Source organism: Bradyrhizobium sp. SZCCHNRI3052 (assembly GCF_032484895.1).
In the GTDB taxonomy this organism is placed as follows: domain Bacteria; phylum Pseudomonadota; class Alphaproteobacteria; order Rhizobiales; family Xanthobacteraceae; genus Bradyrhizobium.
This window is the reverse complement of the sequence record NZ_JAUETW010000003.1, coordinates 230306-287426: the sequence shown is the minus strand read 5'-3', so window position 1 is coordinate 287426 and position 57121 is coordinate 230306. Positions and strand designations below refer to the sequence as shown.

At 65.8% G+C, this 57121-nt stretch carries 51 protein-coding genes (2 of these 51 cut by a window edge); 27 read left to right on the top strand and 24 right to left on the bottom strand.

Features of this window, described 5'->3' with window-relative positions; all coding sequences use genetic code 11:
• The 4 genes from QW887_RS11745 to QW887_RS11730 all read right to left on the bottom strand — a co-directional run.
• Positions 1 to 747: the 5' portion of a branched-chain amino acid ABC transporter permease gene (locus QW887_RS11745; RefSeq protein ID WP_315715790.1), read on the bottom strand. It extends 258 nt beyond the left edge of the window; 747 of the gene's 1005 nt are visible here — the first part of the coding sequence; its start codon is at positions 745 to 747; its stop codon lies beyond the left edge, outside the window.
• The gene (locus QW887_RS11740; RefSeq protein WP_315715789.1) at positions 747 to 1625 is read right to left on the bottom strand and encodes a branched-chain amino acid ABC transporter permease; all 879 of its coding nucleotides are present in this window, start codon (positions 1623 to 1625) and stop codon (positions 747 to 749) included. Before QW887_RS11740 ends, QW887_RS11745 begins: the two co-directional genes overlap by 1 nt.
• A gap of 147 nt (positions 1626 to 1772) precedes the next feature.
• Positions 1773 to 3017 (bottom strand): ABC transporter substrate-binding protein, encoded by a 1245-nt coding sequence (locus tag QW887_RS11735; RefSeq protein ID WP_315715787.1) that lies wholly within the window; start codon positions 3015 to 3017, stop codon positions 1773 to 1775.
• Positions 3018 to 3098: 81 nt separating this feature from the next.
• Positions 3099 to 3917: a putative hydro-lyase gene (locus QW887_RS11730; protein WP_316194551.1), complete on the bottom strand. Its 819-nt coding sequence runs from the start codon at positions 3915 to 3917 to the stop codon at positions 3099 to 3101.
• Between the two features lie 113 nt (positions 3918 to 4030).
• Here QW887_RS11730 and QW887_RS11725 point away from each other — a divergent pair, with 113 nt between their 5' ends.
• The 3 genes from QW887_RS11725 (at position 4031) to QW887_RS11715 (ending at position 7407) form a co-directional block, all read left to right on the top strand.
• Positions 4031 to 4993 (top strand): LysR family transcriptional regulator, encoded by a 963-nt coding sequence (locus tag QW887_RS11725; RefSeq protein ID WP_316194550.1) that lies wholly within the window; start codon positions 4031 to 4033, stop codon positions 4991 to 4993.
• Entirely contained in the window at positions 4990 to 6240 is a 1251-nt protein-coding gene (locus QW887_RS11720) for a Zn-dependent hydrolase (RefSeq protein ID WP_316194549.1), read from the top strand. Before QW887_RS11725 ends, QW887_RS11720 begins: the two co-directional genes overlap by 4 nt.
• A 255-nt stretch (positions 6241 to 6495) precedes the next feature.
• The gene (locus QW887_RS11715) at positions 6496 to 7407 is read left to right on the top strand and encodes an NAD(P)-dependent oxidoreductase (protein ID WP_316194548.1); all 912 of its coding nucleotides are present in this window, start codon (positions 6496 to 6498) and stop codon (positions 7405 to 7407) included.
• A 303-nt stretch (positions 7408 to 7710) separates the two neighbouring features.
• On the opposite strand, the gene QW887_RS11710 is transcribed toward QW887_RS11715, so the two are convergent.
• Positions 7711 to 8784, bottom strand: a complete 1074-nt coding sequence (locus QW887_RS11710; protein WP_316185162.1) for a tartrate dehydrogenase — start codon at positions 8782 to 8784, stop codon at positions 7711 to 7713.
• 157 nt (positions 8785 to 8941) lie between these two features.
• On the opposite strand from QW887_RS11710, the gene QW887_RS11705 reads away from it, so the two are divergent.
• The 6 genes from QW887_RS11705 (at position 8942) to QW887_RS11680 (ending at position 16069) form a co-directional block, all read left to right on the top strand.
• The gene (locus tag QW887_RS11705; RefSeq protein WP_316194547.1) at positions 8942 to 9718 is read left to right on the top strand and encodes an SDR family oxidoreductase; all 777 of its coding nucleotides are present in this window, start codon (positions 8942 to 8944) and stop codon (positions 9716 to 9718) included.
• 79 nt (positions 9719 to 9797) lie between these two features.
• A complete protein-coding gene (locus QW887_RS11700) occupies positions 9798 to 11222 on the top strand; it encodes an amidase (RefSeq protein ID WP_315754673.1) in 1425 nt (474 codons plus the stop codon).
• Positions 11223 to 11447: 225 nt separating this feature from the next.
• Entirely contained in the window at positions 11448 to 12770 is a 1323-nt protein-coding gene (locus tag QW887_RS11695; protein ID WP_316194546.1) for an MFS transporter, read from the top strand.
• Positions 12771 to 12811: 41 nt separating this feature from the next.
• Positions 12812 to 13474 (top strand): sulfite oxidase-like oxidoreductase, encoded by a 663-nt coding sequence (locus QW887_RS11690; RefSeq protein WP_316194545.1) that lies wholly within the window; start codon positions 12812 to 12814, stop codon positions 13472 to 13474.
• 151 nt (positions 13475 to 13625) lie between these two features.
• A complete protein-coding gene (locus tag QW887_RS11685) occupies positions 13626 to 13991 on the top strand; it encodes a hypothetical protein (RefSeq protein ID WP_315754677.1) in 366 nt (121 codons plus the stop codon).
• Between the two features lie 860 nt (positions 13992 to 14851).
• Positions 14852 to 16069 (top strand): bifunctional alpha/beta hydrolase/OsmC family protein, encoded by a 1218-nt coding sequence (locus tag QW887_RS11680; RefSeq protein WP_316193923.1) that lies wholly within the window; start codon positions 14852 to 14854, stop codon positions 16067 to 16069.
• A gap of 192 nt (positions 16070 to 16261) precedes the next feature.
• On the opposite strand, the gene QW887_RS11675 is transcribed toward QW887_RS11680, so the two are convergent.
• Positions 16262 to 17308, bottom strand: coding sequence for a YeeE/YedE family protein (locus QW887_RS11675; protein WP_316194617.1), 1047 nt, complete (start codon positions 17306 to 17308; stop codon positions 16262 to 16264).
• Positions 17309 to 17540: 232 nt separating this feature from the next.
• Between QW887_RS11675 and paaI the strand changes: the two genes are divergently transcribed.
• Both paaI and paaK read left to right on the top strand, forming a co-directional pair.
• Positions 17541 to 17990, top strand: a complete 450-nt coding sequence (gene paaI / locus QW887_RS11670) for a hydroxyphenylacetyl-CoA thioesterase PaaI (protein ID WP_315754681.1) — start codon at positions 17541 to 17543, stop codon at positions 17988 to 17990.
• 43 nt (positions 17991 to 18033) lie between these two features.
• Positions 18034 to 19362: a phenylacetate--CoA ligase PaaK gene (gene paaK / locus QW887_RS11665; protein ID WP_316194544.1), complete on the top strand. Its 1329-nt coding sequence runs from the start codon at positions 18034 to 18036 to the stop codon at positions 19360 to 19362.
• Positions 19363 to 19608: 246 nt separating this feature from the next.
• On the opposite strand, the gene paaE is transcribed toward paaK, so the two are convergent.
• From paaE to QW887_RS11625, 8 genes are all read right to left on the bottom strand, one after another.
• Complete coding sequence (paaE, locus tag QW887_RS11660; RefSeq protein ID WP_316194543.1) at positions 19609 to 20688, bottom strand: 1,2-phenylacetyl-CoA epoxidase subunit PaaE; 1080 nt, start codon at positions 20686 to 20688, stop codon at positions 19609 to 19611.
• Between the two features lie 136 nt (positions 20689 to 20824).
• Complete coding sequence (paaD, locus tag QW887_RS11655; protein ID WP_316194542.1) at positions 20825 to 21328, bottom strand: 1,2-phenylacetyl-CoA epoxidase subunit PaaD; 504 nt, start codon at positions 21326 to 21328, stop codon at positions 20825 to 20827.
• The gene (gene paaC, locus QW887_RS11650; protein WP_316194541.1) at positions 21322 to 22098 is read right to left on the bottom strand and encodes a 1,2-phenylacetyl-CoA epoxidase subunit PaaC; all 777 of its coding nucleotides are present in this window, start codon (positions 22096 to 22098) and stop codon (positions 21322 to 21324) included. Before paaC ends, paaD begins: the two co-directional genes overlap by 7 nt.
• Before the next feature lie 129 nt (positions 22099 to 22227).
• Positions 22228 to 22515, bottom strand: a complete 288-nt coding sequence (gene paaB, locus QW887_RS11645) for a 1,2-phenylacetyl-CoA epoxidase subunit PaaB (protein ID WP_315715769.1) — start codon at positions 22513 to 22515, stop codon at positions 22228 to 22230.
• Between the two features lie 15 nt (positions 22516 to 22530).
• The gene (paaA, locus tag QW887_RS11640; protein ID WP_315715768.1) at positions 22531 to 23520 is read right to left on the bottom strand and encodes a 1,2-phenylacetyl-CoA epoxidase subunit PaaA; all 990 of its coding nucleotides are present in this window, start codon (positions 23518 to 23520) and stop codon (positions 22531 to 22533) included.
• Between the two features lie 79 nt (positions 23521 to 23599).
• Positions 23600 to 24481: a phenylacetic acid degradation operon negative regulatory protein PaaX gene (gene paaX / locus QW887_RS11635; RefSeq protein WP_315715767.1), complete on the bottom strand. Its 882-nt coding sequence runs from the start codon at positions 24479 to 24481 to the stop codon at positions 23600 to 23602.
• Positions 24482 to 24571: 90 nt separating this feature from the next.
• The gene (locus QW887_RS11630) at positions 24572 to 25048 is read right to left on the bottom strand and encodes a phasin (RefSeq protein WP_315715766.1); all 477 of its coding nucleotides are present in this window, start codon (positions 25046 to 25048) and stop codon (positions 24572 to 24574) included.
• A gap of 188 nt (positions 25049 to 25236) precedes the next feature.
• Entirely contained in the window at positions 25237 to 26010 is a 774-nt protein-coding gene (locus QW887_RS11625) for a hypothetical protein (protein WP_315715827.1), read from the bottom strand.
• A gap of 146 nt (positions 26011 to 26156) precedes the next feature.
• Here QW887_RS11625 and QW887_RS11620 point away from each other — a divergent pair, with 146 nt between their 5' ends.
• On the top strand, positions 26157 to 27077 hold the full coding sequence (locus QW887_RS11620) for an alpha/beta hydrolase (RefSeq protein ID WP_315715765.1): 921 nt from the start codon (positions 26157 to 26159) through the stop codon (positions 27075 to 27077).
• 99 nt (positions 27078 to 27176) lie between these two features.
• On the opposite strand, the gene QW887_RS11615 is transcribed toward QW887_RS11620, so the two are convergent.
• Complete coding sequence (locus QW887_RS11615; protein WP_315715764.1) at positions 27177 to 28181, bottom strand: alpha/beta hydrolase; 1005 nt, start codon at positions 28179 to 28181, stop codon at positions 27177 to 27179.
• Positions 28182 to 28319: 138 nt separating this feature from the next.
• Positions 28320 to 28580, bottom strand: a complete 261-nt coding sequence (locus QW887_RS11610; RefSeq protein WP_315715763.1) for a DUF6489 family protein — start codon at positions 28578 to 28580, stop codon at positions 28320 to 28322.
• A 525-nt stretch (positions 28581 to 29105) separates the two neighbouring features.
• On the opposite strand from QW887_RS11610, the gene QW887_RS11605 reads away from it, so the two are divergent.
• The 11 genes from QW887_RS11605 to QW887_RS11555 all read left to right on the top strand — a co-directional run bounded on the left by QW887_RS11605 (position 29106) and on the right by QW887_RS11555 (position 41230).
• Positions 29106 to 30701 (top strand): ABC transporter substrate-binding protein, encoded by a 1596-nt coding sequence (locus QW887_RS11605; protein WP_315754699.1) that lies wholly within the window; start codon positions 29106 to 29108, stop codon positions 30699 to 30701.
• A 108-nt stretch (positions 30702 to 30809) separates the two neighbouring features.
• Positions 30810 to 31790, top strand: coding sequence for an ABC transporter permease (locus QW887_RS11600; protein ID WP_315715761.1), 981 nt, complete (start codon positions 30810 to 30812; stop codon positions 31788 to 31790).
• Positions 31791 to 31792: 2 nt separating this feature from the next.
• Positions 31793 to 32758: an ABC transporter permease gene (locus QW887_RS11595; protein ID WP_315715760.1), complete on the top strand. Its 966-nt coding sequence runs from the start codon at positions 31793 to 31795 to the stop codon at positions 32756 to 32758.
• Between the two features lie 34 nt (positions 32759 to 32792).
• Entirely contained in the window at positions 32793 to 33776 is a 984-nt protein-coding gene (locus tag QW887_RS11590) for an ABC transporter ATP-binding protein (protein ID WP_315715759.1), read from the top strand.
• Complete coding sequence (locus tag QW887_RS11585; protein ID WP_315715758.1) at positions 33773 to 34768, top strand: oligopeptide/dipeptide ABC transporter ATP-binding protein; 996 nt, start codon at positions 33773 to 33775, stop codon at positions 34766 to 34768. Before QW887_RS11590 ends, QW887_RS11585 begins: the two co-directional genes overlap by 4 nt.
• 48 nt (positions 34769 to 34816) lie before the next feature.
• Entirely contained in the window at positions 34817 to 36619 is a 1803-nt protein-coding gene (locus tag QW887_RS11580; protein WP_315715757.1) for a gamma-glutamyltransferase family protein, read from the top strand.
• A 15-nt stretch (positions 36620 to 36634) separates the two neighbouring features.
• Positions 36635 to 37345: a DUF1028 domain-containing protein gene (locus QW887_RS11575; RefSeq protein WP_315715756.1), complete on the top strand. Its 711-nt coding sequence runs from the start codon at positions 36635 to 36637 to the stop codon at positions 37343 to 37345.
• An 84-nt stretch (positions 37346 to 37429) separates the two neighbouring features.
• Positions 37430 to 38941, top strand: a complete 1512-nt coding sequence (locus tag QW887_RS11570) for an ABC transporter substrate-binding protein (protein WP_315715826.1) — start codon at positions 37430 to 37432, stop codon at positions 38939 to 38941.
• Positions 38942 to 39086: 145 nt separating this feature from the next.
• Positions 39087 to 40028: an ABC transporter permease gene (locus QW887_RS11565; RefSeq protein WP_315715755.1), complete on the top strand. Its 942-nt coding sequence runs from the start codon at positions 39087 to 39089 to the stop codon at positions 40026 to 40028.
• Between the two features lie 64 nt (positions 40029 to 40092).
• Positions 40093 to 40923 carry an ABC transporter permease gene (locus QW887_RS11560; RefSeq protein WP_315715824.1) on the top strand — a complete coding sequence of 277 codons (831 nt, stop codon included), beginning with the start codon at positions 40093 to 40095 and terminating at the stop codon, positions 40921 to 40923.
• 25 nt (positions 40924 to 40948) lie between these two features.
• Positions 40949 to 41230 carry a hypothetical protein gene (locus tag QW887_RS11555; RefSeq protein WP_315715754.1) on the top strand — a complete coding sequence of 94 codons (282 nt, stop codon included), beginning with the start codon at positions 40949 to 40951 and terminating at the stop codon, positions 41228 to 41230.
• A 121-nt stretch (positions 41231 to 41351) separates the two neighbouring features.
• On the opposite strand, the gene QW887_RS11550 is transcribed toward QW887_RS11555, so the two are convergent.
• The 3 genes from QW887_RS11550 to QW887_RS11540 form a co-directional block, all read right to left on the bottom strand.
• Positions 41352 to 44450: a MexW/MexI family multidrug efflux RND transporter permease subunit gene (locus QW887_RS11550; RefSeq protein WP_315826394.1), complete on the bottom strand. Its 3099-nt coding sequence runs from the start codon at positions 44448 to 44450 to the stop codon at positions 41352 to 41354.
• A gap of 80 nt (positions 44451 to 44530) precedes the next feature.
• Positions 44531 to 45721 (bottom strand): efflux RND transporter periplasmic adaptor subunit, encoded by a 1191-nt coding sequence (locus QW887_RS11545; RefSeq protein WP_316185153.1) that lies wholly within the window; start codon positions 45719 to 45721, stop codon positions 44531 to 44533.
• A gap of 1 nt (position 45722) precedes the next feature.
• Positions 45723 to 46409, bottom strand: a complete 687-nt coding sequence (locus QW887_RS11540; RefSeq protein WP_315715751.1) for a helix-turn-helix domain-containing protein — start codon at positions 46407 to 46409, stop codon at positions 45723 to 45725.
• 280 nt (positions 46410 to 46689) lie between these two features.
• Between QW887_RS11540 and QW887_RS11535 the strand changes: the two genes are divergently transcribed.
• On the top strand, positions 46690 to 47907 hold the full coding sequence (locus tag QW887_RS11535) for a cytochrome P450 (protein WP_316194540.1): 1218 nt from the start codon (positions 46690 to 46692) through the stop codon (positions 47905 to 47907).
• A gap of 746 nt (positions 47908 to 48653) precedes the next feature.
• Here the strand turns inward: QW887_RS11535 and QW887_RS11530 are convergent.
• From QW887_RS11530 to QW887_RS11520, 3 genes are all read right to left on the bottom strand, one after another.
• Positions 48654 to 49595 (bottom strand): NAD(P)H-binding protein, encoded by a 942-nt coding sequence (locus tag QW887_RS11530; protein ID WP_316194616.1) that lies wholly within the window; start codon positions 49593 to 49595, stop codon positions 48654 to 48656.
• Positions 49596 to 49733: 138 nt separating this feature from the next.
• Positions 49734 to 50582 carry a VOC family protein gene (locus tag QW887_RS11525; protein WP_315754715.1) on the bottom strand — a complete coding sequence of 283 codons (849 nt, stop codon included), beginning with the start codon at positions 50580 to 50582 and terminating at the stop codon, positions 49734 to 49736.
• Complete coding sequence (locus QW887_RS11520; protein WP_315754716.1) at positions 50579 to 51838, bottom strand: Glu/Leu/Phe/Val dehydrogenase; 1260 nt, start codon at positions 51836 to 51838, stop codon at positions 50579 to 50581. Before QW887_RS11520 ends, QW887_RS11525 begins: the two co-directional genes overlap by 4 nt.
• A 205-nt stretch (positions 51839 to 52043) precedes the next feature.
• Between QW887_RS11520 and QW887_RS11515 the strand changes: the two genes are divergently transcribed.
• Together QW887_RS11515 and rbsK are read left to right on the top strand one after the other, a co-directional pair.
• Positions 52044 to 52937: a sugar kinase gene (locus tag QW887_RS11515; RefSeq protein ID WP_315715822.1), complete on the top strand. Its 894-nt coding sequence runs from the start codon at positions 52044 to 52046 to the stop codon at positions 52935 to 52937.
• A 20-nt stretch (positions 52938 to 52957) separates the two neighbouring features.
• On the top strand, positions 52958 to 53866 hold the full coding sequence (rbsK, locus tag QW887_RS11510) for a ribokinase (protein ID WP_315754718.1): 909 nt from the start codon (positions 52958 to 52960) through the stop codon (positions 53864 to 53866).
• Here rbsK and QW887_RS11505 read toward each other — a convergent pair.
• Complete coding sequence (locus tag QW887_RS11505) at positions 53863 to 55098, bottom strand: NAD(P)/FAD-dependent oxidoreductase (RefSeq protein ID WP_316194539.1); 1236 nt, start codon at positions 55096 to 55098, stop codon at positions 53863 to 53865. The genes rbsK and QW887_RS11505 overlap by 4 nt on opposite strands.
• A 114-nt stretch (positions 55099 to 55212) precedes the next feature.
• Between QW887_RS11505 and QW887_RS11500 the strand changes: the two genes are divergently transcribed.
• Entirely contained in the window at positions 55213 to 55998 is a 786-nt protein-coding gene (locus QW887_RS11500) for an enoyl-CoA hydratase/isomerase family protein (protein WP_315715745.1), read from the top strand.
• Between the two features lie 8 nt (positions 55999 to 56006).
• Here the strand turns inward: QW887_RS11500 and QW887_RS11495 are convergent, their stop codons facing one another.
• Positions 56007 to 57121, bottom strand: partial view of an IlvD/Edd family dehydratase gene (locus QW887_RS11495; RefSeq protein ID WP_315826401.1) — the 3' portion only. The gene runs 592 nt beyond the window's last position; the window shows 1115 of its 1707 coding nt (coding positions 593-1707); the start codon falls outside the window, past its right edge; the stop codon is at positions 56007 to 56009.

Sequence of the window (57121 nt, the reverse complement as noted above, 5' to 3'; positions counted from 1 at the left end):
GAACTGGAATCCCATCACGCTTTCAGGATCGATGTAGGACACGAACTGCGCATAGAAGCTGCCGCCGATCGCGACCAGGAAGGCCGAGACGGCCGCCGCGCCCATCTTGGAGTTGAACACGTCGACGCCGAGGCTCTCGGCGGCGACCGGGTTGTCCTTCACCGCGCGCCACCAATAGCCCCACTTCGAATCCTCCAGCCACCAGGTCACGAACCAGGCGACGCAGGCGAGCACGAGTGCAAAGTAGAAGTACGGCAGCTTGGAGCGGGTGAACTGGAAGGTCAGCCACGAGTCACGCCGCACCGGAATGTCGATGCCGAGTGCCGCCCCCGCCCAATCCCAGTTCTGGAACAAGAGCAGCGTGATCTCGGCGATGACGATGGTCGCGATGACGAAGTAATGGCCGCCGAGCCGGAAGCAGGGATAGCCGAGCGCCATGGCGATCAGCGCCGAGATCAGACCGCCGGCGAGCATGCCGAACCACGGCAGCACGCCGAACTTGGTGAACAGAATTGCGGTGGTGTAGGCCCCGAGCCCGAAATACAGCGCGTGCCCGAGCGAGATCTGGCCGCAATAGCCGGACAGGATGTTCCAGCTCTGCGACAGCGCCGCGTACATCAGGGTGAGCACCATGATGTTCTGGACGTAGACGTCCTTGACGAAGAACGGCACGACGGCGGCGATGGCCGCAAGGAAGGCGGCGAGGACGAGGTCGCGCCGACGGCGTTGGATGAATGCCTTGTCCATCAGATCGATCCGAACAGGCCGCGCGGGCGGATGAAGACGACGAGGAGATAGACCCCGTAGATTCCGACAGTCTTCAGCGACGGCGGCAGGATCAGCGTGGTGATGGCCTCGACGAGGCCCACCACGATGCCGCCGGCAAAGGCGCCGAATACGCTGCCGAAGCCGCCGAGCGCCACCGTCACATAGGCGATGGTCGCGAACGACGCGCCGACGTCGGGAAAGACATAGAAGAAGATCGCCATGACCGCACCGGCAAGGCCGACCAGCGCCGCACCAAGGCCCCAGCCGAGTGCGAACACCTTGTTCTTGTCGATGCCGACCAGCGCCACCGCGCCGGCATCCTCACGCGTCGCCTCCAGCGCGCGGCCGAAATCGGTGCGGTGGATGAAGAAGTACAGGCCGGCGAAGGCGGCGATCGCAATGAGGGCACCGACCAGCTGCGGCTGCGGCAGATAGATGCCGGCGATCGAGATCGTCTTGCCGCCCAGCCAGGAGTGCGGAATGCTGCGATAGTCAGGGGTGAAGAAGTACTGCGCGACACCGCGCATCAGCACGGCGAGACCGAAGGTGGAGAAGATCTGCACCATGCCGGTATTGGCCTTCGCCCTGACCGCAAATCTGACAATCAGAAGATAGACCACCGCGCCGAACACGAAGAGAGCAGCGGCGACGATCGGCGCCGACAGCAGCGGATCGAGCGCGAAATAGGCGAACAGGAAGAAGGTCGCGTACATCGCGATCATCAGGAACTCGCCGTGGGCGAAGTTCACGACGTCCATCAGGCCGAAGATGAGCGCCAGGCCGACGGCGATCAGCCCGTAGAGCAGGCCCATCAAGAGGCCGCTGGCGAGACTTTGGATGATTGTTTCTGCTGTCACTTCACTTGCTCCCCGTCATTGCGAGCGAAGCGAAGCAATCCAGACCTTCTTTGCGGCCCCTGGATTGCTTCGTCGCTGCGCTCCCCGCAATGACGGAGCACGACAGATGCTCCGCCATGGTCTCCCCGCCCCTCGGGCCGAAGACGCTTACTTCATCGGCCAGGTGGCTTGGGCCACCGCGGCCTGGGTCGGGAAGATGGTGACGAACTTGCCGCCGACATATTGCAGCAGCACCGGATCGGCGTCGTTGTTCTGGCCGTTCTCGTCGAACTTCACCCGCTTCCACGGCATGATGGTCTGCTCGCCCGGCATGTCGGTCGCGGCCAGCGCGTCGCGGATCTTCTCGCCGTCGGTGGACTTGGCGCGGTTGATGGCGTCGGCCATCACGATCAGGCCCATGAACTGGCGCGACGAGTAGTCGTTGAAGTCCTTGCCCGACTTGGCCTTGAACATGTCGTTGATCTTGCCGACCATCGGCCGCTTGGCGGCGAGGTCGAGCGAGAACGAGCCGCGCGAGATCACGCCTTCGAGCTTGTCGCCGACCGCGTCATAAAGCGCCTTCTCGGAGAAGCCGGCGTCCTGCGCCACGATCGCATTCGGCTTGTAGCCGAGCTCGGCCATGGTCTTGACCAGCAGGATGCCGTCGGTGGTGTAGCTCGACGGCATCAGCACGTCGGCATTGGCGGCCTTGAGCTGCTGCACCTCGGCCGACAGCGACGGCGAGTTGGCGCGGTACTTGATGTCGGCGACGATCTTGTAGCCGCGCTCGTTGGCGAGCTTGAGCTGAGCATTGCTCGAATCGGTGCCGAAGATGGTGTCCTCGTGGAACAGGGCCAGCGTGTCGATCTTGGTGCCCTTCTTCTTCATCGCGTCGAAGAAGTCGAACATCGCCTGCGAGAACATCTCGTCATGCGGCGCGGCGCGGAAATAATACTTCAGGCCGCGGCGATGCAGGCTCGGCGAGGAATTGTCGGCCGACAGATACGGGATCTGGTAACGCTCGCAGATCTGGCTCGCCGTCACCGCGACGGCGCTCTGATAGGAGCCGATGACGGCTGCGACCTTCTCCTGGGTGATCAGGCGCTCGGCCTCCGCGCGGCCCTTCTGCGGGTCGGCCTGGTGGTCGGCGAACACCAGCTTGATCTTGGCGCCGCCGAGGCCCGGCAGACCCTCGGTACGGGCCAGCGGCAGGTCGTAGTCGAACTTGCCGTTGATGATCTCGGCCGCCGTCTCGAACGCCCGCTGCGCGTCGACGCCGATCTGGGCGCTGGCGCCGGAGAACGGATAGATGACGCCGATCTTCACTTCCGACGTCTGGGCGCGGGCGGCGATCGGACCGAGCGCAGCGGCGGCGGTGGCTCCAAGCAGGACGTTTCGGCGCGTGATGGTCATGGCAAGATCCTCTGATGAAAGCGCATCGATGAAGCGGTTGAGGTCGGCGGTAAAGGCTCAATGAGCAGCATGGCTGCCTGATTAGAGGACGGCGAGATCCTTGTTCCTGAGATCGGTGATCAGCATCAGCCCCGGTGCGTGGGTGATGGCGAAGGGCAGCCTGGCCGCAGCGATGACCGCCTGCGGCGTCACCCCGCAGGCCCAGAAGACGGGAATCTCGTCGGCGCCAACCGGCACCGGGTCACCGTAGTCCGGCTTGCTGATGTCGGCGATGCCGATCTGCTCGGGATGGCCGAGATGCACCGGCGCGCCGTGCACGGCGGGAAAGCGCGTCGTGATCTGCACCGCGCGGATCGCCTGCGCCGGCTTGAACGGGCGCATCGACACCACCATCGGCCCCGCAAACGGCCCCGACGGCGTGCAGGCGATGTTGGTGCGATACATCGGCACACGGCAGCCCTGCTCGATGTGGCGGATCGGCAGGCCGTCGGCCATCAGCGCCTCCTCGAAGGAAAACGAGCAGCCGAGCACGAAGGTGACGAGGTCGTCGCGCCAATGCGACAGCAGATCGGTCGGCTCCTCGACCATCTCGCCATCGCGCCAGACGCGATAGCGCGGCACGTCGGTGCGAATGTCGAGATCGGCGCCGAGCGCCGGAATGAAAGGATTGCCCGGATCGGACATGCCGATGATCGGGCACGGCTTCGGGTTGAGCTGGCAGAAGCGGTGAAAGGCGCCGGCATGCTGCTCGGGGATAACAGCCAGATTGCCCTGGACGAAGCCGTTGGCGACGCCCGCCGTGCTCCAGCCCCTGCCCGCGCGATAATCCAGGCGGGCCCGATGGCTCGGGAGAAGATCCGTCTCGCCGGCTGATTGCTGCACTGCCGCAGAAACAGTCATTTGTGCCACTTGCCTAATATCTCGACAAACTCACTGAACATCAGCCATGCTATAAAGTCTAATCTTCGTTTTTAATCAGGATCGATAAGACAAATTGATCCAAGCGGGGCGCGATGCTGGATTTCCGTTCCATCGAGACCTTCCTCTGGGTCGTGAAGCTTGGCAGCTTCCGCGGCGCGGCGCAGCGCCTCAATACGACCCAGCCCGCCATCTCCCAGCGCATCGCCCAGCTCGAGCGCGAGCTCGGCGTCAAGCTGCTCAACCGCGATCATCGCGTGGCGTCCCCGACCGCAAGCGGCCGGCAGATGCTGGTCTATGCCGAGAAGCTGATCGGCCTGCGCGCGGAGATGCTGGCCGAGGTCGGCGACCGCTCGGCGATGCGCGGCGTGCTCCGGCTCGGCGTCGCCGAGACCATCGTGCACGACTGGCTGCCGCGGCTGATCAAGAGCGTCAATGAGAGCTATCCGAATCTGTCGCTGGAGATCGAGGTCGACGTCACGCCCCATCTGCACGCGCGGCTGCTGGCGCAGGAGATCGAGCTCGCCTTCGCGCTGGGCGCGCCCTCCGAGTCCGGCATCCGCAGCCGCGTGCTGTGCGACTATCCGATCAGCTTCCTCGCCAGCCCTGCCCTCGGCTTCGGCACGGGCGTGGTCACCGCCGAGCAGATGGCGCGGTTTCCGATCATCACCTTTCCGCGCAACACCCAGCCCTATGACAATGTGCGTTCGCTGTTCAACCGCCCGCATCTGCCGCCGATGCGGCTGCACGCCAGCGCCTCGCTGGCGACCGTGATCCACATGGCGGTCGAGGGGCTCGGCGTCGCCGTCATTCCTGCCGCGATCGTCGCCAACGAGATCGAGAGCGGCCGCCTGCAGGAGTTGAAGACGGACCTGCGGATTCCACCGCTGACCTTCACCGCGAGCTGGCTGTCGTCGCCCGAGATGGTCGCGATCGAGCGCGTCGCCGAGCTCGCAGTCCGGACGGCGCAGACGGCCAGCCATCCCTCTGCATCGGTTGACGGGCTCGTCGCGGCGCGCGATGGACAGGATGCCGGAGTACAGGGAATTCAAGCATGAGCCGCGCCGTCACCAATCTGCAGATCGATTCCGCCCGCCTCTGGGACAGCATTCACGAGACCGCCAGGTTCGGCGCCACGCCGAAGGGCGGCGTGCGGCGGCTGACCCTGAGCCAGGAGGACAAGCAGGTTCGCGACTGGTTCCGGAAAGCCTGCGAGGATGCCGGGCTCGAAGTGCGCGTCGACACGCTCGGCTCGATGTTCGCACTTCGCAAGGGCCGCGACATGGCGAAGCCGCCGGTCGGGCTCGGCTCGCATCTCGACACCCAGCCCACGGGCGGCAAGTTCGACGGCATTCTGGGCACGCTCGGCGCGCTGGAGGTGATCCGCACCCTCAACGATGCCGGCATCGAGACCGACGCGCCGCTGTGCATCGTCAACTGGACCAATGAGGAAGGCTCGCGCTTCGCGCCGGCCATGATGGCCTCGGCCGCCTATGTCGGCGACTTCACGGTCGAGGACATTTTGTCGCGGACAGATGCCGCAGGCATGACCGTGGGCGCGGCGCTGGACGAGATCGGCTATCGCGGCGCGACCGCGGTCGGCACGCAGAAATTCTCCGGTTTCGTCGAGCTGCACATCGAGCAGGGTCCGATCCTGGAGGCCGAGAACAAGACCATCGGCGTGGTCGACCACGGCCAGGGCGTGTTCTGGTACGACGGCAAGGTCACGGGCTTCGAGAGCCATGCCGGCTCGACACCGATGCCGCTGCGCCGCGACGCGCTGCTGGCGCTGTCGGAGTTTGCACTGACCCTGGAGCAGATCGCGCTCAAGCTCGGGCCGAACGCGGTCGCGACCATCGGCGAGGCCGTCATCGCCAATCCCTCGCGCAACGTGATCCCCGGCGAGATCGCCTTCACCATCGACTGCCGCAGCGCCAATGCCGACACGCTGGAGGCGCTCGATGCCAGCCTGCGTGCGGCGGCGAACGAGATTTCCAAGAAGCGCAAAGTCGAGATCGCGATCGACCAGGTCTGGCGCAAGCCGCCGACGCATTTCGATCCGAAGCTGGTCGACGCCGTCGAGCGCGCCGCCGGCACGCTCGGCTATGCGCACCGCCGCATCACCTCCGGCGCCGGCCACGACGCCTGCAATCTCAACACGATCATGCCGGCCGCCATGGTGTTCGTGCCCTGCAAGGACGGCATCAGCCACAACGAGCTCGAGGACGCGACGCAATCCGACTGCGCCGCCGGCGCGAATGTCCTGCTGCACACCGTCCTGTCGCTGGCGGGCGTGGCGTCGTGATTGGCTGCTTCAATCGGCTCCGCCGAACTATTAGTCGTCAATCATAGACCTCAATCGCGCGGGCACACTGAGCTCCCCTCCCCCCCGCCGCAATCGCACAGCGATTGTCGGCAGCGGGGAGGGGTCGGGGGTGGGGGTCCGCACGGGCAGTCTCGCCCGGAGCCACCCCCCTCCCCAGCCCTCCCCCACAAGGGGGGAGGGAGCGCATCTGTGCCTGCGCAGCCACTTCGCATCCTTCGTAAAGGAGACCCTCACATGCGCGGAGTTTTCATCGACGCCAACGAGTCGCTTGCCGAGATCTTCGAGCGGCAGCGCAAATCGGGCGATCCCGAGATGCGCGTGCATCTCGATCCGGACATCAAACCGGAGGACTGGCCGGCGATCCTCGACGGCGCCGAGATCGGCGTGGTCGATCACACCGCCTTGCCCACCGAGGTCGCAAAGCGGTGCAAGGGGCTCAAGCACGTCGTCTTTCTCGGCACCGGCGCGCGCAGCTACATGAACCCCGAGGAGCTTAGCCAGCTCGGCATCACCGTGCATTTGATCAAGGGCTATGGCGACACGGCGGTTGCCGAAGCCGCCATTGCGCTGATGTGGGCCTCGGCGCGCGGCATCGCGCAGATGGACCGCGAGATGCGCGCCGGCAACTGGCTGCGCGACGACGGCATGCAGCTGACCGGCAAGACGCTCGGCCTGATCGGCTTCGGCGGCATCGCCGCCGAGGTCGCGCGCATCGCGTCGGGCAGCGGCATGAAGGTGATCGCCTGGAACCGCTCGCCGAAGAGCCATCCGGGCGTCGACTTCGTCAACCTCGACACGCTGCTGCAGCAGAGCCATGTCGTCTCGCTGCACCTCCTGCTCAACGACGAGACCCGCGGCTTCCTGTCGCGCGAGCGCATCGCGCAGATGCGCAAGGGCGTGATCTTCGTGAACACCGCCCGCGCCGCCATCATCGACGAGGCCGCGATGATCGACGCCCTGCGTTCCGGCCACATCCGCCACGCCGGCCTCGACGTCTTCAACACCGAGCCGCTGCCCGCCGGTCACGTGCTGACCACGATCCCGAACGTGACGCTGTCCGCGCACTCGGCCTTCCGCACCCCGGAGGCGAGCGAAAACCTGATCCACGCCGCGTGGGAGCACTGCCGGCGGGTGGCGGCAGAGTAAACGCTCTCTCCTCCGTCATTGCGAGCGAAGCGAAGCAATCCAGAGTCCGCGGCGCCCCTGGATTGCTTCGTCGCTGCGCTCCTCGCAATGACGTTGTTGGTCGAGCTGTCGCCTAAACTACCACTGTCGTTCCGGCGAATGCCGGGATCATACCGCGTGATTGATCGAGAGCGGACGGTGGCAATCGCGTAGGGCGGATTAGCGCAGCGTAATCCGCCGTCGTCCAGCAACGATTAGTAAGGCGGGTTACGCTCCGCTAACCCGCCCTACGAACCGTAGCTATGCAAACAACAAACAGCGTTCCTAGTCCACCATCTCCGCGACCGCCTTGCCGCACGCCTCGGTATCGGCATTGCCGCCGAGATCGCGCGTGCGCAAGGTGCGCTCAGCGAGCGTACGCTCGATCGCGCCGACGATCGACTGCGCCGCGGTCTTCTCGCCGAGGTGCTCCAGCATCATCGCGCCCGACCAGATCATGCCGATCGGGTTGGCGATCCCCTGCCCCGCGATATCGGGCGCGGAGCCGTGCACCGGCTCGAACACCGACGGGAAATGGCGCTCCGGGTTGATGTTGCCCGACGGCGCGATGCCGATGGTGCCGGTGCAGGCCGGGCCGAGATCGGACAGGATGTCGCCGAACAGGTTGGAGCCGACGACGACGTCGAACCAGTCCGGGTGCAGCACGAAGTTCGCGGTGAGGATGTCGATGTGGTACTTGTCCCACTTCACGCCCGGATAGTTCTTCGCCATCGCCTCGACGCGCTCGTCCCAATACGGCATCGTGATCGAGATGCCGTTGGACTTGGTCGCCGAGGTCAGATGCTTCTTCGGCCTGGACTGTGCCAGCTCGAAGGCGAACTTCAGGATGCGGTCGACGCCGGTGCGGGTCATCACCGTCTGCTGCGTCACGAACTCGCGGTCGGTGTCCGGAAACATGCGGCCGCCGACCGAGGAATACTCGCCCTCGGTGTTCTCGCGCACCACCCAGAAATCGATATCGCCGGGCTTGCGGCCCGCCAGCGGCGACGGCACGCCGGGCATCAGCCGCACGGGCCTGAGATTCACGTACTGATCGAACTCGCGGCGGAACTTGATCAGCGAGCCCCACAGCGAGACGTGGTCCGCGATCTTGGCCGGCCAGCCGACGGCGCCGAAATAGATCGCGTCATGGCCGCCAATCTGCGCCTTCCAATCGTCCGGCATCATCTGGCCGTGCTTCTCGTAGTAGTCGTAGCTCGAGAAGTCGAAATGGTCGAACTGCACAGCGACGCCGTGCTTCTTGGCGGCGGCCTCGATCACGCGAATGCCCTCGGGCATGACCTCCTTGCCGATGCCGTCGCCGGGAATGACTGCGATGCGATAGGGCTTCTTGCTCATCGAGCGGATCCTTGAGTGTTGGCGCCGGTTGTCCAGGCTGATTTGTCGATCGCCTGAATGGACCAAACGGCCGGGAAGCGCAACGCTGCGGTGCAAGATTGACCGCATGGCTGACGCGCCCGACAATCCGGTCTCCCTCCCCTCAGCGAGCACCTCCATGGACCTTCATCTGCGCGGCAAGCGCGTTCTCATCACCGGCGCGTCCAAGGGAATCGGCGCCGGGGCGGCCGAAGCCTTTGCCGAGGAAGGCTGCCACGTCCGGCTCGCTGCGCGCAGCGGCGATCGCCTTTCCGCCCTGGTCGAGCAGCTCCGATCGAAGCACCAGATCGATGCAGCCGCGCATGTGGTGGACCTGCGGAAATCCGAAGACGTCGCGCGGCTGGCGCAGGAGGCGTCCGACATCGACATTCTCGTCAACAATGCCGGCGATATTCCGGGCGGCGCGATCGACAAGATCGACGAGGCGGCCTGGCGGCATGCCTGGGACCTCAAGGTGTTCGGCTTCATCAACCTGACCCGGCTGGTCTATGCCCAGATGAGAGCGCGCGGCGGCGGCGTGATCATCAACGACATCGGCGCAGCCGGCGAGAAGTTCGACGTCAACTACATCTGCGGCAGCGCCGGCAATGCGGCGTTGATGGCCTTCACCCGCGCGCTCGGCTCCAAGAGCCTCGCCGACAACATCCGCGTCGTCGGCATCAATCCCGGGCCGGTCGGTACCGATCGCCACGTCAGCCTGCTCAAGACCCGCGCCCGCGATCTGTTCGGTGACGAGAGCCGCTACACGGAATTCCAGAAAAGCCTGCCGCTCGGCCGTCCCGCGCATGTCAGCGAGATCGCCGACCTGATGGCGTTCCTGGCCTCGGACCGTGCCGGCTACACCTCCGGCGTGATCTATACCGTCGATGGCGGCATCAGCGCAGGGTGGGGTTGATCGCCGCGACCTTTCCACCTCAGCCGAAACGTGATCTACAACGTGGCGCCGGGACGCTTGCCATCAGGAGAACTAAGCTTTGGCCGACCAGGGATTGATCCGCGAGAGCGCCTGCGCCGTCGTCGACAAGTTGAAGTCCGGCAAGGTCACGCCGCTGGATTGCCTCGACGCGCTGGAAGCGCGCATCGCAGCCGTCGACGGCAAGGTCAATGCGCTGCCGACCCTGTGCTTCGACCGCGCGCGCGGTCACGCCAAGGCGCTGATGCAGAAGCCGGCTGCCGAGCGCGGCGTGCTGGCCGGGCTGCCCGTGCCGATCAAGGACCTCACCGACGTCGCCGGCGTGCTGACGACGCAGGGCTCGCCGATCTTCAAGGACCGGATTCCGGAACGCTCCGATCTCGTGGTCGAGCATCTCGAAGCCAATGGCGGCGTGATCTACGCCAAGTCGAACACGCCGGAGTTCGGCGCCGGCGCCAACACCTTCAACGAGGTGTTCGGCGCGACGCGCAATCCCTGGGACACGTCCCGCTCGGCGGCCGGCTCCTCCGGCGGCGCCGCGGTGGCGCTCGCCACCGGCATGGCCTGGTTGGCACACGGCTCCGACATGGGCGGCTCGCTGCGCAACCCCGCCAGCTTCTGCGGCATCGTCGGCCTGCGCCCGAGCTTCGGCCGCGTCGCGAATACGCCGGCGGTGACCATCGACCGCAATCTCGCCGTCCAGGGCCCGATGGCCCGCAACGTCGCGGACCTCGCGCTGCTCTTGGACGCGATGAGCGGCGAGCACGCCGCGGATCCGATCTCGCTGCCCTCGCCTGCGACGTCGTTCCTGGCCGCCGCGCGCTCCGGCAGGAAGCCGGTCCGCGTCGCCTACTCGCCCGATCTCGGCATCACGCCCGTCGATCCCGAAGTCGCTGCCGTCACCCGCAAGGCGGCGCAGCGCTTCGCCGAGCTCGGCGTGATCGTCGAGGAGGCGCATCCCGATTTCAGCGAGGCGCATGAATGCTTCCACGTGCTGCGCGCGCTCGACTTCGCGATGAGCAAGGCGGAGCTGCTGCGCACCAAGCGCGACCTGCTCAAGCCCGAGGTGATCTGGAACATCGAGGAAGGGCTGAAGCTCACGGTCGCGCAGATCGCGCGCGCCGAGGCGCAGCGCGTCGCGATCACCGCGCGCGCGGTGAAGTTCTTCGAGACGTATGATCTGCTGCTGGCGCCGGCGACCATCGTGCCCCCCTTCCCGGTCGAGAACCGCTACGTCGCCGAATGCGCCGGGCAGAAGTTCGACAACTACGTGCAATGGCTCGGCATCGTCTATGCGATCACGCTGGCCTGCTGCCCAGCCCTGTCGCTGCCCTGCGGCTTCACGGAAACGGGCCTGCCGATCGGCCTGCAAATGATCGCGGCGCCGCGCGCCGACGCCAAGCTGCTCGCCGGCGCCAAGTTGCTGGAAGATGTTCTTGGCGTGGCCAGCTCGACCCCGATCGATCCGCGCGCGCCGAAGGGCTAGTTCGGTCGGTGGCCTCATGGTTCGAGAGGCGCCTTGCGGCGCGCCTCACCATGAGGATCGGGACTTGCTTTCGTGGCGCGATGGCCGACGAACGGGGCTTTTCTTCAAGGCCGCCATCCGCCGAGTTCCATGCTCTGAACATGGGACCCATGTCCGTTATCGGCTGTTGGCAATCCGGGCGGCTGCCGTAGAAGGGCCGCAAATCATGCTTGCCGGAGACCGGATATGACAGACCAGGCGCTGCCGCCTGCCGCGGACACTACCACATTCACCGACGTCGAGCGGCGCATCAAGGCGATCCTGATCGGCTCGGCCGGCAACCTGGTCGAGTGGTACGATTTCTATGCCTATACGGCGTTCGCGCTGTACTTCGCGCCGGCCTTCTTTCCGTCGAAGGACCCGGTGGTCGAGCAGCTCAACGCCGCTGTCGTGTTCGCCGCGACGTTCCTGATGCGCCCGCTCGGCGGCTGGCTGTTCGGCTATCTCGCCGATCACCATGGCCGGCGGCTGTCGCTGACCGTCTCGGTGCTCTGCATGTGCTTCGGCTCGCTGATCATCGCGGTGACACCGACCTATGCCACCATCGGCATCGCCGCGCCGATCATCCTGGCGCTCGCCCGCGTGATCGAAGGCCTCAGCCTCGGCGGCGAATATGGCGCCAGCGCCACCTATCTCTCCGAGGTCGCCGACGCCAAGCATCGCGGCTTCTATTCGAGCTTCCAATATGTCACCCTGATCGGCGGGCAGCTCACCGCGATCATCGTGCTTTTGCTGTTGCAGAAGGTGTTCCTGACCCCGGAAGAATTGCGAGCCTGGGGCTGGCGCATTCCGTTCGCGATCGGTGCCGGCCTCGCAATCTTCGTCGCGGTGATGCGGCGGAACCTGCACGAGACCGAAGCCTTCGTGGAGGCCAAGAAGACCGTAGGCCCTTCCGGCTCGATCACCGCCCTGTTCAAATATCCGCGGGAGCTGCTGCTGGTAGTCGGCCTGACCGCGGGCGGCACCGCCGCGTTCTACACCTTCACCACCTACATGCAGACCTTCGTGAAGCTCTCGGTCGGCCTCACCGAGGACCAGACCACGATGGTGATCTTCGGCTCGCTGCTGTTCGCCTGCGTGCTGCAGCCGCTGTATGGCGCGATCTCCGACCGCATCGGTCGCAAGCCGCTGCTGATCTTCTTCGGCGTCGCCGGCACCTTGTCGACGATCCCGATCCTGACGGTACTGAAGGGCACCAAGGAGCCGTTCACAGCCTTCCTGCTGATCTGCGGCGCCTGGATCTTCACGGCGGGCTACACCTCGATCAATGCGGTGGTGAAGGCCGAGCTGTTTCCGACCAATGTCCGCGCGCTCGGTGTCGGCCTGCCCTATGCGATCACCGTATCGCTGTTCGGTGGCACCGCGCCGGCGATCGCCCTCTACTTCAAGAGCATAGGGCACGAGACGTGGTTCTATTATTATCTCACCGGCGTGATCTTCCTGTCGCTGCTGATCTATGCGAGCATGCGCGATACCAAGCATGCGTCCGCGATGCACCGGCACGAATGAGTCCGCACGAAAAAGCCCGCACGAATTGACGAGGTGTCGAGATGGCCGACGAGTCCAGCCTGCCGCCCGAGAGCAAGCTGACCCGCAGCAAGGAACGCTGGGCGCGCGAGGGCAAATTCCTGACCGGCCGCATCATCAGGCCGGAGGACCAGCGCCTGCCGCCGGGGCAGCATCTGACCCGCGACTGGCCGGTGCTCGACCTCGGCCTGACACCGTCGGTCACATCAGAGCGCTGGCGACTCGATGTCTATGGCGCCGTCGAGAACCCGCTGTTCTGGGACATGCGCGCCTTCCTCGCCCAGGAGCAGCGCCAGTTCGTCTCCGACATCCACTGCGTCACGACCTGGTCGCGCTACGACAATCAATGGGAAGGGCTCGCCACACGTGACCTGCTCGCCGCCTGCCGGCCGCGCGACAGCGCTGAATTCGTCGTGCTGCATTCCTATGACGGCTACACGACGAACCTGATGCTCGAAGACTTCGCCGCCGAGGATGCGTTGCTCGCGCATAGCTGGTCCGGCGCGCCGTTGACTGGAGAGCATGGCGGCCCGGTGCGCGTCGTCGTGCCGCATCTGTATTTCTGGAAGAGCGCGAAATGGCTGAAGGCGATCGAATTTCTCGAGGCCGACAAGCCCGGCTATTGGGAGGTGCGCGGCTATCACAACCGCGGCGATCCCTGGGCCGAGCAGCGCTATTCGGACTGACGGGCCGACAGGACCGTAGGGCGGGCAAAGGCTTGCAGCGTCGTGCCAACCCTCGCCTGTTCTGAATGAAGCTGAATGGGAAAAGAATGGTGGGCACGCTTCGCTTTGCCCACCCTACGCGCTCAATTTTCGAACATGCCAGAGATGCAGCATGGAGTTCACTTCAGAAACTGGCAAGATCCCCAAAGGCTATGGGTACCTTCTCAAGCCGAGCGTCATCCTCGCCGCACTGACCGCAAGAGATCTCGGCGGCATTCGCATCCACCTCGTTCGCAGCCACGGCAGGCGTCTGTTCGATGCACGATATCGGCCGCCGGACGGCGACATTCCTTATGAGCGTCTCAACATCAAGGTCGGCACCGCGCACGAGCGGGACTTGCCCCCACTCCGCCGGCAAGCGAAGGACGAAGCGCTGCCGGCGCTCGTCCGATGGATTACCGATCTCGTCTCGCAGGACCTGCCGACGGCGATCCGGCATGGCGAACAGGAGATCGAGCTGTTGCCGCCGCGAGACTGATCGGCGCCTGGTCGTGAGATCGATCGCTGGTCCGGGCCGATCGCAGTCCAATCGCATATTGACCTACGTCGTAACGAACCATCACACCAGTTAGTTACTCCGTCATGCCCGGGCTCGTCCCGGGCATCCACTTCGTTCCCAGCATGCCGAACGGCGTGGATAGCCGGGACAAGCCCGGCCATGACGACCTGGAGACAGGCGGCACAAAACTCCGATCGTCAAATGCGATAGCCCTCGGTCTGACCGGAAGGTGTTGGCGTCAATCATGTGGTCCCACGTCCAGCCTCGCCCCCCAAATAATCTCCCTCTTGCTAATTTCTGAAAATCGTGATTTACTCCTCGCCATCCCGCCTCGTTGCAGAGGGGCGTATCGCGATCGTCACGGACGTGGAGCGCGGGATGCGGTGGGCGCGACGGGTCGCAGCATGGTCTTCCGTGCGGACGAACGATCCGGTGCGCACGGTGAAATCGTGTGGTCTCGGCGCCGCGGTGCTGGCGTCAAGTCGTGGTGCGGATGACGCGCATCGCGATGACGGGGGCAAGAAAGCCGTTCCCCGGAGAGAGCACGTATAAGCCGTTCCAACCATTGCGCAGGGAAGGCCGGGATGTCCTCAGCCGTACCTGTGGTTCTGCCGCCTGCATTTTTTCCGCAGGCGGGCCATGGGGGCGGCAGGCTCCCGACCTTCCCTGCGCCCTCTTGTTTCAAGAGGGTGGAAGATCCGCAGAGCTCGGGCCGTGCAGGCCGCGAGGGTATGCCACCATGTCTGCGCGTATGGCCAGATCTGTTGTATGACAACGGGGAACGATGCCGTGTCATCGCCTCGCACGGCGGTGAAGACGCAACGGATGGAGACCACATCATGCCGACCGAACGTTTCCAGTTTGAAGGCGCAGGCGGCGACAAGCTCTCCGCGGCGCTCGATCTGCCTGATGGCGCGCCGCGGGCCTATGCGCTGTTCGCGCATTGTTTCTCCTGCGGCAAGGACACGCATGCGGCGCGGCGCATCGCCATGGCGCTGACGGCGCATGGCATCGCCGTGCTGCGGTTCGACTTCACCGGCCTGGGCTCCAGCGAAGGCGACTTCGCCAACACGACGTTCTCCTCCAACGTCGCCGACCTCGTCCGCGCCGCCAATCATCTGCGCGAGACCCGACAGGCGCCGGCGATCCTGATCGGCCACAGCCTCGGCGGAGCCGCCGTGCTGGCCGCCGCCGGCGACATTCCCGATGCGAAAGCCGTGGTGACGATCGCGGCGCCCTCCGACCCGGGCCACGTCACCGCGCTATTCAAGGACAGCCTCGAGGCGATCCGCCGCGACGGCTCGGCCGAGGTCTCGCTCGCGGGCCGTCCGTTCCGCATCAGCAGCTCGTTCCTCGACGACGTCGTCGAGCAGCGCCTGCTCGACAGGGTCAAGCATCTGCACAAGGCGCTGCTGGTGATGCACTCGCCTGTCGACGACACCGTCGGCATCGACAACGCGACGAAGATCTTCATCGCCGCCAGGCATCCGAAGAGCTTCATCTCGCTCGATCACGCTGATCATCTCATCAGCAGGAAGGAGGACGCAGCCTACATCGCCGAGGTGATCGCGAGCTGGGCCGGCCGTTACGTCGCGCCCGCGGCCGCCGAGCCGGCGCCCGCAGATGGTCCGCGCGACGTGGTCGTGCGCGAGACCCGGTCGAGCAAGCTGCAGCAGGCCATCGCGCTCGGCCCGCATCATCTCACCGCGGACGAGCCGCTCTCGGTCGGCGGCCAGGACACCGGCCCGGGCCCCTACGACCTCCTGCTCGCGGCGCTCGGCGCCTGCACCTCGATGACGATGCGGCTCTATGCCGACCGCAAATTCCTGCCGCTCGACCGCATCACGGTCACCTTGCGCCACAGCAAGATCCATGCGGAGGACTGCGCGGAGTGCGAGACCAAGGTCGGGCTGATCGATCAGCTCGACCGCGAGATCCACCTGGACGGCGCGCTCGATCAGGAGCAGCGCAGGAAGCTGATGGAGATCGCCGACAAATGCCCGGTGCACCGGACGCTGACGTCGGAGATCCGTATCGTCACGCGCGCGACGGAGTGAGCTCATTCGACTGAGTCACAACCACCGTCATTCCGGGGCAAGGCCGTGAGGCCTTGAACCCGGAATCCCGAGATTGTCTTGCGTCCATTTCCGGCAATGTCGATATTCCGGGTTCAATCGCCGACGCGCAGCCGCTTCGCGACTTCGCATCGACGATTGCCCCGGAATGACGGTGGTCGTGACACAATGAGACTAACGCGCCGCCTGCGGCTCGATCTTCAGCGGCCTGACGCGCAACGCTCCGCGCAGGCCGGCCGCCGTGCCGATGAAGATTCCCGCGATGGCGACGAAGGACGGCAGCGCCAGGGTCGACAGCCCTGTCAGGCCCTGCCCGACCGAGCAGCCCAGCGCCATCACGCCGCCGATGCCCATCAGCGCGGCGCCGCCAACCGAACGCAGCATGTGATGCGGAGAGTGGAAGCCTTCGAGCCTGAAGCGCCGCGTCGCCAACGCGGTGACGAGGCTGCCGGCGAGCACCCCGGCCACGGTGGCGATGCCGAAATTGGCGGTCGAGCCGGTCGACAGCATGATGTATTGCAGGGCATCGGCGATCGGCGCGACGAAGGTCAGCGACGCGACCGGCACGGGGTTGAAATCGTCCGCGCCAAGAGTGCCGGTCGCGAACCAGCCGGCCGCGATCAGCAGGCCGACGACGAGGCCGGCGAGCATCTGGCCGGGCGCGCGCCGGAATGGCGCATGCGCAAGGGCGAAGACGATCAGCGCGCCGCCGAGCCCGAGGGCCGGCAGCAGCCGCGCCGCTGCACCATGCAGGCCACCGACCGACAGCACAGCCGGCAGCGACGTCGCGGTCGCCGCGGTCTGCGAGCCCTGCATCAGCGCGATGCGCAGCGGCGCGATCAGGCCCTTCAACGTCATCTCCGCCGCGATCGCGAGCACGGTCACGACGACGAGGGAGCGCAGATTGCCGCGGCCGAGCAGCACCAGCGCGCGCGAACCGCAACCGTTGGCGAGCACCATGCCGTAGCCGAACAGAACACCGCCCAAGAGCATCAGCGGCACCGAGAACGTCGGCTGCAGATAGATCGACTTGCCGAGATCGACGGCGCCGTTGGCCGCGAGCAGCTGTGTGGCGATGATGGCAATGCCCATCGCCAGGGCGTAAGTTCGCACCAGCCGGCGGTCGCCGTCGGCCCACCAGCCGCGCAGGCTGCTCATCATGCAGAAGCCGCTGAGCAGCCCCACCACGCCATAGACCAGGCCGATCATGAGACCGGCCATCATGGCCAGATTGGCGGCTTCGGGCACGTTCGGGATTCCTTCCGGTTGCGGACAACACGCGCGTTGCGCAGGCAGCGCTTTCGCTTGACGCGCGCAGAATATTTGCCACGATGTCGCACCTAACTAGATGAGAATGCTTGTTCCAACAAGCATCGACGGGAGAGAACGCCGTGATTTCAGAAGCGCATCCTCAGGGGTGGCCGACGCATTGCGCATGCATGGAGGCCGCACGGTGAGCGGCGTGGCGACACTTTCCGCCGACGCTCTCGCCCGCGCCTGCGCCGACGCGATGTGGCAGGACGACCGCGCCAGCCAGGGGCTCGGCATGCACATCGTCGAGATCGGCCCCGGACGCGCCACGCTGCAGATGACGGTGCAGCCGCACATGGTCAACGGCCACGGCATCGCCCATGGCGGCTTCATCTTCACGCTGGCCGATTCCGCCTTCGCCTTTGCCTGCAACTCGCACAACGACCGCACCGTGGCCGCACAGGGCAGCATCAGCTTCATCCGCCCCGGCAAGCTCGGCGACGTTCTGCTTGCTCGCGCGCACGAGGTATCCCGCAGCGGGCGCTCAGGCATCTATGATGTCCGCGTTACGGCAGGCGACACGGTGATCGCCGAATTCCGCGGCCATTCCCGCAGCATCGGCGGCACGCTGGTCCCGGCCGCCGCGAGCTGATCCGCTTCCCCATCGCCCCGCGCCCCTGCCGGAGGACCTGACCATGACATCGACCAAGCTTCAATCGACCGGCAGCTACGTTCCCGAGATGGACGCTGCCGAGCGTGCCTCGCGCGACGAGATCATGGCGCTGCAGACGAGCCGGCTCGCCTGGTCGCTGAAGCACGCCTATGACAACGTCGCCCATTACCGCCGCGCCTTCGACAAGGCGGGGGTGCATCCCTCCGACTTCCGCGAGCTCGCCGACCTCGCCAAGTTTCCGTTCACGGTGAAGACCGACCTGCGCGACAATTACCCGTTCAACATGTTCGCCGTGCCGCGCGAGCAACTGGTAAGGGTGCACGCCTCCTCGGGCACGACTGGCAAGCCGATCGTGGTCGGCTATACCAGGAACGACATCGCGACCTGGTCGGCCGTGATGGCCCGCTCGATCCGCGCCGCCGGCGGCCGGAGCGGCATGATCATCCACAACGCCTATGGCTATGGCCTGTTCACCGGCGGCCTCGGCGTCCATTACGGCGCCGAGCAGCTCGGCTGCACGGTGGTGCCCATCTCCGGCGGCATGACCGAGCGGCAGGTGCAGCTGATCAATGATTTCCGTCCTGACATCATCACCGTGACGCCAAGCTACATGCTGGCAATCCTCGACGAGTTCAAGCGTCAGGGCCTCGATCCGCGGCAGAGCTCGCTCAAGATCGGCATCTTCGGCGCCGAGCCGTGGACCAATGCGATGCGCGCCGAGATCGAGGATGCGTTCGCGATGGACGCCACCGACATCTACGGCCTGTCCGAGGTGATCGGCCCTGGTGTGGCGCAGGAATGCCTGGAGACCAAGGACGGGCTGCACATCTGGGAGGATCATTTCTATCCGGAGATCGTCGATCCCGACACCGGCAAGGTGCTGCCCGACGGCGAGATGGGCGAACTGGTGTTCACCTCGTTGACCAAGGAGGCCTTTCCCGTCATCCGCTATCGCACCCGCGATCTGACGCGCCTGCTGCCGGGCACCGCGCGGCCGGGAATGCGACGGATGGAGAAGGTCACGGGCCGCTCCGACGACATGATCATCCTGCGCGGCGTCAACCTGTTCCCGTCACAGATCGAGGAGATCCTGCTGTCGACCGAGTGGTGCGGCGGCCATTTCATGCTGGAGCTGACGCGCGAGGGCCGCATGGACGAGCTGACCATCTACGCGGAGTCGCGCCCCGAGCATTGGGACGAGACCGGCCTCGGCGCGCACGCCGAGCGCATCTCCATCCACATCAAGAACACCATCGGTCTCACGGCAAAGGTGAAAGTCGTCCCGCCCGACACGCTGGAGCGCTCGGCCGGCAAGGCGAAACGGATCAAGGACAAGCGGCCGGTGGGGTAGCCGTTCAGAGATGAAATCGAGATTGAGCGCCGATGACAGTGAGCTCCCTCGCCCCGCCTGCGGGGAGAGGGTTGGGGTGAGGGGGACTCTCCACGCACCGAACTCGCGGAGAGTCCCCCTCACCCGGATTGCATCTAACGATGCAATCCGACCTCTCCCCGCAAGCGGGGCGAGGTGCAGCGAGCGAGCCGAGCGAGCGTGCTCACATAGGCCTCGATCAGCAGTCGAAATTTCGCGGCCACTACCTCACACATGATCGTAGTCCACCACCACGCGCTCCGTCACCGGCCTGGCCTGACACGTGAGCACAAAACCAGCCTGCAGCTCCCATGGCTCCAGCGAGTAGTTAAGCTCCATCTCCGCTCTTCCCTCCACCAGCTTGGCGCGGCAGGTGGAGCACATGCCGCCCTTGCAGGCGAACGGCAGGTCGACGCCGGCGCGCAGCGCGGCGTCGAGGATGGCTTCGCCGTCGGCGACCGGAACCTCGCGGCGCTTGCCGTCGATGATCAGGGCGGCGATGGCCTTCGGCGGCGCCGAGTCCGGAACGACCATCTTGGGCCGCGGCTTGCCGCCGGCGCCGGAGACGAAGCGCTCGACATGGACGCGGTCGTCGGAGATGCCGAGCGCGCGGCAGGCGGCCTCGATATCCTCGCTCATCCCGGTGGGACCGCAGATGAAGACGTGATCGACGCTCTCGGCCGGCACCAGCGAGCGCAGCAGCACGCGCACCTTCTCGCCGTCTAGCCGGCCGTGCAGGATCGGCAGATCCTGCTCCTCGCCGGAGATGACGTGGAACAGCGAGAAGCGGTCGAGGAAACGATCCTTCAGCTCCTCGAGCTGTTCGCGGAACAGCATGCCTGCGGTGGTGCGGCTGCCGTAGAACAGGAAGAAGCGGCTGTGCGGCTCCCGCGCCAACACGGCTTTCACGATCGAGAGGATCGGCGTGATTCCGGAGCCCGCCGCGAAGCCGACGTGGGTGCGCGCGGCCTCCGGCTGCAATGCCACGCCAAAACGTCCAGTTGGCGTCATCACGTCAATCTCGTCGCCGCGCTTCAGTTCGTCAGTGACGAAGCTGGAGAACGCGCCGCCATCGACGCGCTTCACCGCGATGCGGATCTCGTCATCATCGGGGCCGGAGCAGATCGAATAGGAGCGCCGCACCTCCTCGCCGCCGAGCGTGGTCTTCAACGTGAGATATTGCCCCGGCGCGAACTGATAGTCCGCCGCCAGCTCGTTCGGAATCGCAAAGGTCAGCGACACGGCATCGGGCGCCTCGCGGCGCAGGTCACGGATAGCGAGACGGTGGAAGCGTGGCGTGGTCGACATCGGGTTCATCCTCCCGTCATTGCGAGGAGCGAAGCAACGAAGCAATCCAGGACCGCGCGGGACTCTGGATCGCTTCCGCCGACGCCCTTCGGGCTTCGGCGGACAAGTCGCTGCGCTCGCGATGACGGCTGCTGCATCAGTGACACTTGAAATAATCGAACGGCTCGCGGCACGATCTGCAGCGCCACAGCGCCTTGCACGAGGTCGAGCCGAACTCGGCGAGCTGCTCGGTGTCGACGGATCCGCATTGCGGACACGCAACCTCGGCCACGCCAAACAGCGCGCGGCGCCCGCTCGACGGCTGCGGCGGCGCAATACCGTACTCCCTGAGCTTGCGCCGCCCCTGCTCGCTCATCCAGTCCGTGGTCCAGGCCGGCGACAGCACCGTGCGAACGTGGGCATCACGGAAGCCGGCGCGCTCCAGCGCCAGCTCGATCTCCAGCGCGATCATGTTCATCGCCGGACAGCCGGAATAGGTCGGCGTGATCGCGACCTCGACGCGGTCGCCGACGACCTCGACCTCGCGCAGGACGCCGAGATCGTCGATCGTCAGCACCGGAATTTCCGGATCGACCACCGATGCCGCGGCGTCCCAGGCGCGCTGGCGCAGCTCGGCCGGGCTGAAATCCGCAACTACCATGTCGCACCGGGAAAGCTGCGCTGCATGTATTGCAGCTCGCAGAGGAGATGGCCGAGATGCTCGCTGTGGCGGCCGTCGCGGCCGCCCTGCTGCATCCACTCGTTCTCCGGCAGCACCAGGGTCGCCTCGCGCGCGACATGCGACACGCTCGACAGCCATTCCGGCAGCAGTTGCGTCGGATCGATCGCGATACCCGCGTCGATCAGACCGCGCTCACTCTCGTCGACGCTGAACATCTCGCCGGTATAGGGCCAGAGGTCATCGATCGCGGCTTGCGCGCGGGCGTGGCTTTCGTCGGTGCCGTCACCGAGCCGGATCACCCATTCGCTGGCGTGGCGCAAATGATAGGCGCATTCCTTCTCCGACTTGGCCGCGATCGCCGCCAGGGTCGCATCGGTCGAGCCCATCATGCCGCGCCAATACAGATCGGCGAACGCCGCGTAGAACAGCTGCCGCACCATCGTGTGCGCGAAGTCGCCATTTGGACGCTCGACCAGCAGCAGGTTGCGATACTGCCTGACATCCCGGAGATAAGCGAGCTTGTCCTCGTCATTGTCGCGACCCTCGACCTTGGCGGCGTAGCCGTAGAGCTCGCGCGCCTGACCGATCAGATCGAGCGCCATGTTGGACAGCGCCATGTCCTCTTCGAGAACAGGCGCATGGCCGCACCATTCGGAGAGGCGATGGCCGAGGATCAGCGCATCATCGGCGCGGCGCAAGGTGTAGAGCACCAGCGGCGTTTCGCAGACGGTGATCGAGGGAGCGGTCATGGTTGTGATCCGATCAGGCCCGCCACGAACTCAGCCATTGCGAGCGCAGCAATCCAGGGATTCATCCGAGCCGGCAGTCTGGATTGCTTCGCTGCGCTCGCAATGACGACGGCTGACGGCCGTCCGCACTCACATATGCCCGACTTCCTCGGGCACATCGTAGAACGTCGGATGCCGATAGATCTTCGACTCCGCCGGCTCGAACATCATGCCCTTGTCGGCAGGATCGGACGCGGTGATCGCGCTCGACGGCACCACCCAGATCGACAGGCCCTCGCCGCGGCGGGTGTAGAGATCGCGCGCCGCCTGCAGTGCCATGGTCGCATCCGGCGCGTGCAGCGAGCCGCAATGCTTGTGCGCAAGCCCGTTGCGGCTGCGGATGAAGACTTCCCACAACGGCGTGTTCGGCGTCGCCATTTCGATCTCCCTGTCCTATTCGGCAGCCTGCGCCATCCGGCGCCGCGCGCGCTTCTCGGCGTAGGCGGTCGCGGCCTCGCGCACCCAGGCGCCCTCGGCATGCGCCTTGCGGCGCGCGGCCATGCGATCGCGGTTGCACGGGCCGTTGCCGGCCAGCACCTGCTTGAACTCGTTCCAGTCGATCGGGCCGTGCACCCAATGGCCCTGCTCGTCCTGCGTCATCTCGGGATCGGGAATGGTGAGCCCGAGATACTGCGCCTGCGGCACGGTGGCATCGATGAACTTCTGGCGCAGCTCGTCGTTCGAGAAGCGCTTGATCTTCCACTTGGTCGAGGTGTCGCTGTGCTGGCTGGCCTGGTCGGGCGGGCCGAACATCATCAGCACCGGCCACCACCAGCGGTTCAGCGCGTCCTGCGCCATCGCCTTCTGCTCGGGCGTGCCGCGGCAGAGCGTGAGCATGATCTCGTAGCCCTGCCGCTGATGGAACGATTCCTCCTTGCAGACGCGGATCATCGCACGCGCATAGGGACCATAGGAACAGCGGCACAACGGAATCTGGTTCATGATCGCGGCGCCGTCGACCAGCCAGCCGATCACACCGATGTCTGCCCAGGTCAGGGTCGGGTAGTTGAAGATCGAGGAGTACTTGGCCTTGCCGGCGAGCATCGCATCGACCAGCTCCTCGCGCGAGGCGCCGAGCGTCTCGGCGGCGGCGTAGAGATACAGCCCGTGGCCGCACTCGTCCTGGACCTTGGCGAGCAACGCTGCCTTGCGGCGCAGGCTCGGCGCGCGCGTGATCCAGTTGCCCTCGGGCAGCATGCCGACGATTTCGGAATGGGCGTGTTGCGAGATCTGCCGGACCAGCGTCTTGCGATAGGCCGCCGGCATCCAATCGTTCGGCTCGATGCGCTCTTCGGCATCGATGCGCGCCTGAAAGCGCGAGGCGCGTCCAGCGTCCTCGGCGAAGCTGCCCTCCTCGGGCGAATTGAGCGCCTGCGTGTACATTGCGGCGGCGTCCTCCCAGGACTTGGTTGACGCCAATATATAACGAGATTTCATCCGTGCAATCGAATTCTGTAATATATCAACGGACCGCATTCTCAACGGCGAAACGCCGCAGCAGCGCCGCTCCGGCCGCCGGCAGAGGCCCCTCCTCATTTGTTGCATGCGCGTCGAGCCAGCGCTCGGAACCCGGCAGCAGCAACCGATAAATCTCGCCGCACAGCGCCCGGGCCTGCCGTCCAGGCCAATTCCCCGGCAGCAGCTCGGCCGGCAGCAGCGGATCGCGCAGCACGATGCGCCGATAGTGGTGGATCAGCAGGATCCGGGCGGTGAAGGCCTGCCCGTCGGACAACACCTCGCCGCGCGCGATGCTGTCCTTGAGCGGCGCAAAGGAGGCGCTGAACTTGCGGTACGCCTCCGCCGTCCGCTCCAGCGCCCAGCTCTCGGCGACCAGCCGTCGCGCCATGTCGGAGCCGGCGGACGCTTGCAGGCGGATGGCCCCCTCCACTGCGTCAGGGACGGCGATGCTCGAGGGGGCCACGAACACACCGGGCAGCGGGCTGCCGAAGCCCGCATCGCGCAGCGCAGTCCTCGCCTGCTCGCGATCCTCGGCGCTGCCGATGAGCAGCAGTTCGAAGCTGCCGTTCCATTCCGCCGGCGGCGAATCGTAGATGTGGCGGGTGGCGCCGGCGAAGGTCTGTTCGCCGCGCCGGGTCAGGCGATAGAAGCTGTTGCGTCCTATTCTGCTGCGCTCGAACCAGCCTTCCGCCGTCAGCCGCGACATCGCCGTGCGCACCACGCTGCCGTCGATGGCGAGCCCTTCGAAGAAGGCGAGCAAGCTGCCGAGCCAGACGCTGCCGCCCCGCGGCACGATGGCGTCGCCGAACACGGTGATGATCAGCGAGCCCGTGCGCGACGGCTCGCTCTTCAGTTGATTGACGATGCGGGACAGAGGCTGCGCCATGTCTCCGCTTTATCCGGTTTCGCCTGGTCACAAAAGAAAAGGCCCGCACGATGCGGGCCTTGCAGGTCGATCGGCTGATGCGCGAGGCGATCAGGCGGTCTTGTTGTAGGCCTTGGCCATGTTCTCCTGCGCGAGCTTGGCACCTTCGGTGACGAGCTTGCCGACATACTCGCTGGTCGACTTGGCGCGGGCGACGAGCGCCTCACCGCGGGCACGGGCCAGCTCACCCTGGATCTGAACGGCTTCGCTGATCGACTTGGCGGACGCCAGCCGGTCGATGCCGTCGAAGAAGGCCTCGGTGTCCTGATACAGCGCCTGCTGAATGTTCCGGCTGATCTTGCCGGCCTCGGTCACGCCGTCGAACACGGCGGTCTCGATCGCCGACGTCACCTTCTCGGAGCCAGCGAGGGCCTCCGCAGCGCGCTCCTTGGCGGTCGACGCGGTCTTCTTGACGAACTCCCGCGCGGACTCCGGCACTTCCATCGTCTGCAGGTTCTTGAACGCGTCGGTCACCGGCGCAAAGGCGTCTTTGACGGTGTCGAACACGGTGTTGGTCTCGGTGGTCATGGCTGTCTCCATCCTCAATGCTTCTGAGCTATGGCTCGCTCCGTCCCTTATGAAACCGGAGTGACTCAGCTATATCATTCTGAATGGTGCAACGCAACATAAATGTTGCAACGCACCATCCCGGGATGGGAGGAAAGAACTGGCAACCGCTGAGCGACCCGCCGCACGTCGGAACGTTCGGGTGAACCTCAGTGCTCGGCAGGGGCGCCGCCGTGCTTTTTGTTGCGGTTCTTCCCCGACCGGGCCGGCTCGGCCGGCTTTGGAGCCGCCTCATCAGCCTTGGGCGCGGCGTCGACGGGCTGAGACGGCTTCATCAACGTGTCGAGCATGGCCCGGATCTCGCGCAACTCTGCCTCGATCGCGACTGTCGGTGACGGATCGGGTGCTTTGGCAGCGTTCAGCGTCCGGTCGAGCAATGCTTTGATCTCGCTCAACTGGGGCGTGACGTCGACGGCGGATTTTGCCGCCGGTTGCGGAGCCTTGGTCGCGGCAAGAAGCTCGTTGAGCAAGTCCTTGATCCCCTTCAAGTCCGGCGTGACGTCGCGCGGCGGCGCCACGACTGGCGCCGGCGCCTTGGACGCGGAGAGAAGCGAATCCAGCACGCTCCTGATCTCGTTCAATTGCGGAGCGAGATCGGCGGGCGTCGTCGCGGGCACCTGCGCGGAAGCCAGCAGCTCCTTCAACAACACCCGTGTCTCCGCCAGCTCGCCCTCGATGGAGGCGAGCCGCTCATTCAAGGCGGTGAGCTGACCACGGCTCGGCACGTTCATGCCGGCGAAATAGTTTTCCATCAGATCAACCATGGGCTTCTGTCCGTTTCCTGAACCAGTTGCGGGACCGTCGGAGGATGGACGGGGCGTCACACCCATCGGGCGCAGCCGCGTGAAGGCGCTGAAGCTCTTCTGCATCTCTCCGACCATCTGCTGCCAGAATGCGATCGGGTCGCCAGCTTTGTTCGCCATCGGCACGCTCCTTCAGACCAATACAAGACTCAAACACAACTTATCATAGCACGCCTTCGCTGCGGTGCGGGAGAACTTGTAGCTTGCTTCTCTCGACCAACAGAACCATGCCATAGAGGGTTCCAAGGCCTTGAACGAGGGATCAAGTGACTGCAACTGCTCATCAGCCGCCGCAGACTGTGCGCGCCAACGGTATCGACATCTGCTACGAGATCTTCGGCGACCCGGCGGCCCCTCCCCTCGTGCTGATCATGGGCCTCGGCGGCCAGATGATCATCTGGTACGACGAGTTCTGCGAACAGCTCGCAAGCCGCGGCTTCCGCGTGATCCGCTTCGACAACCGCGACATCGGCCAATCGAGCAAGCTGCATGGCGGCCGCCGGCTGACCCCGTTCGAGCTGATCAAGCTGCGGTTCTTCAACATTCCCGTCTCCGCGCCCTACAAGCTGCTCGACATGGCCAAGGACACGGTCGGCCTGATGGACGCGCTCGACATCAAGTCGGCGCATCTGGTCGGCGCGTCGATGGGCGGCATGATCGCGCAGGAGATCGCGATCTCCTTTCCGCATCGCGTGCGCTCGCTGACGTCGATCATGTCGACGACCGGCAATCCGCGCATCCCGCCGCCGACGCGCGAGGTCGCGATGCTGCTGATGGCGCCGCCGCCGAAGACCAAGGACGACTACATCAAGCGCTTCCAGAAGACCTGGAAGGCGCTGCGCGTCGGCTCATTTCCCGAGGACGAGGTAAATGACGTGGCACTCGCCGAACGCTGCTTCGCGCGCGGCATCAATCCCGCCGGCGTCGGACGTCAGTTGCGCGCGATCCTGGCCTCCGGCAGCCGCAAGCCGCGGCTGCATCTGGTGACGGCGCCGACACTCGTGATCCACGGCAAGGTCGACCCGCTGGTCCATCCCACCGCCGGCAAGGACACGGCGGAGTCGATTCCGAATGCCAAGCTCCTGATGATCGACGGCATGGGTCACGCTACTCCGCGGCCGATGTGGCCGCAGATCATCGACGCAATCGCCGAGCACGCGCACGGCGCTAATGCGCAGGCGGCTTAGGAGAGCCGACGCGCTGCGTCGGCAGGCTTGACGACATCTGTTGTTGTTTGGCTCGGCCGCAGCCTCTCACTCGGACGTGCAATCTGCCTCGGCCGTTCTTCAACCGAACCGTCGCCGGCGCCATTCGATCAGCTTCGCGCTGACCTCCGCGGGCTGCTCCTGCTGCGTCCAATGGCCGCTGTCGCGGACGAGATGTTTCTCCAGGTCCGGCACCAGCTTCTCCATGCCGTCGGCGGCCGAGGGCGGCAGCACGGCGTCGTTCTCCGCCATGATCATCAGCGACGGCACGCGCACCGTTTGATCGAGCCCTTCGGCGCGCTGCCAGTTGCGCGTCATGTTGCGATACCAATTGATGCCGCCGGTGAAGCCGGTGCGCGTGAAGGTGTCGACGAACACCTGCTTCTCCGCCTCCGACAGGATCGGCTGCCGCGTGTCCTTGGCGGCGTCATAGGCTGCGATCATCTGCGGGAACGCCAGGTTGAGCGATGGCGAGGCTGCGATCCCGCCGTCCGGCGGCTCCGTCGGCGGCGTATCGCTGCGCGGCAGCGGCTTGCGCATGAAGGCATCGAAGGTCTCCCCGACACGGCTGCCGAAGATGCGGTCCGGCTCGCGTGCGGGATCCTGGAACTGCACGATGTACATCATGTCGCCGAACCGCTTGCGCATGATGGCGATGGGATCGGCGGGCGCGCGCGGCAGATGCGGCGTGTTGATGCCGACCACGCCCGCGACTCGGTCGGGGTATCGCAGCGGCATCTGCCAGACGACGAAGCCGCCCCAATCGTGACCGACGAAGATCGCCTTGTCGATCTTCAGATGATCGAGCAGGCCGACGAGGTCGGCGGTGAGATGCTCGAGGTCATAGGCCTCGACCGGCTCCGGCCGGTCGGTCGCGCCATAGCCGCGCTGATCGGGTGCGATGACGCGGATGCCGGCCTCGGCCAGCGCCTTGATCTGATGCCGCCAGGAGAAGGCCAGCTCCGGCCAGCCGTGGCAGAGGATCATCGGCGGCCGGTCGCTGACGGGGCCCGCCTCGTAATAGCCCATGCGGATGCCGTTGGTCGTCGCGAACTGCAGCGCCGGCATCCAAGACGGATCGGTCATGCGTCCTCCCCTGAAGTGTTCAGCCGGTCTTTTTCGACCGGTCTTCGGCTCCGGCATGGAGCCTGCCCCATGCCGTGACGTCACGCCACGTCCCTTCGGAGTTCCGCGCAAGCGTAATCCGTGCGGCCGTCGGCCGCGTCAGGCCGACTTCTTGTCGTTCGAGCGGCTGCCGCCGAGGCCTGTCATGGTCAGCATCAGGTCCTGAAACCGTTCGGCCAAGCGGGGATCGAACGTGAACCAGCTCTGCATGATGGCTTCGGGCGTGAGCTTGTCGATGTTGCTCGTCATCTGGTTCTGCAGCCGGTCCATGACCGCAGCCTGCATCGGACCGACATCGGGAAGTCCGAAAAACTGCCGCGCTTCGAGCGGTGTGCAATCGATCTCGATATTGACTTTCATGTCCGCTCCGCTGTTCGAACCATCCCGACGCGAGCCCCGGGCCGGGCTCCCTTCACCAGGAAGACCATCCCGGACTCGCGGCAGGGGGTGTCCAGTATCACCGCGCCGGCCCCCCTCTAGCAAGCGGCGCGTTGCTGCAGGTGCGCAATTCCCGGGACATGGTCAATCCGGCGAGCCCTCAGCCCCATCCCGGAAGCCGCCGCTCGCGTGCGCCGCACAGCGGCGGCGGGGGGATAACCATATCGTTTAGGCTTAAACAAACTGCACTTGTGTGCCGCCGCTGAACTCTGGCAACATATTCGGATCGATCTGCCGCGGGTCGCACGACGCACCGCCAGGCCAGAGCCAACGGGATCAGTTCATTCCGGCGCGGCATCAGACTTGCAAGCATATCGCCCGGCGTCTTGTTGCTTCTTGAAGTTCGTGCAAGAGGCGCTGCAGACAACACGAACTTCGAAGCAAAACAGGCCGGACACAATCGCGCCTGCCGAAAAACCAAGCGTCAAACGCGGAGAATTTGGACATATGTCGGGACGCAAATCCCTGCTCATCGCGGCAGCGGTCGCATTCGGCCTCGCCGTCATGCCAGCTTCGGCCCAGACCCTGCGCTATGCCAACCAGGGCACCCTGAAATCGCTCGATCCCTACACCTTCAAGGAATCGACCACGATTGCGCACCATGCTCACGTCTACGAGGGGCTGACCGCGCGCGACAAGGATCTGAAGATCATCCCCGCGCTGGCCGAGAGCTGGGAAACGCCCGAGCCGACCCGCTGGCGCTTCCATCTGCGCAAGGGCGTCAAGTTCCACAATGGCGAACCCTTCACGGCCGACGACGTGATCTTCTCCGCCGATCGCGTCCGCGCCACCGGTTCCAACTTCCTCTCCAACGTTCCGCCGGACGCAAAATTCATCAAGGTCGACGACTACACCGTCGACGTGAAGCTCGATGCCCCCAATCCCATCCTGATCTCGCAATGGGATACGTGGTACATCATGAGCAAGAAGTGGTGCGAGGACAACAACTCGGTCGCGCCGACGCCGGTGTCGGCAACCACGCCGAGCTACGCCGCGCTGCATGAGAACGGCACCGGCCCCTTCATCATCGAGAGCCATCAGCCCGGTGTGAAGACCGTGTTCAAGGTCAATCCGAACTGGTGGGGCAAGCCCGAGCACAATCTGAAGGAGATCGTGTTCACCACCATCGCCTCCGACGCCACGCGCGTCGCCGCGCTGCTGTCCGGCGAGGTCGACGTCATCGAGCCGGTCCCGGTGCAGGATATCGGCCGCGTCGATTCCAGCCCGAACGCCCAGGTCCTGAAGGGACCGGAGCTGCGCACGATCTTCCTTGGCATGGACGAGACGCGCGACGAGCTCTTGTACTCCAACGTCAAGGGCAAGAACCCGTTCAAGGATATCCGCGTCCGCGAGGCCTTCTACAAGGCGATCGACGTCGAGCTGATCAAGACCCGCGTCATGCGCGGCCTGTCGACCCCGTCGGCGCTGATGATCGCTCCGCAGCTCTATGCGCTGTCGAAGGACTTCACCCGGCCGAAATATGATCCGGACGCCGCCAAGAAGCTGCTGACCGAGGCCGGCTATCCCGACGGCTTCGAGGTCGGCATGGATTGCCCGAACGACCGCTACGTCAACGACGCCGCGATCTGCCAGGCCGTGGTCGGCATGCTCGCCCGCATCGGGGTCAAGGTGAACCTGAACGCCCAGCCCAAGGCGCAGTACTTCGCCAAGGTGCTGAAGCCCGGCGGCTACAACACCTCGTTCTTCCTGCTCGGTTGGACGCCCTCCTCGATGGACGCGCACAACGTGATGCACGACATCATGGGCTGCCGTGACGATGCCAAGGACCCGACCCGGGGCGAGGCCAATCTCGGCAATTACTGCAACAAGGAGTTCGACGCCCTGACCGACAAGGTCCTGGTCGAGACCGATACCGCCAAGCGCAATCAACTGATCAAGCAGGCCTTCGAGATCGGCATCAAGGATTACGGCTACATCCCGCTGCATCAGCAGGCGGTGGCCTGGGGCGTCTCGAAGAAGGTGAAGATTCCGCTGCGCGCCGACAACGCCGTGCTGCTGTTCCTCGCCACCAAGACCGAGTAGTCCAGACGCAACGACAAGTCCCGGAAAGCAGAACTGCTTTTCGGGACTTTTCATTTCCTGCGGCAGGTGCTACGCGCCGCCGCATCTCGAAGGACCTGAAAGGATCAGATGCTCGCCTTCGCGCTTCGCCGAGCAATTCAGGCCATCGGCGTCATGATCGCCGTCGGAATCATCGCGTTCGCCATGTTCCGCTTCGCCGGAGACCCGGTGAGCCAGATCGTGCCGATCGACGCGTCGGCCGCGGAACGGGCCAGCATCCGCCAGTCGCTCGGGCTCGACGATCCCTTCATCGTGCAGTTCGGTCGCTATCTGTTCGACGCGGCGCAGTTCAAGTTCGGCGTCTCCTATCAGTTCCGGCAGCCGGTCTCCGATCTGCTCAAGGAGCGCATGCCCGCCACCCTGGAGCTCGCGGTCTGCGCGACGATCCTGGCGCTGTTCTGCGGCATCCTGATGGGCGTGTTCTCGGCGCTGCACCGCGACTCCCTGCTCGCCAAGCTGTTCCAGATGCTGTCGCTGATCGGCATCTCCCTGCCGACCTTCCTGATCGGCATCCTCCTGATCTACCTGTTCTCGGTCACGCTGGGCTGGCTGCCGTCGTTCGGCCGCGGCGACACCGTCAGGTTCGGCTGGTGGACATCGGGCCTGTTCACCGTCTCCGGCTGGAAGGCGCTCATCATGCCCTCGATCACGCTCGGCCTGTTCCAGATGACCTTGATCATGCGACTGGTTCGCGCCGAGATGCTCGAGGTGCTGCGCACCGACTACATCCGCTTCGCCCGCGCCCGTGGGCTGACCACGCGCGCGATTCATTTCGGCCATGCGCTGCGCAACACGCTGGTGCCGGTGATCACCGTGGTCGGCCTGCAGTTCGGCTCGGTGATCGCGTTCTCGATCATCACCGAGCAGGTGTTCCAATGGCCGGGCATGGGCCTGTTGTTCGTGCAGGCGGTGCAGAATGTCGACATCCCGATCATGGCGGCCTACCTGATGATGGTGTCGCTGATCTTCGTCACCATCAATCTCGTGGTTGATATCCTCTACACCGTGGTCGATCCGCGCCTGCGCGCGACCATCAGCCGTCCGGCCTGATCATGAGCGACGCCGCCCTTCCCCACCCCACGCCCGTCGAGACGCCGCGCGCCGCCGACGGATGGCTGAAGCGTGCGCTTGCGAGCGACCTGTTCTACTCGTTCCGCCGCTCCAAGCTGACGGTCGCCGCGGCCGTGATCACGCTGCTGTTCTTCCTGCTGGCGATCTTCGCGCCGCTGCTGTCGCCGCAAAACCCGTTCGACCCGGCCCAATTGCAGCTGTTGAACTCGCGGATTTCGCCGCTGTGGACCGCCGACGGACAGAGCCCGTTCTTGCTCGGCACCGACGAGCAGGGCCGCGACGTGCTCTCGGCCATCCTCTATGGCCTGCGCATCTCGCTCCTGGTCGGCATTCTCGGCGTTGCCTTTTCCGGCGCGCTCGGCATCGGCCTCGGCCTGATCGCCGGCTATTTCGGCGGCCGGGTCGACACAGTGATCATGCGCATCGCCGACGTCCAGCTCACCTTTCCGCCGATCCTGATTGCGCTGCTGGTCAACGGCATCGCCAAGTCGGTGTCCGGCAACCGGCTGGACTGGCTCAGCATGCTGGTCGTGCTCGTGCTGGCGATCGGCCTCTCCTTCTGGGTGCAATATGCACGCACGGTGCGCAGCTCGGTCCTCGTCGAGAAGAACAAGGATTACGTCGCCGCAGCACAGCTGATCGGCCTGCCCGCGCCGGTCATCATGCTGCGCCACGTGCTGCCCAACACCACCGGTCCCGTGCTGGTGATCGCCACCATCAACCTTGCGCTGGCGATCATCACCGAGGCGACCTTGTCGTTCCTCGGCTCCGGCATGCCCGAAACGATGCCGTCGCTCGGGACCCTGATCCGGATCGGCAACAACTATCTGTTCGCCGGCGAATGGTGGATCGTTGCCTTCCCCGGCATCGCTTTGGCCGGACTGATCCTCGCCATCAACCTGCTCGGCGACTGGCTGCGCGACGCCCTGAACCCGAAACTGCGATGACCCGCGTGAATGCGTCCTTCCGAGGCTTGAGCTCATGACCGCCCCCGTTCTGTCCGTGCGCAACCTGCAGGTCGAGTTCGCGACCCGGCGCGGCACCCTGCGCGCGATCGACGGCGTCTCCTACGACATCGCCAAGGGCGAGGTGCTCGGCGTCGTCGGCGAATCCGGTGCCGGCAAGTCCGTCACCGGCCTCGCCGTGATCGGCCTGATCGATCCTCCGGGCCGCATCTCCGGCGGCGAGATCCAGCTCTCCGGCCTGCGGATCGACAACCTGCCGCCGGAGGAGATGCGCAAGGTGCGCGGCAAGCGCATCGGCATGATCTTCCAGGATCCGCTGACCTCGCTCAATCCGCTGTATCGCGTCGGCGACCAGATCATCGAGACCATCAGGACCCACACCAACCTCACCGAGCAGCAGGCGCGCAAGCGAGCCATCGACCTGCTCGCCGAGGTCGGCATATCGGCGCCCGAGAAGCGCATCGACGGCTATCCGCACGAATTCTCCGGCGGCATGCGCCAGCGCGTCGTGATCGCGTTGGCGCTGTGCGCCGAGCCGGAACTGATCATCGCAGACGAGCCGACCACCGCGCTGGACGTCTCCGTGCAGGCGCAGATCATCTCGCTGATCAAGCGGCTCGGCCGCGACCACGGCACCGCCGTGATGCTGGTGACCCACGACATGGGCGTGATCGCCGAGACCTGCGACCGCGTCGCCGTGATGTATGCCGGCCGCGTCGCCGAGATCGGCCCGGTGCAGGAGGTGATCAACAACCCGCTGCACCCCTACGCCAAGGGGCTGATGGGCGCGATCCCGACGCTCGCGGGCGAGGAGAAGCGGCTGGTGCAGATCCCAGGCTCGATGCCACGACTGTCCGCGATCCCGCCCGGCTGCTCGTTCAATCCGCGCTGCAGCTTCGCCTTCGACCGCTGCCGCGTCGACCGGCCGGAGCCGCTACGCCAGGGCACGCAGGCCGTCGCCTGTCATCTGTACGATCGCGCGACGGAGACCGCGGCATGACCGATTTCGTCGAGGTCAAGAACCTGCGCCGGGTCTTCGACGTCTCGAAACCCTGGCTCAACCGCGTGATCGAGCGTCAGCCGCAGGAGTTCCTGAAGGCGGTCGACGGCGTCAGCTTCGGCATCAGGAAGGGCGAGACCTTCGCGCTGGTCGGCGAATCCGGTTCTGGCAAGACCACGGTCGCGCGCATGGTGGTCGGGCTGCTGGCGCCGACGTCGGGCGAGGTCATCATCGACGGCGTGTCGATGAGCGAAGCGCGCCAGGCCCAGGTGCGGCGCAAGCTGCGCCGCCGCATCCAGATGGTGTTCCAGGATCCTTACGCGAGCCTCAATCCGCGCTTCCGCGTCGATAGCATCATCGCCGAGCCGATCCGCGCCTTTGACATCATCGAGGGTGAGCGCCAGATCAAGGACCGCGTCGGCGAGTTGCTGACGCTGGTCGGCCTGCATCCCGACGACGGCCAGAAATTCCCGCACGAATTCTCTGGCGGGCAGCGTCAGCGCATCGCCATCGCGCGCGCGCTCGCCTCCGAGGCCGAGTTCATCGTCTGCGACGAGCCGACCTCGGCGCTCGACGTCTCCGTGCAGGCGCAGATCCTCAATCTGATGCGCGATTTGCAGGACAAGTTCGGCCTGACCTATCTGTTCATCAGCCACAATCTCGCAGTCGTCCGCCACATGGCGAGCCGCATCGGCGTGATGTATCTCGGCCGCATCGTCGAGATCGCCGATGGCCGCACGCTGTTCAGCGACCCGCGCATGCCCTACACCAAGATGCTGCTCGGCGCAGTGCCGGACCTGTCGATGTCCGGCCGCCAGCGCATTCCGGTCAAAGGCGAGATCCCGAACCCGATCAATCCGCCCTCGGGCTGCACCTTCAACCCACGCTGTCCCCTTGCATTCGATCTCTGTCGGCAGCAGTCGCCCGAACTCATCGGCGGCGTGGCCTGCCATGCGGTGAACCAGCCGGCGAGCGCGGCCGTTCCTGCATGAGGCAACGAGTCGTGGTGCGGACGGACCGATCATCAGAATGAAAGTCACATGAGCTTCATCAACCCCGATCCCTTCACGACCCGCCCCGAGATCGACGGTACCTTCGGCGTCGTCACCTCCACGCACTGGCTCGCCACCGCGGTGGGCATGGCGATGCTGGAGCGCGGCGGCAACGCCTTCGACGCCGGCGTCGCGGCGGCCTTCACCCTGCAGGTGGTGGAGCCGCATTTGAACGGTCCTGGCGGCGACGTGCCGATCATCCTGCACGACGTCAGGCGCGGGCGCACCGAGGTGATCTGCGGCCAGGGCCCGGCGCCATCAGGCGCCACCATCGCGCACTACAAGAACGAAGGCCTCGACATGGTGCCCGGCACCGGCCTGCTCGCGGCCTGCGTGCCCGGCACGTTCGAGTCCTGGATGCTGCTGCTGCGCGACTACGGCACGATGCGGCTGCGCGACGTGCTGGAGCCGGCGATTTCCTACGCGCGCGACGGCTATCCGCTTGTCGAGCGTATCTCGGCGACGATCCAGACCGTGGAGCAGCTGTTCAAGACGCATTGGCCGACCTCGGCCGCGCTCTATCTGCCCAATGGCGAGGTGCCGAGGCCGGGCACGCTGTTCACCAATCCACAGCTCGCGGAAACCTACGCACGCATCCTCAGTGAAGGCGAAAGCGCGGGTGCTGATCGCGACGCGCAGATCGAGCGCGCGCGCAAGGCCTGGTCGCAGGGCTTCGTCGCCGAGGCCATCGACCGTTTCTGCCGGACGCAGGAAGTGATGGACGTCTCGGGTTCGCGCCACAAGGGCGTGCTGACAGCCGACGACATGGCGCGCTGGCAGCCGACCATCGAGGCACCGCTGACCTATCAGTACGGCCGCTACACCGTGTGCAAGGCCGGCGTCTGGAGCCAAGGCCCGGTGCTGCTCCAGCAGCTCGCGCTGCTCAAGGGCTTTGTGCTCGACGGCCTCGATCCGACCGGCCCCGATTTCATTCATTGGCAGATCGAAGCCGCGAAGCTCGCCTTCGCCGATCGCGAGGCCTTCTACGGCGATCCTGCTTTCGCCGACATCCCGATCGAGACGCTGCTGTCGGATGCCTACAACGACGAGCGCCGCAAGCTGATCACCGAAAAGGCCTCGCTCGAGCTGCGTCCCGGCACGCTCGACGGCTACGGCGCCAAGGTGAAGCTGCGCGAGGCCCAAGGCCGCCGCGAGGCCGTCGGCGCAATGGGCTCGGGCGAGCCGACCGTCGGCCGCTTCGGCGAGGTGCGCGGCGACACCGTGCATTTCGACATCATCGATTCCCGAGGCAACATGATCTCGGCGACGCCCTCCGGCGGCTGGCTGCAATCATCGCCGGTCATCCCCGAGCTCGGCTTCTGCCTGGGGACGCGCGCGCAGATGTTCTGGCTCGAGGAGGATCATCCGGCCGCGCTGGTGCCGGGCAAGCGGCCGCGCACGACGCTATCGCCGACCATGGCGCTGCGCGACGGCGAGCCTTATGTGGCCTGGGGTTCGCCCGGCGGCGACCAGCAGGACCAGTGGAACACGCAGTTCTTCCTGCGCCACGTCCATGCCGGCATGAACCTGCAAGAGTCGATCGACGCGCCGGCGTGGCACTCCGAGCATTTCCCGATCTCGTTCTGGCCGCGCACCGCGCGCCCCGGCGTGCTCGTGGTCGAGGGCCGCGTGCCCAAGGCGACCGTCGAGGAGCTGCGCCGCCGCGGCCATGTGGTCGAAGTCGGCCCCGACTGGTCGGAGGGCCGCCTTACCGCGGCCTCCCGCGTGGGCCGCCGCCGCCGCGCCGCGGCCAATCCACGGGGCATGCAGGGTTACGCCGCCGGACGATAAGAGAGCAACGCGACGATGACCTGGTCGATCATTGCCAAGGACGATCTCACCGGCCGGATCGGCATCGCCGTCGCCACCCGCTTCTTCGCCGTCGGCGCGCGCGTGCCCTTCATCGTCGCCGGCCACGGCGGCATCGCCACACAGGCGCTGGTCAATCCCTATTACGGCATCGACGGCGTCACGCTGCTGCGCGACGGCCGGCATCCGCGCGAGATCGTGCAACTGCTGACATCTGCCGATCCCGGCCGCGAGAGCCGCCAGCTCCACATCCTCGATCACAACGGCCAGATTGCCGCCCACACCGGCCGCGACTGCATCGACTGGTGCGGCCATCTCGAAGGCCGTGGCTTTTCGATTGCCGGCAACATGCTGGCCGGCCCGCAGGTGCTGAACGAAACCGCGAACGCGTTTATCGCCAGCCACGCCCTGCCCTTCGCGGAGCGTCTGATCGCAGCCATGAAGGCCGGCGAGGCCGCCGGCGGTGACAAGCGCGGCAAACAGTCGGCCGCTCTTCTGGTCCACGGCAAGGAGGAATGGTCCGAGCTCGATCTGCGTGTCGATGATCACCCCGATCCGCTGGCAGAGCTCGAACGACTGGAGGGCGTTAGCCGCAAGCATTGGGCCGTGTTCCGGCAGTTCATGCCGACGCGCGACAATCCGGCAGGGATTACGGATCGCGCCACGATTGATGCCGGCATCGCCGCCGCGCTCGCGAACCAGACATGACCGAGCCGGAAGGACGGCGCGTGATCGGGGTTGGTATTGATAGGGCAACAACGCAGGCTGCATTCGCGTGAGGGACATCGGATGATGAGGAACTGGTGCTTGGCCGCGGTCGCGGCCGTTGTCGTGGCTTCTTGGGGGCCGGTCGCGCAGGCGCAGACGACCTTGCGCATCGGCCTTGCCGAGGACCCCGACGTTCTCGATCCGACCATGGCCCGCACCTATGTCGGCCGCATCGTCTTCGCCGCGACCTGCGACAAGCTGTTCGACATCGACGACAAGCTCAACATCGTGCCGCAGCTCGCGCTGTCGCAGCAGACCTCGGCCGACGGCAAGGAGGTCACCATCAAGCTCCGGCCCGGCGTCAAGTTTCATGACGGCGAGCCGTTCGACGCTGAGGCCGCCAAGTTCTCGCTCGACCGCCATCTCACCCTCCCCGGCTCGTTCCGCAAGCCGGAGCTGGCCTCGCTCGATCATGTCGACGTCGTCGATCCCTTGACGATCAAGCTGGTGTTGAAAGCGCCGTTCTCGCCGCTGATCGCCCAGCTCACCGACCGCGCCGGCATGATGGTGTCGCCGAAGGCGGCCAAGGAGGCCGGCGACAAGTTCGGCCTGCATCCGGTCTGCGCCGGTCCCTACAAGTTCGTCGAGCGCGTCCAGCAGGACCGCATCGTGTTCGAGAAGTTCGCCGACTACTGGAACAAGGACAACGTCTTCATCGACAGGATCGTCTACCAGCCGATCGTCGACGCCACGGTGCGGCTGGCGAACCTGAAGTCCGGAGCCCTCGACCTGATCGAGCGCGTGCTCGCCACCGACATCAAGGACGTGCGCGCCGATTCCAAGCTTGCGCTGTCGACCGCGATCGAGCTCGGCTATCAGGGCATCACGCTCAACATCGGCAAGGACAAGGCCAAGGGCCCACTCAGCCAGTCCGCGAAGGTGCGCCAGGCGCTCGATCTCGCGATCGACCGCGAGGCGCTCAACCAGGTGGTCTTCAACGGCGAATTCATGCCGGGCAACCAGTGGGTCAATCCCTCGCATCCCTATTATCAGAAGGCCTTCCCGGTGCGTGCCCGCGATGTCGAGAAGGCAAAGGCGCTGCTGAAAGAGGCCGGCGTGACGACGCCTGTCGCGGTCGACTTCATGGTACCGAAGGGCGCCGAGACCGAGGCGGCCGCCCAGGTCGTACAGTCGATGGCCGCCGAGGCCGGCTTCGACATGAAGATCCGAGTGACGGAGTTTGCGACCTCGTTGAAGCAGGCCGAGGCCGGCGACTATCAGGCGTTCATGTTGTCATGGAGCGGCCGGATCGATCCCGACGGCAACAGCTACGTGTTCCTGCACAGCAACGCGCCGCAGAACTACAGCGTCTGGGCCAACGCCGAGGCCGACAAGGCGCTCAGCGACGCACGGCTGGTGACCGACATGGCCCAGCGCAAGGCGCTTTACGAGAAGCTGACCAAGCTCGAGATCGAGGACGAGCCGATTCTCTACCTCTACCACCGACGCATCCTGATCGCGCACACCAAGAAGCTCGAGGGCTACAAGCAGATGCCGGACGGCCTGGTGCGCGTGATCGGCCTGAAGCTGAAGTGAGCAGTCACTTGGCCCCCCTTCGTTGGGACGCGACCGCGACGCCTCGCGCGCGCTGCGCTCCCTCGCCCCTTGTGGGGGAGGGAACGCTGGGAGCACGACCGGTTTCCGATGACGCGCCGGGTGACTGCCGCGAGGGACGCAGATCATGCTGACGTTCCTCGCCCGCCGCATCGCCCAGATCATCCCGACGCTGATCTTTGTCTCCATCCTCATCTTCTCGCTGCAACAGCTCCTGCCCGGCGATCCCGCGCTGGTGATGGCCGGCGAGGAGCGCGATCCGGCGGTGATCGAGCAGATCCGCAAACAGTATCGGCTCGACCAGCCGCTTCCGGTTCAGTACGGCTACTGGATCAAGGGCGTGCTCTCGGGCGATTTCGGCGAGTCGCTGCGCATCAAGATGCCGGTGCGCGACCTCATCCTGCAGAAGCTGCCCGTAACCCTGCAGCTCGCCTCGATGGCGATCGTGATCGCGTTCCTGATCGGCATTCCCGCCGGCATCGTTTCCGCCGTGAAGCGCGGGACGGCCTGGGACTATGCCGCCAACCTGTTTGCGCTGTGGGGCATCTCGACGCCGAACTTCTGGCTCGGCATCATGCTGATCTTCCTGTTCTCGATCCAGCTCGGCTGGCTCCCCGCCTCCGGTTACGTCTCGCCCGCCGAGGACTGGCGGGCCAGCCTCGCCGCCACCATCATGCCGGCCTTCGTGCTCGGCAACGCCATCGCCGCGATCCTGATGCGCCACACCCGCAGCGCGATGCTGCAGGTGCTGGGCAGCGACTACATCCGCACCGCGCGCGCCAAGGGCATCTCCGAACGCCAGGTCATCCTGCGCCACGCGCTGCGCAATGCCCTGACGCCGGTGATCACGCTGGGCGCGCTCGAGCTCGGGACGCTGTTGTCCGGCGCCGTGCTGACCGAGCAGATCTTCTCGATCCCCGGCTTCGGCAAGCTGATCGTCGATGCCGTGTTCAATCGCGACTACGCCGTCGTGCAGGGCGTCGTGCTGGTCACCGCCACCGTCTACATCATGCTGAACCTGATCGCCGATCTCGCCTATGTCCTCGTCAATCCGCGGCTGAGGAGCTGAGATGGCCGAGACGACGCTGTCAGCTCCGCACGGGGCACGCGCCCTCGCTCCGCTCGAGCGGCCGATGCAGCGCACCTTGCGCCGACTGGTGAAGCGCAAAGGCGCCATGGTCGGGTTCTGCCTGATCACGGCCTTCATCCTGCTCGCCGTGCTCGCGCCGGTGGTGGCGCCCTACGATCCCATCAAGACGAGCTGGGCGCTGGTGCGCAAGGCGCCGTCGGCGGCGCATTGGCTCGGCACCGATGATCTCGGCCGCGACGTGCTGGCCCGCGTGATCTACGGCGCGCGGGCCTCGCTGCTGGCCGGAGCGATCTCGGTCGCCATCGCGCTGGCGATCGGCGTCCCGATCGGCATGATCGCAGGCTACCGCGGCGGCTTCCTCGATGCCCTGATCAGCCGCATCACCGACGCGATGCTGGCCTGCCCATTCCTGATCCTGGCGATCGCGCTGGCGGCGTTCCTGGGGCCGAGCCTCGGCAATGCCATGATCGCGATCGGCATCTCGGCGACGCCGATCTTCGTCCGGCTGACCCGCGGCGAGGTGATGAGCGTCAAGGTCGAGGAATATGTCGAGGCCGCCCGCAGCGTCGGCGATACCGACCTGCAGATCGCGGTCAGGCACATCCTGCCGAACATCATGCCGGCGCTGCTGGTGCAGGCGACGCTGTCGGTCGCCGCCGCCATCATCGCCGAGGCCGCGCTGTCATTCCTAGGCCTGGGCCAGCAGCCGCCGGCCCCGTCCTGGGGCAGCATGCTCAACGCCGCCCAGCGCTTCCTCACCAATGCACCGTGGATGGCGATCTGGCCGGGGCTTGCGATCTTCCTGGTCGTGCTGTCGCTCAACCTGCTGGGCGACGGCCTGCGCGACGCGCTCGATCCGCAGCAGGACGAGTGAGCGAGGCCTCTCCATGCTAGCTCGAATGGCTGAGGATCTCCTGCGATTGTTGACGATCGTCGACATGGGGGCTGGCGTCGTGATCTGGGCGCTGGCGTTTCGCGAGCGGGTCTTGATGGCGAGCCATGCACCGGAATGGCGCGGCTGGTTCACGCTCCGCCGTGTCACTGCCGACGAATATTCCCGCGCCTATCGCACGCACTTCCATCGGTCATTGCACTACGCCTTCGCGTTTTTCATCATCATCGGCATCGCCGCTCTGCTGATCCTGCTCGACCATCTGTTCTTTAAGAGGCCGCTGTGCTGAGCGCCGCGGCGGGCGCCGCCGGCCGTGACGACAGTAAGGGGAGAAAGAGACGGCCCGACAAAAACGGCGACTGCCAGGAGCAGCCGCCGTTGATCTTCAGCCCCCCAAAGAAACTGCCCGCTCACGTCGCCTTCAGCGCGTGGTCGGTCTCGGCGTCGAACTGGGCGATCTGCCGGGCGCGCAGCGACTTGGCGGCGGCCTGGTGGTTGGTGGCGATGACGGTGTAGACGGCCGGCAGCACGAACAGTGTGAACAAGGTGCCGATCGACATGCCGGCGACGACGACGAGGCCGATCGAGAAGCGGCTGGCGGCGCCGGCGCCGGTCGCGGTCAAGAGCGGGATCAGGCCGGTGACCATCGCCGCCGTGGTCATCAGGATCGGCCGCAGGCGGATGCGCGCGGACGTCTCGATGGCGGTGCGGCGGTCCATCCCCTCGTTGAGCTGCAGCTCGTTGGCGAACTCCACCATCAGGATGCCGTGCTTGGTGATCAGGCCGACCAGCGTCAGCAGGCCGACCTGGGTGTAGATGTTCATGGTCGCCAGCCCGAAGAACAGCGGGATCAGCGCGCCGACGATCGCCATGGGCACGCTGATCATGATCACCAGCGGATCGCGCAGGCTCTCGAACTGCGCCGCCAGCACCAGGAAGATGATGACCAGCGCGAAGCCGAAGGTGATGGCGAGCTGATTGCCCTCCTGGACGTATTGACGGGCGTCGGCGAGATAGTCGTGGCTGAAGCCGGACGGCAGGTTCTTGGCCTGCTTCTCCAGGAAGTCGACCGCCTGCCCGACGGTGACGCCCGGCATCGGCACGGCGGAGAAGGTCGCCGAGTTGAGCTGGTTGAAATGCGTCAGCGAGTTCGGGTCGGTCGCGGTCTCGATGTTGACGACGGTCGACAGCGGCACCTGCTGGCCGGCCGAGGTCGCGACATAGTAGCCGGACAGCGATTCCGGCGAGATCCGCTTGTCACGCGGCACCTGCGGAATCACCTGATAGGAGCGGCCCTCGAGGTTGAAGCGGTTGATGTAGTTGCCGCCGAGCAGTACGGCCAGCGTGTTGCCGATCGACTGCATGGTGATGCCGAGATCGCTCGCCTTGCTGCGATTGATCCAGACCTTGACCACCGGCTGATTGAACTCGAGGTCGCTGTCGGAGACGATGAACATGCCGCTCTTGCGGGCGGCGTCCTTCAGCTTGGCCATCTGCTCATAGACCGCCTGGAAGCCGCTGGTCGAGCTGATCACCATCTGCACCGGCAGGCCGCCGGGGCCGCCCGGCAGCGCCGGCAGGTTGAAGGCGAAGGCGTTGATGCCCTCGATCTTGGACAGCTCCGCCTGCACCAGCGGCTTCAGCTTGATCGAGGAGCGCGTGCGCTCGTCCCAGGGCTTGAGCAGCATGCCGGCAAAGCCGCCCTGCGGGCCGAGGATGCCGTTCAGAACGAAGCGAAGATCGGTCTCGGGGAACTTCTGGAACGCCTTGTCGACCTTGTCTGTGTAGAAGTTGATGTAGTCGATGTTGGCGTATTTCGGTGCCTTGGTGATCGAGAACACGATGCCCTGATCCTCCTCCGGCGCCAGCTCCTTCGAGGTGTGCATGTAGAGGAAGCCGACGAGGCCGAGGATCGTCAGCGCGAACAGCGCCGTCACCGGCCGGTAGTCGAGCGAGCGGTCGAGCTGGCGGCCGTACCAGCGCGTCATCGCGCCGAACACCCGGTTGACGAGCCGCGCGAAGCGGCCCTCCTCGGCGCTGCGCAGCAGCACCGAGCACATCATCGGCGACAGGGTCAGCGCGATGACGCCGGAGACGATGACCGAGCCGGCGAGCGTGAACGCGAATTCGCGGAACAGCGAGCCGGTGAGACCGCCGAGGAAGCCGATCGGGGCATACACCGCAGCCAGCGTGATCGTCATCGAGACGACGGGACCGACGATCTCGCGGGCGCCCTGCAATGCGGCCTGCACGGGCGCTTTGCCCTCCTCCAGATGGCGATGGATGTTCTCCACCACCACGATGGCGTCGTCGACGACAAGGCCGATCGCCAGCACCATGGCGAGCAGGGTCAGCAGGTTGATGGAAAAGCCGAGCGCCAGCATCATCGTGCAGACGCCGATCAGCGACAGCGGGATGGTCACGACGGGAATGATGACCGAGCGCAGCGACGCCAGGAACAGGAAGATGACCACGATGACGATCAGCACGGCCTCGCCGAGCGTGTGCTCGACCTCGTCGATCGACGACTGGATGAACTTGGTGGAATCGTAGGCCACCTTCATCTTCATCGACGGCGGCAAATTGCGCTCGAGGTCCGGGAACAGCGCGCGCACGCCCTTGACGATGTTGAGCGGATTGCCCTGCGGCGTCGCGTCGACGCCGATGAAGATGGCGCGCTCGCCGTTGAAGGCGACGCTGGCGTCGGTGCTCTGCGCGGCGAGCTCGACGGTGGCGATGTCCTCCATGCGGACGAAGCCGCCGTCCTTGGCCTTGACGATCATCCGCTTGAACTGGTTGACGTCGGTGAGGCCGGTGTTGGTCGTGACGTTGGAGACGATGAAATAGCCCTTCGCCTGTCCGGCCGCGGACTGGAAGTTGTTGGCGGCGATGGCCGCCGCGACGTCCGTCGGCGACACGTTGCGGCCGGCCATCTTCTCCGGATTGAGCCAGATCCGCATCGCAAAGGTCTGCCCGCCCAGGATGTTCGCCGCGGCGACACCATCGACGGTCGACAGCACCGGCTGCACCACGCGCGTCAGATAGTCTGATATCGCCGAGCCCGACAGCTCCTCGCTGGAGAAGCCGAGATACATCACCGAGGTCGTCTGTCCCGTCGTCTTGGTGACGATGGGATCGTTGGATTCCTTCGGAATGAGGTAGCGGACCGAGTTCACCTTGGCGAGCACCTCGGTGAGCGCCTGGTTCGGATCGAAATTGAGCTTGATGAACACCTGGATCGTGCTGGTGCCCTGCACCGAGGACGAGGTGATGTAGTCGACGCCCTCGGCGGATGCGACCGCCTGCTCCAAGGGCGTGGTGATGAAGCCCTGCATCAGGTCGGCGGAGGCGCCGGGATAGACGGTCGTCACGTTGACGACGGTGTTGGACAGCTTCGGATATTGCCGGATCGGCAGCACGAAGGCGGCGCGCAGGCCGAGCAGCAGAATGAGCAGGCTGACCACGACCGACAGCACCGGGCGCTTGATGAAGATATCGGTGAAACGCATCGCGGCAATCCCGTCAGCAGAAGTCAGATGAGGTCCGGGCGGGCCGCCTCAGGGCGGCCCGGCATTGGATCAGAGGTCGCTCAGTAGCGCGGCGGCTTCGCCGGGACCGGCGGCAGCGGATCGGTGGAGATCGCGACCGCGGCGCCGGACTGGATCTTGAGCTGGCCGACGGCGACGACGCGATCGCCTTCCTTGAGGCCCTTGAGGATCACCGCGCGGCCGTTGATGCGGTCGCCGGTCTGCACATAGATGCGGTCGGCCGTCAGCGCGGTCTTGCCGTCGTCGGTCTTCTTCTCGTTGATGACGAACACCGAGTCGCCATAGAGCGTGTAGTCGACCGCGGTCTCCGGCACCGTCAGCACCGGCGGCTTGTCCGGCAGCACGACCGTCGTGGTCGCGAACATGCCGGGCTTGAGAATGTGCTCCGGATTGGCGATCGTCGCCTGCACCCGGATGTTGCGAGTGTCGGTCGCGATCTGCGGCTCGATCGTGGTGATCTTGCCCTCGAACGTCTTGCCCGGATAGGCATCGACGCCGACGCGCACGGTCTGTCCGACCTTGAGCTGGCCCGAGTCCTTTTCGGTCACCGTGAAGTTGACCCACAGCTCCGACAGATCGGTCAGCGACACGATCTGCGTGCCGGCGCTGAGATACTGGCCAACCTCGACCTTGCGGACGCCGAGATCGCCGTCGAACGGCGCGCGCACCAGCTTCTGCGCGATCAGCGCCTCGGTCTTGGCGATGCCAGCCTGGGCCTGGTCGTAGGCGGCCTGGGCCTGGTCGACGGTCGCCTGCGGCCCGAACTGGCGCGACGCCAGCTGCTTGGCGCGATCAAGCGACAATTGCGCCACAGTCACCTGGGCCTTGTAGTTGGCGAGATCGCCCTGATCCGGCGCGTCATAGAGCTGCACCAGCGGCGCGCCCTGCTTCACCGTGGAGCCCGGCGTGAACATGATGTCGGTGATGCGGCCGCTGACGTCCGAGGTCACGTTGACCTGATGCACGGCGGCGAGATCGCCGACTGCGGTCAACAGGTTCGGCACCGTCTCCGAACTCGCCGTCGCGACGCTGACGTTGAGCGGCGGCGGCTTCATGTTGGCGAAGAACTGCGCGATCATCTTGTCGCGGAACATGTTGAACCATACGAGACCGCCGACCAGCGCCACGAGCAGGCCGCCAACCACGATGAACCACAGCACCGGGCGGGTGCGCTTGCGCGGCTTGCCGTGGACCGGCTTTCCTGAGAGCTTGGGTTCCGTCGCAATGTTCATGTCATGCACTTTCTGCCGTCGCCGGCCGGGCCGGAGGTTGCGACAATTCGTGATCGAGGTAGCACGCAATGGCGGCGTCGGTCAGTCCGATGCCGCGCAGGATGAATTCGCTGAGCTGGCGCTCCAGGCTCGCCGCAGTTCCATACGGCACACAGGGAATGGATGGAAGCCGCGTCAATGCCGCCATCAAGACCGTGTGATGCGCGAACCAGAACAGATCGCGCGGCGCGGCCGCCAATCGCACGGCGTCACCGGAGGCAACGGCGCTGTCCAGAGAGTTAACGAACTTGGCGCCGATCAGATCATCGATCTTCGTATACAGCAGCCTTGCGAACTCGCCATCGTCGAGATGGCTCGACGCCATCAGCCGCAGCCGCTGCTCTTCTTCCTCATTGGGGCCGTCGGCAATGCCGAGGAAATGCCGGACCATCCCGGCCATCAGCATGACCAGCGTCGCGGTCGAAGGTTCCTGGCTGAGCAGCACCTCGAAATCCGGATCGGTCTCGCACTCCTCGGTGAGGATCTCCGCATAGAGCGCCGCCTTGGAGGGGAAATGTTTGAACAGCAGCGCTTCCGAGATCGCCGCCGCGGCGGCCACGCTCTTGGTCGTGGTGCCGGCATAGCCATGACGCGCGAAGCAGCGCTTGGCTGCACCGAGGATCAGCTGCCTGCGGAGATCGCTTGTCATGCGCAAAGTGGACATCGGCCGTGAGTAAATACTCACTTGATCTGTGTCAAGAAAGATGCCGCGGCGCAACAGGGTCGGCGGCCAAGTCCCTGAAATTGCAGGCGGGATTTCACCGGCGCCAAAGGCAATTTTATACCTCTCAAAGCGGCGGATCTGGGGCACCGCTCCATCGGTGGACGCAAGGCCGCGCGGGGACCACCGCGGCGGGCACATTTTCTTCCGCCGCTCGCCGTGCGACGGTCGCCGGGACAAAAACAAGAATCGGCCGGGAGGACCAGACATGACCGACGACGCAGCGCTCGCCAGCCAGTTCGATCTCGAGAGCCTGACGCCGGAGTTCTACGCCGATCCCTACCCGACCTATCGCGCGCTGCGCCGGCACGCCCCGGTCAAGCGCATGCGCAACGGCTCCTATTTCCTCACCCGCTACGACGATCTGGTCACCGCCTACAAGGCAACCAGGACGTTCTCGTCGGACAAGAAGCGCGAGTTCGCGCCCAAATACGGCAACTCGCTGCTGTACGAGCATCACACGACGAGCCTCGTATTCAACGATCCTCCGGCGCACACGCGGGTGCGCCGCCTGATCATGGGCGCGCTGTCGCCGCGCGCGATCGCCGAGATGGAGCCGGCGCTGATCGCGCTGGTCGACGGATTGCTGGACCGGATCGCCGCCAAGGACCGCTTCGAGCTGATCGAGGATTTCGCCGCGGCAATTCCGATCGAGGTGATCGGCAACCTGCTCGGCGTGCCGCACGAGGAGCGCGGTCCCTTGCGCGACTGGTCGCTCGCCATCCTCGGCGCGCTCGAGCCGGTGCTGTCGGCCGAGCAATTCGCCCGTGGCAACCAGGCGGTCGGCGACATGCTGACCTATCTCAAAGACCTGGTCGCGCGGCGGCGCGCGGCTCCCGGCAATCCCGAGCGCGACGTGCTGACCCGGCTGATCCAGGGCGAGGCCGACGGCGAGCGGCTGAGCGAGACGGAGCTCTTGCACAACTGCATCTTCCTGCTCAATGCCGGCCACGAGACCACCACCAATCTGATCGGCAACGGCCTCGTCCTGCTGGGCCAGCATCCGGCCGAGCGCGAGAGGCTGATCGAGGCCCCCAACCTGATCCGCACCGCGGTCGAAGAGATCCTGCGCTACGAGAGCTCCAACCAGCTCGGCAATCGGATGACGACGGAAGCCGTCGAGCTTGGCGGCATCGCGTTGGCGCCCGGAACATCGGTCACGCTGTGCATCGGCGCTGCCAACCGCGATCCCGCCCAGTTCGACGATCCCGAACGCTTCGACATCACCCGCCTCGCCAACCGCCACCTCGCCTTCGGCACCGGCGCCCATCAATGCGCAGGGATGGCGCTCGCAAGGCTGGAGGGCGCCGTGGCAATTGGGCGGTTCTTGGCGCGGTTTCCGAACTATCAGCTCGAGGGCGAGCCAGTGCGCGGCGGCCGGGTGCGGTTTCGCGGGTTTGCGAGTGTGCCGTGTGTGGTCGGCTGAGGCGAGGATCACGTTGCGCGGCGTGACCGGAGCAATTCAGTCCGCAATCCGCTCTACGCGCGGCTGTCGGAAGGTCCGACCGGCGACACAAAGAGGGTGATACCCGCCCGCTTCCGCCGACACTCACCCGTCGAAAGAATCTTCTTTCTTTTTTTCAGAATTGGTGTATACGTTCTCCCGTCCCGCCTCACACGAGGGGCGCTTCGCGGTCGTCACGAACGTCGGGTGCGGGATGCGGTGGGCGTGTCGGTGCTGCGCGCGAGTGAACCTCGCGCGGACGAACGGCAGCGATGCGCACGGTCAAGTCGCGTGGTCCTGACACCCCGACGCTGGTGTCACGCCCGTGCCGGCGCTCACGCGCCGCGCGGGCAACGGTGGCCAGAAAGCCCGGAGCACCGGGGAGAACGCGAAGCAGCCGTCAAACCATCGCGCGGGGAATGCCGGGTGTTCTCGGCTGAACCTGTGGTTCCTGCCGCCTGCATTTTTTCCGCAGGCGGGCCATGGGTGCGGCCAGCGCCCGGCATTCCCCGCGCCCTCTTCTCGAAGAGGGCAGGACGAACGCTAAAGCTCGGACGCGAAACGCGCCGCGAGAAGAAGACCGCATGTCTCATCTCTCCGTCATTGCGAGCGAAGCGACCTGTCCGCCAAAGCCCGAAGGGCGACGGCGGAAGCAATCCAGGGCCGCGCCCGCGACTCTGGATTGCTTCGTCGCTTGCGCTCCTCGCAATGACGCGGAGAGATCGAGGTTAAAACACAGCGTGATCGCCGCGCTCGGCGGTCGCCTCGCCGCGGATCAGCCTGGCGTAGTAGTCGAACAGCGTCTCCGATCCGGTCGACGGCGTGGCGTCGGCGTCGTAGCGGCCGGTGGCGGGATCGAGCACCAGCATGGATTCGGTCGCGTAGTAGCGGCCGATGCGGGCGAGCTCCGCCTTGTCGGCCAGCGACGGCACGATCCGCTTGGCGACATCGAGCCCGCCGATGATGACATCGAGCAGCGCCACCGGGACGTGCCGGAAGTGCGGCTTGCGTCCGAGCAGCGCGAACAGATGCTCGCCCTGTTCGATCGGCGTGATGGCGGGGCCTGGGCCGCCGATCGGCAGCACCCGGTTCCAGCGGCGCTCGTCATCGAGACATCCGGCCAGATAGTCGCCGAGGTCCCCGTCGCTGATCGGCTTGCACGCCGTCAACCGGCCGTCGCCGAACACCATATAGGGCCGGCCCTGCTTCACCCGCGCGACCTGTCCCGACAGCGACTTGAAGAACGCGGTCGGGCGGACGATCGAGTAGGTCAGCCCCTGCTCCATCAGATGCGCTTCGAACGCCAGCTTGGCCCTCTGAAACGCCAGCAGCGGCTTCTGCACGCAGATGGCGGACAGCAGGACGAAGTGACTCACACCGGCACTCCGCGCGGCATCCAGCACGTTCACATGGGCTTGGTAGTCGATCGCCTGGGCATCCCTGGGCACGCCGGTCCGCGAGGCCATGCAGGACACCACGGCGTCGAACCGCTCACCGCCAAAGCCGTCACGTGCGAGGGAGGCGGGATCGGTGACATCCCCCGTCCTGACGGTGGCGCCCGCGATCTTCACGGCGTCATGGCGCGGACGCACCAAGCAGACCACCTCGTGCCCGCGCGCGACGAGCGCGCGTATCGTGGCACGGCCGATCGTTCCCGTCGCGCCAAGCATGAAGACGCGGCGTGGACGGGACACAGTGGCGGGAGCCGGTTCGGAAGGAGAGATCATCGGCGTGGCAAAGACTCCGAATGCCGTTCCGACCTATATCACGGCCGGCTGGCCCATGACGCCGTCGGCTCGGCTTCGACCTCACTCCGCCGCGCGCGGGGTCTTCTCGAGGATCAGCGTGTGGATGCCGCAGGTGCCGCTGTAGAGGCTCATCACCCGTGTGCCCGGCTTGCGGCCGGCGCGCGGCTCGGAGACCTGCAGGCCGGCGGCGAGCAGCCGCGCGCGCGTCGCCTCGATGTCGGCGACGCGCCAGCTCAGGCCCCACAGCTTGTCATGGGCCTTGTCGTTGCCGGCGACCGGCCGCTTCACCACTTCGACGATCAGGTCGCCGCAGCGGAAGAACATCAACTGGCCCCATTCCTGATGGCTGCGGTCGAGCGCCATGTCGAGGCCGAGCCGCGCGCCGTAGAGCGCGGCGGCGCGTTCGGGATCCTCGGTCGAGATCACGATATGGTCGAGGCCGAGCACGGCCGTATCGGCGGTCTTGGCGGACGGCGGGCGCGGCTCGGCGAGCTCGAGGAAGAACATGCGCACGCCACGCGTGAGATCGGTCATGGCGCGGGTGCGCTTCCAATGCAGCGTCTGGCCCGAGATGCGGTCGGTGCTGTCGACCTCGGCAATCGGATCCGGCTTCAGCGCGACCCGCTCGAGCCGCCGATGCATCTTGCCGATATCGCCGGTGGCGAAGCAGATACTGGCGAGCCCCTCGCCCCAGATCTTGATCACGTTGCGGATGCGGTCGGCGGCCACGCCCTGGCCCGCCGGCGCCATCAGCTCCAGGCTCATATTGTCGAGCGTGAACAGGACGCGATCGGCGCCCTCGCCCGAATTCTGCCAGGACGGCTTGCGCGCCAGCAGCGTCTCGAACGCGGCGCTGCCGGCCTGGATGTCCTGCAGCAGGACGACGACGTGGTCGAGGCCGGTGATCACGGAAACAGCCCTCGCGAGTTCTTGGCGGCGCGCACCTTCTCCACGCCGATCGCCATCGCCGCGGTCCGGTGGGAGATGCCGTCGGTCTTGCCGCGCGTCAGCATGCGCTCGAAGGCACGGTCAAGGATCTGGTACTCCCTGCGCATCACCTCCTCTTCCTCCCAGAACAGCTGCTGCAGGTCCTGCACCCATTCGAAATAGCTGACGATGACGCCACCGGAATTGCAGAGAATGTCGGGAATGAGGAAGATCTCGTTGCGGCGCTGGTCGAGCACCAGATCGGCATCCGGCGTGGTCGGGCCGTTGGCGGCTTCCGCAATGACGCGGCATTTCAGGTTCGCCGCCACCTTGGCGTCGATCACCCGCTCGACCGCGGCCGGCACGAGGATGTCGCAGGCCAGGGTCAGGATCTCCCGCGGATCGAAGGCGAGCTCGGTGGAGAAGCCGGCAATGCTGCCGTGCCTGGCGGCGTGCGCCATCAAGGCCGGGATGTCGAGGCCGCGCGGATCATGGAGGGCGCCGGTGTGATCGCTGACCGCAATCACCTTCATGCCCATCTGGTGGAAGCCGAGCGCGGCATAGGAGCCGACATTGCCAAAGCCCTGCACGACCGCGGTGGACTTGGTCGGGTCGATGCCCAGCTCATCCATCACCCGCCTCGACACATGGGCGACGCCGCGGCCGGTCGCCTCGCGGCGCCCCAACGTGCCGCCGGAGAACACCGGCTTGCCGGTCACGATCTCCATCACCGTCTGCCCCTGGTACATGGAATACGTGTCCATGAACCACGCCATCACCTGCTCGTTGGTGCCCATGTCGGGCGCCATCACGTCGGTATGCGGGCCGACGAACGGGATCATCTCCTGCATATAGCGGCGCGACAGCGATTCGAGCTCGCGCTTCGACAGTTTGGAGAGATCGACGTTGATGCCGCCCTTGGCGCCGCCATAGGGCAACCCGACCAACGCGCATTTCCAGCTCATCCAGATCGCGAGCGCGGCGACCTCGCCAATGTCGACCGTCGGAGCGAACCGCGTGCCGCCCTTGGTCGGCCCCATCGTCAGCAGATGCTGGACCCGGTAGCCTTCATAGACCGCGATCGTGCCGTCATCCTTGTGGATCGGACACGAGACGGTGATCGCCCGCTTCGGCAAGAGCAGCCGGTCCCGCTCGTCGGCTGGGATGCCAAGGTGGTCGGCGATCACGTTGAACTGATTGGTGGCCATCTCGAAGACCGGACCCGCATAGACAGTCATATTCCACTCCCGAATCTGCGCTTCTGCAGGCCGGCAACCATAGCGCGACCCGAGCGCCGGCGGCAGGGGGCCACCGGTAGCAGACGGCCGATCTCAACCACCAAGGTGACGATTTGGCGAAGAATTTCAGCGTTGATCCGCTTTGACCGCTTGCTAATCTGCGGCGCCGGGGCCGCGATCACCCCTTAGTGAGACAGAAATGGCAATGCAGGCCCTCTTCATCGGACAGACCTACATCGACGTGACGTTCATCACCGACCACATGCCGACGGGGGACGAGAAGCACGTGGCATCCGACTATGCCGTCTCGTTCGGCGGCAATGCGGTGACTGCGGCATTTTGCTGCGCCAAGCTCGGCATCGTGCCCGACCTGATCGCCACCGTCGCGAATGACTGGCTCGGGCGGATGTTCCAGGACATGACCGCGAAATACGGCATCTCCGTCCATCCCCGGAAGGTCAATGCCTCCTCGCTGTCCTTCATCATGCCGAAGGACGGCAAGCGCGCCATCGTGCGCTGCCGCGACGATGCGCATATCCACCCGTTCCCGCTGCTCAATCTCGGCAATTGCAAGGCGCTGCATGTCGACGGCCACCAGCCCGACGCGGCGTTGCATTATGCCAAGCTGTGCCGCGAGGCCGGCATCCTGACCTCGCTGGACGGCGGCGGCCTGCGCACCAACACCCATGAGCTCCTGGAATATATCGACGTCGCGATCGTGGCCGAGCGGCTGTGCGAGCAGATGGACCTCACGCCGGAGAAGATGCTCGACTACCTGAAGAGCCGCGGCTGCCGCATCGGCGGCGTCACCCAGGGCGAAAAGGGCCTGCTCTGGTATGACGAGGTCGGCGCCGTGCATACGCTGCCCGCCTATCCGATCCCGCGCGAGCGCGTGATCGACACCAACGGCGCCGGCGACGTCTTCCACGGCGCCTATGTGTATTCGTATCTCGCCAATCCTGCGAAGGGCTGGAAGGAGCATTTCGAGTTCGCCCGCGCGGCCTCGACGTTCAAGATCCAGAAGCTCGGCAACGAGGCCGGCCTGCCGACGCTCGCCGATATCGAGCTGGTCCGGCAGGAATTCGAGGCTCGCGTCTAGCGGTTGTGGGGAGCAGGCGGATGGGGCGGGTCGTCGTCGCCGGCAGCATCAACATGGATGTGGTGGCGGCGGCCGAGCGCCATCCGCGCATCGGCGAGACCGTCGCCGGCCGGTCGGTGATGTACTTTCCGGGCGGCAAGGGAGCGAACCAGGCCGTCGCCGCGGCCAAGCTCGGCGTGCCGACGGCGCTGATCGGCCGGCTCGGTCGCGACGCCTTCGGGGAGCAGTTGCGCGCATTTCTCACGGCTCAGGGCATCGATCTCACCGCCGTGAAGGACAGCGCCAGCGCGTCGACCGGCACCGCGATCATCACGCTGGCCAAGGCCGACAACACGATCGTGGTGATATCAGGCGCCAACGCCGAGGTCAGCGCCGACGATGTGGCGCAGGTGTCTCTTGGCTCGGGAGACGTGGCCGTCAGCCAGTTCGAGATCCCGCAAGCGACGATTGTCGCGTTCTTCCAGCGTGCCAAAGCGGCCGGCGCCACCACGATCCTCAACCCCGCCCCCGCGAGCGCCTTCGACAGCCCGCTGTTTGCGCTGGTTGATGTCCTCGTGCTCAACGAAACCGAGCTCGGTTTCCTGGCCGGCATCGAGCTCGGCGACGCGCCGACGCCGCAGCAGGTGAATGAGGCGGTTCGCGCGCTCAAGCCTCGCGACGACCAGACGGTCTGCGTCACGCTCGGCGCGCGTGGCGCGGTCGCGGTTTCTGGTGCCGAGGCCCGGCTGGTCGAAGGCCGCGCGGTGAAGGCCGTCGACACCACCGGTGCCGGCGACTGCTTCGTCGGTGCGCTCGCCGCGCGGCTGTCGCAGGGCGCTGATATCGCGGATGCGATCGGCTATGCCAACGTCGCCGCCTCGATCTCGGTGCAGCGCATGGGCGCCGGCCCGTCGATGCCGACCGAGGAGGAGGTTCGCGCGTGGCTCTAGGCCAGAGCGCTCTTCAGGTCGAAGCTGGGATCAGCGGCCTTGGCTGCATCCAGGGTGCCGCCCGCAGCCAGCAACTTGCGGCCGAACATATGGTCGCCGGCGCGGTTGACCGACTCGATGCCGACCAGCCGGCCCTCCTTGTAACAGAACGCGGAGAACGCCTTTTGCGCCGGATCACCGCGCAGAACGACCTGGTCATAGCCGGTGGTGAGCCCCGCGATCTGGAGCTTGTCATTGCCCTGGTCGCTCCAGAACCACGGCTGTCCGTCATAGGGCTTGACGTCGCCCATCAGCCGCGCCGCGACGCAGCGGGCGTGATCGGTGGCGTTCTGCACCGACTCCAGCCGCAGCGTCCCGCCGAAGCGCTGGCTGACGAACAGGGCGCAGTCGCCGATGGCCGAGATGTGCGGATCGCTGGTGAGCAGATATTCGTCGACGACGATGCCGGAGGCGACCTGCAATCCAGCCTCGGCAGCGAGCTCGACATTCGGCAGCACGCCGACGCCGACCACGACGAGGTCAGCGGGGATGTGCCGACCATCGCTGAGGCTGACGCCGGTGACCTTGTTGCCGTCGGCCTCGATGCTGGTGGCCTGCACGCCGAGATGGATGCGCACGCCGGCTTCCGCATGCTGCTTCTGGAAGTAGTCCGAGATTTCGGCGGTCACTGCCCGCGCCATCACCCGAGCGCCGAGCTCGAGCACGTCGACCTCGAGGCCCTTGATCCGCGCAGTCGCTGCGAATTCAAGACCGATGAAGCCGGCGCCAATGACGACGGCCCGCTTGGCATCGGCGAGCAAGCCTCGCAGCGCTTCGCTGTCGTCGAGAATGCGCAGATAGCGCACCGCTGGGAGATTGGCGTTGGGAATGTCGAGCAGCCGGTTGCGCGCACCGGTCGCGAACACGAGGTGCCCATAGTCGAGCGTCCTACCGGAGGCGAGCAGCACCCGGCGCTGATCGCGCTGAACAGCGACGGCACGATCGTAGACGAGATCGATGGTCTGGTCGGCGTAGAACTTCTGCGGTCGGAACATCAGGGTCTCGGGACCGCCGGTGCCCTTCAGATACGCCTTCGACAGCGGCGGGCGCTGATACGGCAGATGCGACTCGTCGTTGATCAGATGAATCGGATCGGCAAAGCCTGCCTGACGCAGCGAGGTCGCGAGCTGGAATCCCGCATGCCCCGCACCCACGATCACCACCGGTCCCTTCGTCACTGCACCCTGCCCCATTCTGTCATTGTCCACGCCGACGGAACCGGGTTTTGGCAGACTTGTCCGGCATTGTCACCGGTCCCGCCGTACGGTTTAAATGCGGCAACAAAAGCCACGCCCCGGGAGGTATGAATGTCGGACGCCGTAGCGGAACCTGCCCGCCTGAGCATCGAAGGTCCGATCGCGACCATCACGCTCGACCGCCCGGCAGCGTTCAACGCCATCAACCTTGCGATTGCGAAGCGCTTGGAGCTGCTTGCGGCCCAGGTCGAGGCCGACGACACCATCCGCGTGCTGATCCTGAAAGGCGAAGGCCGCGCCTTCAGCGCCGGCGGCGACCTGCAGACGATCGGCGCTGCCGCTGAGGCCGACGCCATCACGCCTGTCGTCAGCGAACTGCTGCATCACTACCATGCCTTCATCGCGAGCCTGCGGCGCATGCCCAAGATCGTGCTGGCGAGCGTGCACGGCTCCGCCGCCGGCGCGGGGATGTCGCTCGCCTTCGCCGCCGACCTCTGCATTGCCGCCGAGGACGCGCGCTTCACGCCGGCCTATGCCAAGCTCGGCGTGTCGCCCGACGGCGGCGGTACAGTTGGCGTGGTCGCCACTGTGGGCATCAGGCGGGCGCTGCAGATCTTCCTGGCGGAGGACAGCTTCACGGCCGCGCAGGCCCATGAATGGGGCTTGGTCGCGAAAGTCGTCCCCGCCCCCGAGCTCGCGGCAGCCACCGACGCGCTGGCTGCGCGGCTGGCGCAGAATGTGCCGGCGGGGATCGCGGCGACCAAGGCGCTGATCCATCGCGCGCCAACCAGCTCGGTCGAAGACCAGCTCGCCGCCGAGCGCGATGCCATCATCAACTGCATGCACACGGATGAATTCCGCGCCGCCGTGAAGCGGTTCACCAGCAAGGGAAAGTAGGACTGCGCTCACCCCTTCCCTTTCCGGCGCATGAAATCGAAATCGCAGCCGTCGTCGGCCTGCAGGATCGTTTCATGGAAGAGATGCGCATAGCCGCGCTCCGCCCATTCGGGCGTTGCGGCTTGCTTCAGCGCAGCGCGACGCCGGTCCAACTCGGCGTCGTCGACCAGCAGGTCGATGCTGCGCTTGGGAACATCGAGCCGGATCATGTCGCCGCTCCGCACCAGCGCCAGCGGGCCTCCAACCGCGGACTCCGGGGTGATATGCAGCACGATGGTGCCGAAGGCGGTGCCGCTCATGCGCGCATCGGAGATGCGCACCATGTCCTTCGTGCCGCCGCGCGCGAGCTTCTTCGGGATCGGCAGGTACCCCGCCTCCGGCATGCCGGGTGCGCCTTTCGGCCCGGCGTTGCGCAGCACCAGGACGTCGTCGGCCGAGACGTCGAGATCGGGAGCATCGACCCGCAAGGTCATGTCCTCGATCGACTCGAACACGACGGCGCGCCCGGTGTGCTGCAGCAGCTTGGGGCTTGCCGCCGAATGCTTGATGACCGCGCCGCGCGGCGCCAGATTGCCGCGCAGCACGGCAAGGCCGCCTTCCGGCTTGATCGCGTCGTCGCGCGCGCGGATCACGTCCTGCCCCGGCACGTCCTCGGCGGCGGCCACGATGTCGCGCAGCGATTGGCCGGTGATCGAGCGGCAATCGAGATCGATGAGATCGCCGAGCTGCTTCATCAGCTTTGGCACGCCACCGGCGTGATGGAAATGCTCCATGTAGTGATCGCCGGACGGCTTGAGATCGACCAGCACCGGCACCTCGCGACCGATGCTGTCGAATGCATCGAGGTCGATTTTATGCGGCGTCCGGCCGGCGATGGCGGTGAGATGCACGAGCCCGTTGGTCGAGCCGCCGATCGCCTGCAGCACCACCTGCGCATTCCGGAACGCCGCAGGGGTCAGCAGTTCGCTCGGCTTCGGTCCCTTCACCTTGGCCATCTCGGCCGCGACCCGGCCGCTGGCCTCGGCCGAGCGGAAGCGCTCGGCATGCGGCGCCGGGATGGTCGCGCTCATCGGCAAGGACAGTCCGAGCGCCTCGGTGATGCAGGCCATTGTCGAGGCCGTGC

Excerpts from the sequence above, each read along its gene's own strand:
- paaE (WP_316194543.1), bottom strand. The coding sequence starts at position 20,688 with ATGTCGACCACGCCACGCTTCCACCGTCTCGCTATCCGTGACCTGCGC.
- QW887_RS11530 (WP_316194616.1), bottom strand. The coding sequence starts at position 49,595 with ATGCTTGGCGCGACGGGAACGATCGGCCGTGCCACGATACGCGCGCTC.
- QW887_RS11630 (WP_315715766.1), bottom strand. The coding sequence starts at position 25,048 with ATGACCACCGAGACCAACACCGTGTTCGACACCGTCAAAGACGCCTTT.
- QW887_RS11545 (WP_316185153.1), bottom strand. The coding sequence starts at position 45,721 with ATGAACATTGCGACGGAACCCAAGCTCTCAGGAAAGCCGGTCCACGGC.
- QW887_RS11610 (WP_315715763.1), bottom strand. The coding sequence starts at position 28,580 with ATGAAAGTCAATATCGAGATCGATTGCACACCGCTCGAAGCGCGGCAG.
- QW887_RS11570 (WP_315715826.1), top strand. The coding sequence starts at position 37,430 with ATGAGGAACTGGTGCTTGGCCGCGGTCGCGGCCGTTGTCGTGGCTTCT.
- QW887_RS11575 (WP_315715756.1), top strand. The coding sequence starts at position 36,635 with ATGACCTGGTCGATCATTGCCAAGGACGATCTCACCGGCCGGATCGGC.
- QW887_RS11705 (WP_316194547.1), top strand. The coding sequence starts at position 8,942 with ATGGACCTTCATCTGCGCGGCAAGCGCGTTCTCATCACCGGCGCGTCC.
- QW887_RS11585 (WP_315715758.1), top strand. The coding sequence starts at position 33,773 with ATGACCGATTTCGTCGAGGTCAAGAACCTGCGCCGGGTCTTCGACGTC.
- QW887_RS11555 (WP_315715754.1), top strand. The coding sequence starts at position 40,949 with ATGGCTGAGGATCTCCTGCGATTGTTGACGATCGTCGACATGGGGGCT.
- QW887_RS11540 (WP_315715751.1), bottom strand. The coding sequence starts at position 46,409 with ATGACAAGCGATCTCCGCAGGCAGCTGATCCTCGGTGCAGCCAAGCGC.
- paaC (WP_316194541.1), bottom strand. The coding sequence starts at position 22,098 with ATGACCGCTCCCTCGATCACCGTCTGCGAAACGCCGCTGGTGCTCTAC.
- QW887_RS11595 (WP_315715760.1), top strand. The coding sequence starts at position 31,793 with ATGAGCGACGCCGCCCTTCCCCACCCCACGCCCGTCGAGACGCCGCGC.
- QW887_RS11535 (WP_316194540.1), top strand. The coding sequence starts at position 46,690 with ATGACCGACGACGCAGCGCTCGCCAGCCAGTTCGATCTCGAGAGCCTG.
- QW887_RS11725 (WP_316194550.1), top strand. The coding sequence starts at position 4,031 with ATGCTGGATTTCCGTTCCATCGAGACCTTCCTCTGGGTCGTGAAGCTT.
- QW887_RS11590 (WP_315715759.1), top strand. The coding sequence starts at position 32,793 with ATGACCGCCCCCGTTCTGTCCGTGCGCAACCTGCAGGTCGAGTTCGCG.
- QW887_RS11565 (WP_315715755.1), top strand. The coding sequence starts at position 39,087 with ATGCTGACGTTCCTCGCCCGCCGCATCGCCCAGATCATCCCGACGCTG.
- QW887_RS11715 (WP_316194548.1), top strand. The coding sequence starts at position 6,496 with ATGCGCGGAGTTTTCATCGACGCCAACGAGTCGCTTGCCGAGATCTTC.
- QW887_RS11720 (WP_316194549.1), top strand. The coding sequence starts at position 4,990 with ATGAGCCGCGCCGTCACCAATCTGCAGATCGATTCCGCCCGCCTCTGG.
- QW887_RS11615 (WP_315715764.1), bottom strand. The coding sequence starts at position 28,181 with ATGACCGATCCGTCTTGGATGCCGGCGCTGCAGTTCGCGACGACCAAC.
- QW887_RS11505 (WP_316194539.1), bottom strand. The coding sequence starts at position 55,098 with ATGGGGCAGGGTGCAGTGACGAAGGGACCGGTGGTGATCGTGGGTGCG.
- QW887_RS11710 (WP_316185162.1), bottom strand. The coding sequence starts at position 8,784 with ATGAGCAAGAAGCCCTATCGCATCGCAGTCATTCCCGGCGACGGCATC.
- paaA (WP_315715768.1), bottom strand. The coding sequence starts at position 23,520 with ATGTACACGCAGGCGCTCAATTCGCCCGAGGAGGGCAGCTTCGCCGAG.
- QW887_RS11690 (WP_316194545.1), top strand. The coding sequence starts at position 12,812 with ATGGCCGACGAGTCCAGCCTGCCGCCCGAGAGCAAGCTGACCCGCAGC.
- QW887_RS11605 (WP_315754699.1), top strand. The coding sequence starts at position 29,106 with ATGTCGGGACGCAAATCCCTGCTCATCGCGGCAGCGGTCGCATTCGGC.
- QW887_RS11560 (WP_315715824.1), top strand. The coding sequence starts at position 40,093 with ATGCAGCGCACCTTGCGCCGACTGGTGAAGCGCAAAGGCGCCATGGTC.
- QW887_RS11695 (WP_316194546.1), top strand. The coding sequence starts at position 11,448 with ATGACAGACCAGGCGCTGCCGCCTGCCGCGGACACTACCACATTCACC.
- QW887_RS11600 (WP_315715761.1), top strand. The coding sequence starts at position 30,810 with ATGCTCGCCTTCGCGCTTCGCCGAGCAATTCAGGCCATCGGCGTCATG.
- QW887_RS11685 (WP_315754677.1), top strand. The coding sequence starts at position 13,626 with ATGGAGTTCACTTCAGAAACTGGCAAGATCCCCAAAGGCTATGGGTAC.
- QW887_RS11520 (WP_315754716.1), bottom strand. The coding sequence starts at position 51,838 with ATGACTGTCTATGCGGGTCCGGTCTTCGAGATGGCCACCAATCAGTTC.
- QW887_RS11550 (WP_315826394.1), bottom strand. The coding sequence starts at position 44,450 with ATGCGTTTCACCGATATCTTCATCAAGCGCCCGGTGCTGTCGGTCGTG.
- paaX (WP_315715767.1), bottom strand. The coding sequence starts at position 24,481 with ATGGCGCAGCCTCTGTCCCGCATCGTCAATCAACTGAAGAGCGAGCCG.
- QW887_RS11730 (WP_316194551.1), bottom strand. The coding sequence starts at position 3,917 with ATGACTGTTTCTGCGGCAGTGCAGCAATCAGCCGGCGAGACGGATCTT.
- QW887_RS11500 (WP_315715745.1), top strand. The coding sequence starts at position 55,213 with ATGTCGGACGCCGTAGCGGAACCTGCCCGCCTGAGCATCGAAGGTCCG.
- QW887_RS11625 (WP_315715827.1), bottom strand. The coding sequence starts at position 26,010 with ATGGCGAACAAAGCTGGCGACCCGATCGCATTCTGGCAGCAGATGGTC.
- QW887_RS11580 (WP_315715757.1), top strand. The coding sequence starts at position 34,817 with ATGAGCTTCATCAACCCCGATCCCTTCACGACCCGCCCCGAGATCGAC.
- QW887_RS11515 (WP_315715822.1), top strand. The coding sequence starts at position 52,044 with ATGCAGGCCCTCTTCATCGGACAGACCTACATCGACGTGACGTTCATC.
- QW887_RS11680 (WP_316193923.1), top strand. The coding sequence starts at position 14,852 with ATGCCGACCGAACGTTTCCAGTTTGAAGGCGCAGGCGGCGACAAGCTC.
- rbsK (WP_315754718.1), top strand. The coding sequence starts at position 52,958 with ATGGGGCGGGTCGTCGTCGCCGGCAGCATCAACATGGATGTGGTGGCG.
- paaD (WP_316194542.1), bottom strand. The coding sequence starts at position 21,328 with ATGGTAGTTGCGGATTTCAGCCCGGCCGAGCTGCGCCAGCGCGCCTGG.
- paaK (WP_316194544.1), top strand. The coding sequence starts at position 18,034 with ATGACATCGACCAAGCTTCAATCGACCGGCAGCTACGTTCCCGAGATG.
- paaB (WP_315715769.1), bottom strand. The coding sequence starts at position 22,515 with ATGGCGACGCCGAACACGCCGTTGTGGGAAGTCTTCATCCGCAGCCGC.
- QW887_RS11735 (WP_315715787.1), bottom strand. The coding sequence starts at position 3,017 with ATGACCATCACGCGCCGAAACGTCCTGCTTGGAGCCACCGCCGCCGCT.
- QW887_RS11675 (WP_316194617.1), bottom strand. The coding sequence starts at position 17,308 with ATGGCCGGTCTCATGATCGGCCTGGTCTATGGCGTGGTGGGGCTGCTC.